Here is a 56394-nt window from a genome sequence, read left to right on the forward strand (position 1 = left end):
CCCGCTCGGTCACCAGCTTGACCGCCTCGATCTTGAACTCGCGGCTGAACTTCCGTCTCGTCATATCCACTCTCCAGGTCAATGGTCACGATCTTATCTTCGCGTCCACGGAACCGGCAGCAGCCCACGGGCGTGTCCGCCCGTGGTGGAGTACGGCCGACAGTTGCCCTGCCTCGCCATCGCGCAACAGCTGCAGGCTGTCGAAAAGGCGGTGGCCAATGCCAAGCGCGCCCTGATCCATGACCACATGGATCATTGTCTCGACGCCGAACACTCACCCGCGGATCGCGACGAACTGAGGGCGATCTCCCGATACCTCTGAGGTCACCCCAGTGCTGGAAGTCCTTGCCGACCGCACCTATCGCCATCTCTTCGCCGCGCAGGTCGTGGCGCTTCTGGGCACGGGGCTTGCCACGGTCGCGCTGGGGCTTCTGGCCTATGACCTGGCGGGTGAGAACGCGGCAATGGTGCTGGGCGCAGTCTTCACCATCAAGATGGTGGCCTATGTGGGCATCGCTCCTATAGCAGGCGCCTTCGCCAGCCGGGTAAACCGGCGCGCATTCCTGGTCTCGCTGGATCTGGTGCGAGGGGGCGTGGCGCTGTGCCTGCCCTTCGTCACCGAGGTCTGGCAGGTCTACATTCTGATCTTCCTGCTGCAATCGGCCTCGGCGGCGTTCACGCCGACCTTTCAGGCCACGATCCCTGACGTGTTGCCGGACGAGGCGCGCTACACCCGGGCGCTGTCGCTGTCGCGGCTGGCCTACGATCTGGAGAACATCGTCAGCCCGATGCTGGCCGGGCTTTTGCTCGCGGTTGTGAGCTACAATTCGCTGTTCCTTGGAACGGTGGTGGGATTTGCCGCCTCGGCTGCCCTTGTCGTCTCGGTCCTGCTGCCCAGCCCGAAACCGTCCGAGCCGCGTGGCATCTACGACCGCACGACCCGCGGCATCCGCATCTACCTTGCGACACCGCGCCTGCGCGGACTGCTGGCGCTGAATCTCGCCGCGGCCTCCGCGGGCGCGATGGTGCTGGTCAATTCCGTTGTGCTGGTGCGCAGCACGCTGGGAATGGACGGTTCCGCGCTGGCCTGGACGTTGTTCGCCTTCGGGGCCGGGTCGATGATTGCGGCCCTGCTGTTGCCGCGGGTGCTGGACAGGGTGCCAGACCGCCCGGTGATGGTGGTCGGCGCCGCGCTAATGGTGATGACGCTTGTGGCGCTGGCGGGTGCGGTTGCCGCTCTCGGCCTTGCCTGGTCGGCGTTGCTCGCCGCGTGGCTGCTCGTTGGGCTCGGGTACTCGGCGGTACTAACACCCTCGGGGCGATTGCTGCGCCGCTCCGCCCACGCCGAGGACCGCCCCGCGCTTTTTGCTGCGCAATTCGCGCTGAGCCACGGCTGCTGGCTCGTCACCTATCCGCTGTCGGGCTGGCTGATGACGCGGTTCGGTCCCGTCGTGGCGCTAGGCGTTTTGGCGGCACTTGCGAGTGCGGGCATCGTGGCCGCGCTCCGCTTATGGCCGGGGGAAGACCGCGAGACCCTGGAACACACCCACGACAACCTTCCTCTCGATCACCCGCATCTGCACGGCGCACGGCGGCATGCGCATCCCTTCGTTGTGGATGACGAGCATCCTCGATGGGCATCCCAGCTCTGACACGGGATGACTTCGGGCGGACTCGCCCACAGCGCGACGGTCACTGCGCACCTTGGAAGTCGTTCGGAACTCAGGCTGCCTGATAGCTCGAGAACGGTTCTGTCGTTCCGTCATGGCGGAGCAGGTACACGACATAGGCTTCACGCTCCGACTCGGGACCCATGCCGGGTGATCCGTAGGGCATCCCTGGAACGGCGAGCCCGATGGCGTCCGGGCGCTCCTCCAGCAACCGCCGGATATCGGCGGGCGGAACATGACCTTCGATCATGTAGCCCGCGATCCTGCCGGTGTGGCATGAACCCATCTCTTGCGGGATCCCGTTGTCGAGCTTGTAGCGGGCGAGCGCCGTTCCCATGCTCTCCTCGACCGTCACCTCGAACCCGTCTGCCTGAACGATCTCGACCCAAGCCGAGCAACATCCGCAATTGGGGTCCCTCAGGACGTGGAGCGCAGGTCTGGCTTCGGCGACCGCGGGAACAGCGGCGGCAACCGAGGCAGCGCATGCGCCCACCATGAAGCCTCGACGGGAAAGTATCAGCTGCATTTTTTCCTCCATGTTCCGAGGTATTCACCGCGATCCTTTGCGGTGGCTCAAGTGATCTGTTTCCGACGTTCTTGCCTGTCTACTGCAGACAGCCAACCCATGCCATGCGGCAGCAGCATCCCGGTGAACGGGTAGAGCAGCCCCGCCGCGACCGGCACGCCAAGGGCATTGTAGGCGAAGGCGAAGAACAGGTTCTGCTTGATATTGCGGAGCGTGGCACGGGCAAGCTTGCGCGCCCGGACGATGCCCATGAGGTCACCGCCCAACAGGGTGATGCCTGCGCTTTCCATGGCCACATCCGCCCCGGTTCCCATGGCGATGCCGACATCGGCAGCGGCAAGCGCGGGTGCGTCGTTCACCCCGTCACCCGCCATGGCGATCTTGTGGCCGTCCCGGCGCAGCTGGTCGATGAGGTCCTTCTTGGCCTCGGGCAGCACGCCTGCGCGCACCTCGTCGATGCCGAGTTTGCCTGCCACTGCTTGCGCCGTGCGCTCGTTGTCGCCAGTCGCCATGATCACCCGCAGACCCTGAGCGTGCAGTTCCCTGATCGCCTGCGCGGTGCTTTCCTTGATCGGGTCGGCTACTGCCACAATGCCCGCAAGTGTGCCGTCGACCGCGATGAACATCGCCGTCTTGCCGTCGGCGCGCAGCGTGTCCGCCTTTGCTTCGGCCGCACCCGGGTCCAAGTCCATCTCCCGCATCATCGCTGCATTGCCGAGCGCCACCGCGCGTCCGCCAACTGAGCCGCGCACGCCCTTGCCGGTGACCGCCTCGAAATCCACGGCCTCCTGACGCGGGGCACCCTGCGCCTCGGCGCCGTCGACGATTGCCTCGGCGAGCGGGTGTTCGGAACCGCGTTCGAGGGCGGCTGCCAGCGACAACAGGTCGGCCTCGGCGATATCCCCCAACACCACGGTATCCGTCAGCTTCGGCTTGCCCATGGTCAGGGTGCCGGTCTTGTCCACGATCAGCGTGTCGACAGCGGCCATACGTTCAAGCGCCTCTGCGTCCTTGATCAGCACTCCCGCCTGCGCGCCGCGCCCCGCCGCGGTGGTGATCGAGATCGGTGTCGCCAACCCAAGCGCGCAGGGACAGGCGATGATCAGCACCGAGACCGCCGAGGCGATGGCAAAGACCAGCGCGGGCTCGGGGCCGACGGTCAGCCAGACGATGAAGGCGACTATGGCGATGGCCACCACGGTCGGCACGAACACCGCCGACACGCGGTCGGCCAGCCCCTGGATCGGGGCGCGCGACCGGCGCGCGTTCGAGACCATGGCAACGATCTGGGCCAGCACGGTATCTGCGCCGACCTTGCCCGCCTCGATCACCAGAGAGCCATTCTTATTGATCGTGGCCCCGGTCACCGCATCGCCCGGACCCTTTTCGACGGGCATGGACTCGCCGGTCAGCATGCTCTCGTCCAGAGATGAGCGGCCCTCGATCACCGTCCCGTCCACCGGGACCGCATCGCCGGGGCGCACGCGCAGCCGGTCGCCCTCCATGATGTTTTCCAGCGGCGCATCGTATTCGGTGCCGTCCGGAAGAATCTGCCGTGCGGTCTTCGGCGCGAGATCGAGCAGCGCGCGGATGGCATCCCCGGTGCGCTCGCGCGCCCGCAGCTCAAGAACCTGGCCAACAAAGACCAGCGTGACGATCACCACCGCCGCCTCGAAATAGGTGCCGACGCCATGGCCCATCCGGTACTGGTCCGGAAACACACCTGGCAGGAACGTGGCGACCAGCGAATAGAGATAGGCCGCTCCAACGCCGAGGCTGATCAGCGTCCACATGTTCGGCGATCGGTTCAAGACCGAGTCCCAGCCGCGTCTGAAGAACGGAAGCGCTGCCCATAGAATGATCGGCGTCGCCAGCACGAACTCGAGATAGCTTGCCGTCTGGTGCCCGATCCAGTCGCGCACCGGCAAGGCGACGAGCTCGCCCATCGTCAGGATGATCAGCTGCACTGCCGCGGCGGCCGAGATCCACATCCGGCGTGTGAAGTCGGTCAGTTCCTCGCTGGGCTCATCCGAGGGCAGCATCGGCTCCAGTGCCATGCCGCAGATCGGGCAGGCTCCCGGTGCGTCGCGAACGATCTCGGGGTGCATCGGGCAGGTGTACTGGACGTTGGCCGGGTCCGCCTTCTTCCGCCCCGCGGCGCGGCCGGAGGCATAGAACCAGGGATCCGCCTGGAACTTCGTCTGGCACTTGCCCGAGCAAAAGTGGAAGTTCTCGCCACCGTAGCTCTCCGTCCGGGTGTCCGGCTTCAGGCTCACCGTCATGCCACACACCGGGTCGATGGCCGTCGGGCCGGCCGCAGGCACTTCGTGGACCTTCGGCATTTCGGCGTCTGAGTGGACGTGGCCTGCGTGAGGATTGACGGTGGACATGGTGTTCTCCTTTCGCGGTCTCAGCCGCGTGAAGGCCGATGTACGGGCCTTCAGGATCAATGTGCTCCTTCCTGTCACTGGAAGGTCAAGGGCTGATTGAACCAACCGCCGTCATAGCACATCGATGCATTGACCGATGCTTGAGGACGCCCCACCGTCTTAAGGAAATCAATAACTTAAGGTGGAGAAGGTTGGATATCAGGCCCATCCCCTCCGCCACCACCCAATTTCCGGCGCCGCGCTACCCCAGCCCCAGTTGCCTCAAAACCGGCAGCCAGAGCGGGATGGTGACCGTTCCAAGGATCGTGGCCGCCAGCAGCGCGGATGCGGCCAGTGGGCCAAGCCCGGCGCGTTGGCACAGGATCGGGTAGACCGACATCATCGGCATCGCGGCGAAGAGGACAGCGCCCAGCACGAAGGGCGCAGGGCTGCCGCCAACCACGGCAAAGGCGGCGAAGGTCAGCGCCGGGTGCAGCAGCAGCTTGCCGAGCACGATCACCGCGGTGGCGCCGGCCTGCCCCTGCGGGCGCAGCGTCGCCAGCGTGGCGCCCACCACCAGCAGCGCGGCGGGGGCCGACATCCGGGCCAGCAGGTCCAGCGTGCGCGCCGCATGGCTTGGCAGCGAGAGGCCCGCCATCTGAAAGGCAATCGCCGCGGCAAGCGCAAGGATCAGCGGATTGCGGGCCAGATCGCGCAGCAATCCGACAGCGCCCCCCGCGTTGCTGGACAGGATCAGCGCCAGCGGGATGATCACCAGATTCTCGATCACCATCATATGCGCCAGCAGCCGCCCCGCCTCGGCCGTGCCGTAGAGTTGCTGGACAACAGGGTAGCCAATGAAACCGCTGTTCGAGGCAGAGATGCCAAGCCCCACCATCGCCGCCTGCCGCAGCGGCATCCGCAGGCCCCAGACCGCCGCCGCCACACCGCAGGCGAAGGCGGCCAGCGAGCCGAGCCCGATGGCCAGCAGCGCCAAGGGTTGCAGGCCATCGCCGGGCGCCGCGCCCGCGACAGAGAGGAAGATCAGCGCCGGCAGCGCGATGCGCAGCACGACCTCGCCCACCGGGCGCAGGGACTCAGCGGGCACATAGCCGCTGCGCACCGCAAGGAAGCCGATCAGGATCACCGCGAACAGCGGCACGATGGCGTTGACGGCGTCCATGCCGGGTCAGCCCTCGCGCACCCGCGCGGCGAAGGCGCGGGCTTCGGCCGGGGCTTGCCCCAGCCCGGCGCCGGCCAGTTGCGCAGCCCAGTCGGTCTGCGGGAAGCGCTGCGCCGCAAGCGCCAGCAAGGGCGTGCCGGTTGCCATCGCCTGCGCACACATCTCCTTCACCGAGGCCTGCGCTTCAGGGCGGGGCATGGTCTCGGCCAGGGCGAAGCTGAGGGCCTCGGCATGGATCAGGCCCTGCCCGGATTCAAGCCCCCGCGCCATGGCCGCGCCATCGGGGGCGAGGCTGGCCAGGGTCTCTGCCGCCAGCGTCAGCATCCGGCCGGTGCTGATGCACAGCTGCGGCAGGGCCAGCCACTCGCCGAACCATGCGGCGCCGTCGCGTTGCTGGCGGTGCAGGGCTGCGCCCTGAACCAGCGCCGCCAGCCCGATCACATGCCGCGCCAGCGCCACAAGCGCCGAGGGGCCGACCGGGTTCTGCTTTTGCGGCATGGTGGAGGAGGCGCCGCCCGCCAGCGTCACCTCGGCCAGGCCCGACTGGCTGAGCAAGATGAGATCCTCGCCGAGCTTGCCCAAACTGCCGGCCAGCCCCGCGGCAAAGGCGGCCAGTTGCCCGGGGGCAGAGCGGTCGCTGTGCCAGCTGTGGCCGGGATCGGCCAGCGCCAGCTCTGCCGCCAGCGCCGCGCGCACCGCCGGGCCCGCCTCGCCCAGCGCCGAGAGCGTGCCTGCGGCACCGGATAGCGAGACCTTGAGCACGGAGACGCGCAGCTCGGGCAGGCGCCCTTGCCACTCCAGCAGCGGCCAGCCCCAGGCGGCGACCACCGCGCCGAAACTGGTGGGCGTGGCCGCCTGACCATAGGTGCGCCCGGTCATCGGCAGGCTGGCATTCGCCTCTGCCAACTCGGCAAGGCGGGTGAGGAGGCTCGCGAGCCGCCCCTCCCACAGCCGCAGCATCGGGCGCAGCCGCAGGGCAAGGCCGGTATCCATGATGTCCTGGCTGGTGGCGCCCCAGTGCAGATACTGCATCGGCCCCGGCGCCGCCGCACCCTTGCGGAAGGCAGCCAGCAACGCTGGCACCGGCACCCCGTTCTGCGCCGTTTCCACGGCCAGCGCCGCCGGGTCGATCACCACCTCTTGCGAGGCACGGTCGATGAAGGCCGCCGCCTCGGCCGGGATCAGCCCAAGCGCGCCCTGCACCCGGGCCAGCGCGCCTTCGACCAGCAACATGGCGCGGATATCGGCGCTGTCGGTGAAGAGGCGCGCCGTCTCCTCATCGCCAAACAGGCGGCCATAGATCTGGGAATCGGCGGGGGCAGCGGGCATCTTGATCCTTCCGGGGCTTCAGGGCAGGCAATCAGGCCATGGCCGCCGGTGCAAGCTCCAGCCCAAGGATCTCGCGCGCCTGTTGCCAGGTTGCGACCGGGCGCTCGTACCTGTCGCACAGCGCCACGACCCGCTGCACCAGCGCGGCGTTCGACGGGGCCAGCGTGGTCTTGTCGAGCCGCACGTTGTCTTCCAGCCCCGTCCTTGCATGGCCGCCCGAGGACACCGCCCAGTCGTTCAGCACGATCTGGTTCGGCCCGATCCCGGCGGCGCACCAGGGCGCATCCGGGCCGAACAGCCGGTGCACGGTCTTGATGTAATAGTCGAACACCTCGCGGTCGGCGGGCATGGCGTTCTTCACGCCCATCACGAACTGCACATAGGGGCGGTCCTGGATCTGGCCCTTGTCCCACATCTCCTTGGCCTTGAAGATATGCGACAGGTCGAACGCCTCGATCTCGGGCTTCACACCGTGGGCCAGCATCTCGCTGGCCAGCCAATCGACCAGATCCGGCGGGTTCTCATAGACGCGGGTCGGAAAGTTGTTGGACCCTACCGACAGGCTGGCCATATCCGGGCGCAGCGGCAACATGCCGCCGCGCGCCTGCCCGGCGCCAGAGCGGCCGCCGGTGGACAGCTGCACGATCATGCCGGGGCAATGCCTCTGCAGCCCTTCCAGCAGCGCCGCGAACTTTTCGGGGTCGGACGAAGGCGTTTCATCCTCGTCGCGCACGTGGCAATGGGCGATGGTGGCGCCAGCCTCGAAGGCCTGCTGCGCGCTTTCCACCTGCTCGGAGATGGAGATCGGCACGGCCGGATTGTCGGCCTTGCGCGGCAGGGATCCGGTGATCGCCACGCAGATGATGCAGGGGCCGTGCAAGGATTGGGTCATGGCTCAGATGTCCAGAAACACGGTTTCGCCATCGCCCTGAAGGCGGATGTCGAAACGGTAAAGGCCGGGGCTGACCTTGCGGGCCAGCAGGGTTTCGCGGCGCGGGGCCTGTTCGACAAGGTTCAGGACCGGGTCGGCGCTGTTATCCTCATCCTCGAAATACATCCGGGTGCTCAGGCCGATATTGATCCCGCGCGCCACCAGCCAAAAGCTGACATGGGGCGCCATCATCTGGCCGTTGCGGCCCATCACCGGACCCGGCTTGACCGTGTCGAAGGCCCAAAGGCCAGTGTCGAAATCGGTGATCACCCGGCCCCAGCCGCGAAAGCCCGGCGCGCAATCCGCAACGCGCGGGTCTTCGGCATGGGGGTAGATCCCGGCCGCATCAGCCTGCCAGACCTCCAGCAGCACATCCTTCACCGGCGCGCCGGTGCCATCCATCACCACGCCCTCGACGCGGATCCGCTCGCCCGGTGCATCCGGCCCGGCGATATCCTCGCCCAGCTGGGTGCGGTAGATGTCGAAGCCCGCCGCGCCCGGGGCCAGGCCGATATGGACATAAGGCCCGGCGGTCTGCGAGGCGGATTCATTGAGGTAGTTCAACGGTTGTGCCATCTCAGTTCCCCTCCAGCCGGTTCTCGAACAGGGTGGATCGCCGCCCCCGCAAGATGATGTCGAACTTGTAGGCGAGGCAATCCAGCGGGATCGCCGCGTTCAGGTCCAGGGGTGCGATCAGCTGGTCGATGGCACGCGGATCGGGAATGGTGGCGACGATCGGGCATTTGGCAATCAGCGGGTCGCCCTCGAAATACATCTGGGTGATCAGCCGCTGGCTGAAGCTGGTGCCGAAGACCGACACATGGATATGCGCGGGGCGCCAGTTGTTCACCCAGTTGCGCCAAGGATAGGCGCCGGGCTTCACGGTGCGGAAGTAATAGTAGCCCTGATCGTCGGTCAGCGTGCGCCCGCAGCCGCCGAAATTGGGGTCGATCGGCGCAAGGTAGGTGTCCTTCTTGTGCCGGTAGCGCCCGCCGGCATTGGCCTGCCAGATCTCGACCAGCGTGTTCGGGATGCCGCGGCCATTCTCGTCCAGCACCCGGCCATGGACGATGATCCGCTCGCCCACCGGATCGCCGGTCTTGGCGTAGTTGCGGATCAGGTCATTGTCGATGGCGTCGATATCCGAATGGCCAAAGGTCGGGCCGGTGACTTCCGACATCGAGCCTTGCAGCGACAGCATCGCCAGACGCGGGCTGCGCGCCACCGAGGTCTTGTAATCGGGCGTCAGCGCTGGCGGCTGCGAGGTGCGGTCGCGCTGATAGAACTCTGCAGGTTTCATTTGTCCTCCCCAGGGATTTTCGCGGCCATCGTGGCAAATGTCTCTTTGGCGATCTTGATGGCATGGTTGGCGCGGGGAACGCCCGCGTAGATCGCCACATGCAGCAGCGCCTCCATCACATCGGCCTCGCTGGCGCCGGTATTGGCCGTGGCGCGGATATGCATCGCAAGCTCGTGGTCATTGCCGAGCCCCGCCAGCAGCGCGATGGTCAGCATCGAGCGTTCGCGGAGCGTGATCGTATCGCGCGACCAGACATGGCCCCACGCGGCATCGGTGATCAGCGCCTGGAACGGGGCGTCGGCGGGGGTCTTGGCGGCCTCGGCGCGGTTCACATGGGCATCGCCCAGAACGCGGCGGCGGGTCTGCATCCCTTGGTCGGTGAGCTCAGACATGGGAATGGTCCTTCAGGAAAGGGGCAACGAGGGCGGCCCATTCGGCGGGCGCCTCAACGCAGGGAAGATGCCCCGCGCCCGGGATTTCGTGGAAGGCGGCGCCGGGGATCAGGTCCGCCGTGGCCTTGACCACGGCCGCCGGGCTGGCACCGTCTTCCGATCCGGCGATCACCAGCACAGGCAGGCGGAGGGCGCGGGTCGCCTCGGTCTGGTCCGCGTCGGCGAGGGCTTGGCAGGCGGCGATGTAGCCTTTGGCCGGTGTCCGCGCCATCATCGCGCACCACAGCGCAAGATCGGGCGTGGCGCGGAAGGCGGGGGCGAACCAACGCTCCATCACCGCATCCGCGATACTGTCCAGCCCGCCCGCCTCGACCGCGTCGATCCGCGCCTGCCAGCTGTCGGCGGTGCCGAGCTTGGCCGCGGTATTCGACAGCACCATGGCACGCACCAGATCGGGGCGGCGGCTGGCCACCACCTGCCCGATCAGCCCGCCAATCGACAGGCCGACGAAGATCACCGGGCCGCCGGCCACCTCTTCGATCACCGCAATCGCATCCTCGGCATGGTCGTCGATGACCGCCCCGCCGCCCAGCGAGGACAACCCATGCCCGCGCTTGTCATAGCGGATATAGCGAAGCCCTTGCGGCAGCAGCGGCAGCACCCGGTCCCACAGGCGCAGGTCGGTTCCCAGCGAATTGGCGAAGATCACCGCAGGCGCGCCCACAGGGCCATCGACCTGCAGGTGAAGCGCGCCGAAGGGGCGTGTCAGGGCTTGCATTGGGTCTCCTCCTGTTCATAACCTAGCTCGCGCGAAGCGGAGGGGATAATGCAAAATACGGCGGCGTTGATACCCTCATGATTATGCATCCCGGCATCAAGCTGCGCCACATTCGGGCCTTTCTGGACATCGCCGCCGAGGGCAGCCTGTCTTCTGTCGCGCGGCGGCAGGGGATCAGCCAGCCCGCGCTCAGCCGGACCTTGGCCGAGATGGAAGACCTGCTGGCCGTGCCGCTGTTCCGCCGCGAAAAGCGGCGGCTGGTGCTGACCGAGGAAGGCGCGGTGTTCCGCCGCCATGCCAGCCTTGGCCTGCAGGCGCTGGAGGCGGGGGCCGCGGCGCTGCGGCCCGGCGCTGGCGGCGGCAGCATCCGCGTCGGCATCCTGCCCACCGCGGCGACGCGGCTGTTTCCCCGCGTGGCACTGCGGTTCCGCGCGGCGCAGCCGGACACGCTGCTGAAGATCGAGACCGGACCGCACTCCTACCTGCTGGGCCTGCTGCGCGAGGGGCAGATCGACCTGATGGTCGGGCGGATGCCGGTGGCGGGCGACATGGCCGGGCTGGCCTTCGAGCATCTCTATGAAGAAGAGGTCGTGCTGGTCGCCCGCGCCGGGCACCCGATGCAGGCGCAGCCCCTGCCCGTGATCCTGCAAGCCGTGCCGCTGATCCTGCCACCCGAGGGCGCGCTGATCCGCCGGGCGGTGGATGACTATCTGGCGAGCCTCGGCTTGCCCGCCCTGCGCCCGGCGTTCGAGACGGTCGCGCTGGCTGTCGGGCGCGGGATCCTGGCGGAGTCCGATGCGGTCTGGTTCATCTCGCGCGGGGTGATCGCGGATGAGCTGGACCGCGGCGCCATGACCGTGCTGCCCACCGGCGCGCGGTTCCTGTCGGGATCTGTCGGCATCACCCGCCGGCAGGCCGGGCCAGCGGTGGCGGGGCTGGACCTGCTGATGCGGCTTTGCCAGGAGGGCGCCGCGCAGCATTAGGCGCGCGGCATTCCGGGGGCCCGGGTGCTGCGTTTCTGCGCCGCGATGCGGAACGCGGCATTGGCGGCGCCATAGCCCAGGTAATTGCCCTGCCGCTGCACGATCTCGAAGAAGAACCCATCGGGGCGGGGGGCGGAGTAAAGCTGGAAGAACTGCCCGCCCGGCTCTTCGTCATAGAGCACGTTCGCCGCCCGCATCCGCGCCACCAGCGCGGCATCGAGGCCAAAGCGCGCCTCGACATCGTCATAATAGTTGTCGCCGATCTTCAGCACCGGAAAACCGCCCTCGGCCAGTTTGGCCGCCGTCTGGAAGATGTCGTCGGTGGCAAAGGCGATGTGCTGGACCGAGGCGCCGAAGGTCTCCTCGACAAACCGCCCGGCAAGGGTGCGCCGCGCCTCGGCCCCGTTCAGGGTGATCCGCAGCCCGCCCGACTGCACCGCCTGGCTGCGCACCAGCCCGTCAGGATCGGCCACATCCACCATCGGCGCCTTCTGCGCGTCGAAGATCGAGGTGTAGAACAGCGCCCAGCTGAGCATCTCGTCATAGGCCATCGTCTGGCCGATATGGTCGATGCCGGTCAGGCCCGCGCCCTCGGCCGGCGCCGCGTCGCTGCGGAAATCCACGCTCCAGATATGCGAGAGCGTCTCGGTCGCGTCCAGCAGGCGCAGGATACTGCCGCCGACGCCGCGGAAGGCCGGGATCTCCAGCTCGCCCGGAAGCGCCGATTGCGTGTGGTCCTGTGCCAGCAGCGCCAGCGCGCGGGCGTGGGTCGCCTGCGCATCGGGAACCATCAGCGCGACCTCGGACACAACGGTGCCATGCGCGACGAAAGAGCTGTGGGTGAAACCCTTGCCTTCGGTATTGACCAGCACATTGGCGCCGCCCTGCCGCCACAGCGTCACAGGCTTGGACACATGCGCGCCCGCGCGGGCAAAGCCGGTTGCCGCCAGCAGGCTTTCCAGCGCCGGGGCCTCTTCGGGCGAGGTGGCGAATTCGATGAACTCCACCCGCTGCACGGCGGCGGCGGCGGGGAAGGCCGGCAGGTCCACGGGCAGCGTGGGTTCGGCCCGGCGCACCCGGTCCATGACCCCGATCAGGCTGCGATGGCCATCGCTGGCCACCAGCCGCGGCAGGCCGGCGCGGAACTGGTCGTTGAAGATCTCCAGCGACAGCGGGCCGGAATAGCCCGTGGCCATCACCGCGCGCAGGAAGCCGGTCACGTCCAGATCGCCCTCGCCGGGCATGTTGCGGAAGTGCCGCGACCAGTACAGCAGGTCCATGTCGATGGCGGGCGCATCGGCCAGCTGGACGAAGAAGATGCGGTCGCCCGGAATGCGGCGGATGGTGTCCGGGTCGATCTTGCGGCCGAGGGTGTGGAAGCTGTCGAGGATCAGCCCGACATTGGGATGATCGGCGCGGCGCACCACCTCCCACGCGTCGCGGTGGTCGTTGACGTGGCGGCCCCAGGCCAGCGCCTCGAACCCGACGCGGATGCCGTGCGATTTCGCCAGATCGCCCAGGGCCGCGAAATCCGCCGCCATCCGGTCGATCCCGCCCATCGCCGCCGGGTGGACGCTGGAACAGACCAGCACCAGATCGGTGCCCAGCTGGTTCATCAGGTCGAACTTGCGTGCCGCGCGGGCAAAGGCGCGGGCGCGGTGCGGGTCCGGCAACCCCTCGAAATCGCGGAAGGGCTGGAAGAGGGTGATTTCCAGCCCATGATCGCGCACCATCCTTCCCACCTCGGCCGGCGTGAAATCCGAGGCGGTGAAATCCTGCTCGAAGATCTCGATCCCGTCGAAGCCGGCGGTGGCGATGGCGGCCAGCTTTTCGGCGAAGGTGCCCGAGATGGAGACGGTGGCGATCGAGGTTTTCATGTCACGTCCTTGCCTTCGGCCAGCTCGCGGCGCATCCGCGCCTCATCGAGCGGCAGCCCCGTGAAGATGGCCCAGGCATCGACGCCTTGGCCAAAGAACAGCTCGTAGCCCGAGATGACCTGCAGCCCCTCGGCGGCGGCATCTTGCAGGAACTGGGTGTCCACGGGTGTATAGACCGCGTCGAACACCCAGTCCGCACCGGCCAGTGCCGCGCGCGGCAGCGGCGTGCCGTCATAGCCGACCATCCCGACCGGCGTGCAGTTGATGATACCGCCGGCGCCAGTCGCAAGCACCGCGGCCTCGGTCCCGGTGCGGGTGACAAGGCCGGGGCTGGCGGCGGTCAGCGCCGCCGCCAAAGCCTCGGCCTTGGGAAGATCACGGTCCACGATGCGGATCTCGTCCAGCCCAAGCGCGACGAGGCCGAAGGCCACAGCCTTGCCGACGCCGCCCGCGCCGATCATCAGCACCGGGCCGGGGGCGGCATCGCCCCGCACGCGGCGATAGGCGGCGATGAAGCCGGAATAATCGGTGTTGAAGCCATGCGGGCCGCCCTCATCGAACACCACCGTGTTCACCGCCCCGATGGCCCGCACGAGCGGATCGTCGATCACCACCTTGGCCGCGGCGCGCTCCTTGTAGGGATAGGTCACGTTCACCCCGCGATAGCCCGAGGCGGCGACATGGGCGAAGACGGCATCGAACGCCTTGTCCATCTCCGCCGGAACCAGCGGATCATAGGTGGTGCGCCGCCCGTTCTGCGCCCCGGCCAGCCGGTGCAGCCGCGGCGATTGCGATTTGGCGATGTTGTCGCCGATCAGGCCAAGGCGGATGGTGTCGGTCATGCGGCGGCTCCTGGATATGGCGTTTCGCTGTGGCCGGTCTTGGCGGCGCGCAGGATGGCATCGACCACCGCGACGGACCGGGCGGCGTCAGCGGCCGGGACCAGCGGGGGTTCCGTGCCCGCGATCACGGCGGCGAAATGGTCGATCTGGCGGATCAGCGGGTCTGCATCCGCGACGGCCAAGTCTTGCGGCAGCAGCGGCGTGAACCAGCCGCGCGGGCCGCTGTGCTGCCACAGCCGCAGGTTCGGCAGTTCCAGCGCGCCCTCGGTGCCCGAGATCAGCAGGCAGCTTTGCCCGGTGGGCGGGTAGTCGGCATTCTCTGCGGCCGTCAGCTCCCAGCTCCAGGGCGCGGCGGCGGCGTCCGATACCGTGACCGTGGCCAGCGCGCCCGAGGCGAAGTGCAGCAGGGCGACCGCGCTATCCTCTACCGCAAAGCCCCGCACGGCGCTGGAGGTGACGGCCTGCACCGAAACGACTTCGCCCAGAAGATGGCGCATCGTGTCGATCTCATGGATCAGGTTGGTGAGGATCGGGCCGGCACCGGGCTGGCGCCGCCAGTCGGGGGCGAAGTAATCATCGGGCTTGCACAGCAGGACGCTGGCCTGCACCGCGATCACCCGCCCCACCGCGCCCGATTGCAGGGCGGCGCGGGCGGCGGCGATGCGCGGGTTGTGGCGGCGGTGATGGCCGACCAGCACCGGCACCCCCGCGGCATCCGCTGCCGCCGCCATCTGTTCGCCTTCGGCTGCCGTGGCCGCCACCGGCTTTTCCACCAGAACGGGCCAGCCTCGGCCTATGCAATACAGTGCCTGCGCAAGGTGCAGGGAGGTCGGCGTGGCGAGGATGACCCCCGCCACACCGTCCAACTCGGCAAGGTCCGCCACCAGCGCCACGCCGTGCTCTGCCGCCAGCGCCGCCGCCGCTGGGGACGGATCGACGATGGCCGCCAGCCGGGCCATGCGGCTTTGCGCCAGCGCGGCCACATGCTTGCGCCCGATCGCTCCGGCACCAACAACGGCGATGGCGGGCAGGGTCATGGCCTACCCCGCCTTCTTGCGGAAGATCATGCCCCAGAGCGGCGTCTTGGACACGAAGATCAGGACCACCGACACGAACAGCACCAGCGACAGCGGGCTGGCCAGCGTGCCCTTCAGCAGCATCCAAAGGCTTTCCTGATCCGAGATGATCGCCCGGCGCCAGTTGTCGTCCAGAAGACGCGACAGGATCACGCCCAGGATCACCGGGCCAAGCGGATAGCCATAGAGCTTGAGGAAGTAGCCAAACACCCCGAAGCCCAGCATCCAGTAGACATCGGCAAGGCTGTTGCTGACCGCATAGGCGCCGACGATCGACAGCAGCAAGATCACCGGCAGCAGCATGGCGCGCGGCATCTCCACGATCTTGACGAACATCTTGATGCCGGTCAGGCCGAAGATCAGCATGAACACGTTGGCAAGGCCAAGCGCGCTGACGATGAACCAGAACATGTCGGGCTGTTCGACCATCAGCATCGGGCCGGGGTTCAGGCCGTGGATGAACAGCGCGCCGATCATGATGGCGGTCACCGCATCACCCGGGATGCCCAGCGTCAGCATCGGGATGAAGGCGCCGCCGACAGCGGCGTTGTTGGCGGTCTCGGGGGCGACCAGCCCTTCGATGGCACCCTTGCCAAAGGGCACCTCGGGGTTGCGCGTCACGCGGGTGGCGTGGTCATAGGCGATCAGCGCCGCGATATCGCCGCCCGTGCCCGGCAGCGCGCCGATCACCGTGCCGATGCTCGACGTTTGCAGGCCCAGCGGCAGATGCTTGCGCACCAGAGGCCAAGACGGGATGATCCGGCCGATCTTCTGCTTCACCGCCGCCGTGTTGACGGTGTGGAGCTGCATCAGCCCTTCCGAGATGCCGAACATCCCGATCATCACCGCCACGAAAGACACGCCCGACCGCAGCGCATCGGTGCCGAAGGTGAAGCGTTCGGTGTAGGTCAGCGGGTCCATCCCGACCGAGCCGAGCCCGATGCCGAGCGCGCCCGCGAAGATGCCCTTGACCAGGCTGTCACCAGACAGCGACCCGACCAGAAGAATGCCCAGAACCGCCAGCAGCATGTAGTCGCGCGGCTGGAAGCGGATGGCGAAATCGGCCAGCAGCGGCGCGAACAGCGCCAGGGCAAGGATGCCGATGAAGCCGCCGATGAAGGACACCACGGTGACGATGCCGATGGCCTCGCCCGCCAGGCCTTTCTGCGCCAGCGGGTAACCGTCCAGCGCGGTGGCAATGGCCGCCGGCGCGCCCGGAATGTTCAGCAAGATCGCCGTGCGCGAGCCGCCATAGACACCGCCCATGTAGATGCCGATCATCAGCGCCAGCGCGGGATACACCTCCCATGAGAAGGTGAAGGAAATCAGGATCGACACCGCCATCGTCACCGACAGGCCGGGGATCGCGCCGACATAGATGCCGGCAAAGGTGCCAAGCGCGATCAGGCCCAGAAGCTTCAGGTCAATGATCGGGATCAGCAGGCTTTGAAGAACGTCCATTCTAGTTCCCCTCTCCGGCGAACAGGCCGCTGACCCATGCGATGATCTCGGCTTCGGGAACGATCCCCGCCGGCATCAGCACGGTGAACACAACGCGGAAGACCAGATAGATGACCGCGACGATCACGACCGACAGCAGCACCGCGCGGGCAAAGGTGCAGCGGGCCAGATAGCGGATCATCACCGTCAGGAATATGAAGGAGGTCGGCACGAAGCCGAGGGGCTTCAGAAGCAGCGCATAGGCGGTGATCATGACGATGGTCACGACCACGGGCATGGGAAGGATGTCCCGCTCCAGCTTTTCGCCGGTGACCGGGCTTCTGCGCAGCGTGTCGCGCAGGATCATCAGCGCGCAGATCGCCATCGTGGCGGCGGTCACCATCGGAATGGCGCCGGGCGCGGACAGCGCCTCGAACCCCGAGATGCCATAGGCGGACCACAGCAGGAACAGGCTGCCCAGAACCATGATGATGGTGAACACCAGCTCGCCCGGGCGTCTTGGTTGCGTCGTCTGCATTGCTTTCCCCTCCCTTGGGTCAGGTATGCTGCGCGGGGCTCCCTGCCCTGCATTCGGAATGAAAACACCGCCCCCCCCCGGTGGTGAGGATAGGGGCGGTGTCAGGTCATGGATCGTCAGGATCAGGGTTTGGCGATGCCGAACTCTTCGGGCGAAGCCTTGGTGAGGCCGGCATCGTGGATCAGCCACGAGGTGGTCGCCTGCCATTCGCTCAGGAAGGTGTCCGCCTCGGCGCCCGACAGCGACAGCATCTTGAAGCCGCGGCCATCGATCAGCGCTTCGAAGTCGGGGTTCTTTGCAGCCTCGGCATAGGCGGCCGTCAGCTTGGTGACCACGTCATCGGGCGTGCCTTGCTTGACGAAGACACCGAAGAACGGGCCCCAGGGCAGCATTTCCTCGAACTCGGGGTTTGTCGACACGATGGTCGGCACGTCGGGCAGCTGCGGCGAGGCTTCGATGTCGAACAGCGCCAGCGGCTTCATCGTGCCGCCCTTGATGCCTTCGATGGCAGCGCCCAGAACGGCGGGCATCACGTCGATGGCCCCGCCCTGCAGCGCGGTCAGCGCCGGGCCGTCGCCGTCATAGGGCACGAAGGTCACGTCCAGCGGGGTCTTGGAGTTGATCATCGCGGTCACGACCGAGGGCAGGCCGCCCGGGCCGGTCGAGCCGAACTTCACCGCCCGCGGGTTCGCGTTCACATATTCCACCATCTCGGGGAAGGTGTCGAAAGGCGCATCGACATTCGCCACCAGGATCGGCACACCGCGGGCGATGATGTTGATCGCCACGAAGTCCGAGTAGTCCTTGTCGCCCAGCTTCATCACCTTGTAGAGCAGCGGGTTTTCCGCGCCGAACAGGATCGAGTAGCCGTCAGCCTCGGCATCCGCGACCTGATTGAGGCCGATGGCGCCCACGCCGCCGGTGACGTTCTGCATGACGATATTGCCGCCCAGTGCCGCCTCGGCATGGGGCGTGATCGCGCGGGCAACCGTGTCGGTGGACCCGCCGGCGCCCCATTGGATGATGCCCTGAATTTCCTTTTCCGGGTAGTCGGCCAGAACGGGCAACGCCCCCAGGCCAAGTGCGACAACCGCACCGATAACCGATTTCAACATCGTATAGTCCTCCCTGTGATTTTCGACCTGACCTGTCCCCTCAGGCCGGATAGTTCATAATCGCGCGTTTGAGGTTTAACGGCAAATACCGATTTCTCCCCTTCCGTAACTTCAGGTTAAGCCTGTGGCAGCGGATCCCACCGCGTCCGCGACGTTGCCGCAGTCAGCTCCTGCCGGAACTTCGCGATGGTAAACTCAGCAAAACTCGACAGATGGCGCCCGCGTTTCTGCACCGACCAAGCTGTGATGCTGGCCTTCTCGCGCAGGGGGCGGCGGATCAGGCCGGGCATGTAGACCTCGGCCACCGAAAACTCGTCGATCACCGCAACGCCCAGCCCGTGCCGCACGAGGCTGACCGTGGTCTGCGCGAATCGCCCGCGCATGGAATGGCGGGGGGACAGCCCGGCATCGCGGAACGGTTGTGCCAGAAGCGCGCCATAGGGATCGTCGGGATCGACGCCGACGAAGGGAAACCGCATCAGGTCATGCACCGACACATCGTCCTGATGCGCCAGCTCATGCCCCTCGGGCATGATCGCCACGATCCGGCCTTCGACCAGCGGCGTTGACTCGATGGCCGAATTCTCGACGGGCGAGGACATGAACACCACCTCGCCGCGCTCCAGCAGCAGGTAATCCGCCGTTTCCTCGATCTTCAGGATGTTCAGGTCGATCATCAGATCGGGAAAGCGGGCGCGAACACCGCGGATCGCGCGCGCCGCGATGAACTGCGCGATGGAGGGGGCCGAGGCGAAGGACAGCCGCACATCCTCGCCCTTCTGCAGGGCGCCCACGGCGGCGTTCAGGTTCTCCATCTGGTGAAAGACCTGATTGAGCATCTCGAAGATCGCGCGGGCCTCGGGGGCGGGCACGAAGACCCCGGCCCTGCGGTCGAACAGGCGGATGCCCAGCCCTTCCTCGGTATGCTTCACCAGCCGGCTGACGCCGGGGGCCGACACGTTCAGCAGATCGGCCGCACCCTGGATGCTGCCCGCGATCAGCACCGCGCGCACCACCTCCACCTGTCTCAATGTCAGTTCCCTCATGGCGGGATGGTAGCAGAGGATTGGCGGCGGCAAAGGGGATTGATTTGAGGAGGCTGGCAATATACTGGAATGTCATTCCAGAATTCAGGAGCCCGGCATGACCGCCCCGATCGACCGCACCCTCGCCGTGCTGGAGCTGCTGTCGCTGCACCCCGAGGGGCTGACCCTGCTTGCGGTGGCGACGCGGCTGGACCTGCCGCCCTCGGCCACTCACCGGCTGCTCAACGACCTGCTGCGCCTTGGATACGTGTGCCAGCCGGTGCCGCAGGGACCCTATGCGCTGACGCTGCGGCTCGCTGCGCTTGGCCTGTCCTGGCTGGGGCGCACCGGCCTCACCGACATGGCGCAGCCGGTTCTGGACCGGCTGGCCGCGGCCTGCGGAGAGCTGGTGCGGCTGTCGGTGGCGGATGGCGACTCGCTGGTCTGGGTGGCGGTCGCACAGGGGGCGACTTCGGGCCTGCGCTACGATCCGGCGCGCGAGCAGGGCAGCGCCGCCTCGCTGGCCTACAGCGCCAGCGGCCGCGCCTGGGCCGCGAGCCTGCCCCAAGACCGGGCGTTGTCCTTGATCGCGGCACAGGGGCTGACGCCGCCGGAGGGGGCCGCGCAGGGATCGCAGCTCGACCTGGCCGGAATGATCGAGGTTTTGGCCCAGACGCGCGCCGCGGGCCATGGCGAGGCGGTGGATTGTTTTCTGGATGGGATGGCGGCCATTGCCGTGGCGTTGCCGGCCGAGGGGCCTTCGCCCGGCTGCCTGTCCATCGCAGGCCCCGCGGTGCGCCTGACGGCGGCACGGCGGGCAGAGCTGCTGCCAGCGTTGCACGCCGCGGCAGAGGAGATCATGGCCATCGCGCCGGCATCGCAGCTGCTGCGGGGGGCGCCATGAGCGCCGAGTGCGATCTGCTGGTCATCGGCTCCGGCGCCGCGGGCCTGTCGGCGGCAGTAACCGCGGCGCATCACGGGCTGCGGGTGATCGTGGTCGAGAAGGACGCCGTGCTTGGCGGCACCAGCGCCTGGTCCGGCGGCTGGATCTGGGCGCCGGGCAACCCCGTCTGTGCCCGCACCGGAACGGTGGACAGCCTTGAGACGGCAGAGACCTACCTGCGCGCCGTCCTTGGCAACCACTTCGATGCGCCCCGCGTCCACGCCTTCCTGACCCATGCGCCGCGGATGGTGGCGTTCTTCGAAACCCACACCGCCCTGACCTTCGAGCCGGGCAGCCAGATTCCCGACACCTATGGCCACCTGCCCGGCGCGGGCACCGGCGGCCGGTCGGTCATCGCGGTGTCCTATGACGGGCGCGCCCTTGGCCCGCTGATGCGCCTGCTGCGCCCGCCGCTGCGCGAGACCAGCTTCCTTGGCCTGACGATCCAGGCCGGCGCCGACCTGCGCGCGTTCATGACCATGACCCGCCAGCCGCGCGCCTTCGCGTATGTCATCCGCCGCATGGCCCGCCACCTGTGGGACCTCGGCCGCCACGGCCGCGCCATGCAGCTGCGCAACGGCAGCGCGCTGGTCGCGCGGCTGATGCGCTCCGCCGCCGATCTGGGGGTGGAGTTCCGCACCGACAGCCCTGCGCTGCGGCTGCTGATCGAGGACGGCCGCGTCACCGGCGCCGTCGTCGCCGCAGGCGGCGCCGAACAGACAATCCGCGCCACCCGCGGCGTGGTTCTTGCCTCGGGCGGCTTCCCGCAGGACAGCGCCCGCCGCGCGGCGCAGTTCCCCCAGAACGACACGCATGTCAGCCTGGCCGTGCCCACCGCCACCGGCGACGGGCTGCGCATGGCCGAGGCGGTCGGCGCCCGGCAGGGCGAAACCGCCAGCCCCGGCGCCTGGTGCCCGGTCTCGCAGGTGCGCTGGCCGGACGGGCGGCAGGCGCCGTTCCCGCATATCATCGAGCGTGGCAAGCCCGGCGTCATCGCCGTGCTGCCGAATGGCCAGCGCTTCTGCAACGAGGGGCTTGGCTACCACGACTTCGTCGAGGCCCTGCTGCGCAACACCCCGCCCGGCCAGCCGCCCGAAGCCTGGCTGATCGCCACCCGCGCCTTTCAGCGGCGCTACGGCCTTGGCATCTCTCGCCCGTTTCCGCTGCCGCTGCGCCCCTGGCTGCGGCGCGGCTATCTGAAATCCGGTCAGACGCCCGAGGCGCTGGCCAAGGCCTGCGGCATCGACCCCGCCGGCCTGCGCGCCACGCTGGACGACTGGAACCGCCACGCTGCCAAAGGTGAGGACCCCGCCTTCCACCGCGGCACCACGCCCTACATGCGCCTGCAGGGCGATGCGTCGCACGGCCCCAACCCCTGCGTCGCGCCCATCGACCGCCCGCCCTATCTGGCGGTCAAGGTCATCCCCGGCAGCTTCGGCACCTTTGCCGGGCTGGAGACCGACGCCGCCGCCCGTGTGCTGCAGGGTGGCGCCCCCATCCCCGGCCTTTATGCGGCGGGCACCGACATGGCCTCGGTGATGGGCGGCTTCTATCCGGCGGGCGGCATCAACCTAGGCCCCGCCCTGACCTTTGGCCATATCGCCGCGCTGCATGCCGCAGGCGCGTTGGAGAATGCGACATGACCCCGACCTCGGCCGTTACCCCGATTTCCTTGGCGCATCTGACAGTGATCGACCTGCCGCCGCCGCAGATGGTCCGCCTTGCCGCGCGCCTCGGCTATGACCGGGTCGGGCTGAGGCTGATCCGCGTGACCGACACCAGCCCCGGCTATCCGCTGCATGAGGACCCCGCCGCGCTACGCGAGACGCTGGCGGCGCTGCAGGACACCGGCATCACCGTGGGCGACATCGAGTTCATCCGCCTGACGCCCGACTTCCGCCCCGACGCCTTCACCGCCTTCCTGGCCACCGGCGCCGCGCTCGGTGCGCGCCATGTCATCTGCGCGCCCTATGACGATGACCATGCCCGGCTGTCCGCCAATCTTGCGGCCTTCCAGACTCTCGCCCGCCCCTATGGCCTGACTTGCGCGCTGGAGTTCTTCCCGTGGACCTCGGTCCCGGACCTCGCCACCGCCCGCCAAGTGGTGGAGCGGACGGGGATGGAGGAGATCGGCATTCTGGTCGATACCCTGCATTTCGACCGCTCCGGCAGTGCGTTGGCGGATCTGGAGAGCCTGCCGCCCTCGCGGCTGCCATTCCTGCACCTTTGTGATGCCGCCGTGCATCCGCCCTATTCCACCGAAGACCTGCTGCATACCGGCCGTGCCGAACGCCTGCCGCCGGGCGAGGGGCAGATCGACCTGGCTGCCATCCTCGCCCGCCTGCCGCGAGGACTGCCGGTTGCGCTGGAGGTGCCAATGACCGCGCTTCAGGCGGAGCGGGGCAGCGCCGAGGTTGCCGCCCGGGTGCTGGCGGCCGCGCGCCGCTTGCTGGCGTCGGCCGGGCGCTGAGGCTCAACGCAGACGCGCGTTCATCTGCGCCAGCTCCACCGAGTTGCGGGCGCCGGTCTTTTGCAGCACCCGCGCCCGGTGGACCTCGACGGTGCGCACGGCGATGCCAAGCACATCCGCGATCTGCTTGTTCAGCTGCCCTTGCAGGATCAGGTCCATCACCTCCACCTCGCGCGCCGACAGGGTGGCAACCCGCGCCGCGATGGCCGAGCGGGTATCGCTTTCCAGCGCGCGGCTTTGATGCAGCTCCATCGCGCGCAGCGCCAGATCCACGATCTGATTGTCGTTGAACGGTTTTTCCAGAAAGTCGAAGGCACCGCTTTTCAGGCTTTGCACCGCCAGTGGCACATCGGCATGGCCGGTCAGGAAGATCACCGGCGGCAGGGCGGCGCTGCTGCCCTCGGCTTGCAACAGCGCGTCCAGCACCTGCGGGCCGGACATGCCTTCCATCCGCACATCGAGGATGATGCAGCCACAATCGGGCTGGGGCCAGGCGGCCAGAAACTCCTCGCCCAGCGGCCAGAGCCGCGTGGCAATGCCGCGCGAGGCAAAGAGGAAGGCCAGAGCGTCGCGCAGCGCTTCTTCATCATCAACGATATGCACCGCAAAACCGGACTCGCTCATGGCTGTGTCCCTTCGGTCGGGGCCGTTTCGGGCGCGGCATAGGGCAGCCGCACGGTGAAGACGGTGCCGCCCCCGGGGTTCGGGGCGTTCGACAGGCTGCCATGCAGCAGCTCGACGATGGAGCGGCAGATGTTCAGCCCCATGCCCATGCCCTGACTCTTGGTGCTGGTGAAGGGGTCATAGAGATGCCCCGCCAGTTCTTCGGCAATCCCGGGCCCCTGATCGGACACATCCAGCCGCACCGCCGTAGCCTCCGGCGTCAGGCGGATCGTCAGGTGGTTGCCGGAACTTGGCCCCTCGGCCATCGCCTCCATCCCATTGCGGATCAGGTTCACCATCACCTGCTCGATCAGGATGCGGTCGGCCAGCACCGGCTGCAGCCCGCGCTCGGGCGTCTTGAGCACCAGCCGCGCCCTGAGCTCGCGCGCCTCGGCGGCCATCAGGCCGATGGCATCGGCAGCGACCTCGGCCAGATCCAGCGGCACCAGCTGCGGCTCGCGCTTCTTCACGAAATCCTGGATGCGGCGGATGATCAGCCCCGCCCGGCGCGCCTGTGCCGCCAGCTTTTCGAAGGCGGTCCTGATCATCGGGGACTCGCCCTGCCCCGCCTCGATCAGGTTCAGCCCCCCGGCCGCGTAAGAAGCAATCGCCCCAAGCGGCTGGTTCAGCTCATGCGCGAGGGTCGAGGCCATCTCGCCCATCGTCACCAGCCGCCCGGTCCGCGCCAGGCTGTCCTCCTGCGCGCGGGCGTTGCGCGCCGCGCGCCGCGCCTCGGTGATGTCGATCACGGATCCCATCCAGCCGTGATGCCGGCCCGAGGCGTCGATCAGCGGCGCCTCATAGACCTGCACCTCGATCTCGGTGCCATCGGTGCGGCGGAAGCGGCTTTCAAAGCTTTGCGGCAGCGCGGGGCCGGTCGCCAGCCGGTTCTGGCGCACCAGCGTCTCCTCGATCGCATCGGGCGACCAATAGGGCATCGGCGGCATCTGCCCGATCAGCTCATCGGCCGGAAGGCCCACCAGCTTGCAGAAGGCAGCGTTGACATAAAGGATGCGCCCGCTGTGATCCTTGGCGCGCAGGCCGACGGTCAGGCTTTCCTCCATCGACCGGCGAAAGGCCATTTCGGCGCGCAGGCGTTGTTCCGCGTGGCGGCGCTGATAGGCGTTGCGCTGCACGATCAGCAGGGTGAAGACTGCAAAGGCCGCCAGCGCGATGATCGCGCCGACAAGGGCGGTATTCTCGAAGCTTGACGCGCGGTCATAGGCGGTGATCGTCAGCACCGTGCCGGCCAGCGGCGGATCGAAGCTGATGGTGTGGAACGGCGCGCCCGCGGCCACCGGGCGCCGGGCGCGATTGGCCAGCGTCGTCGAAGTATCCGACACGCGCACCGCATATTGCTCGGCGATCCACCAGGGGATGTGCCGGTCCAGCATCAGCGGCAGCGAGATGGTGGCGACCACCACCCCGCCATCGGACCCGCGCAGTGCAATCGTCGCCTTGCCGCCCGCAGCCCCGCCATAGACCGGGCGCGCCGTCGTCGCGCGCGAGCGCAGCAGCGTGTCCACCAGCGGCTGGCCGGTCGGGCCCATGCCTTCGGGTACCGACGAGACCAGCGCACCAGCGCGGTCGAACCATTGCACCGACAGGGTTTCGGGGTTGGCGCCGATATGCAGCCTGGCGCGGGCCTGCAAGATATCCATCGGCGCGCCGCTGGCGGCATCGAGCGCCAGCCGCACCAGCATGTCCTCATCCACCGCCAGCTGAAAGCGCAGCGTCTGCTCCACCCACAGCGCATCGGTGGCCAGCTTGTTCGCGGCGCGGCCATCGTCGGAGCGCGACACGATCCAGACCAGCGCAGCCACCAGCCCGACAAGGGCGACGATGGCGACAAGCGGGATGTAGGACAGAATATCCCAGCGCCGGGATGCCATGAGGCTCTCGGTGACCCAGACCTCCGGTCTGGCCCTGCCCTGATCCGGGGCGGGTGCGCCTGTGTCCCGAACTGCCGTGCGCTCACCCTCCCCGATGCACGCGAAACACGTTTGTGTCATCCCCGTGGGCCCCTGTCTATTGCGGAAAGCCACAATAGCGGCGCGGCGCCCGATCAGGCATCACGCCGGGTAACCTGCCTGGGAGAGGCAGGGTCATGGAGGAGAAGAACATGCTGACACGTCGCAGCCTTGCCGCCCTTGCAGGCGCAACCGCCCTTGCCCTGACGATGGCCGCCCCGGCCTTTGCGCAAGACAAAATCATCATCAAGTTCAGCCACGTCGTTGCCCCCGACACGCCCAAGGGCAAGGCCGCTGCCCGGTTCGAAGAGCTTGCCGAGCTCTACACCAACGGCGCGGTGGACATCGAGGTCTATCCCAACAGCCAGCTCTACAAGGACAAGGAAGAGATGGAAGCGCTGCAACTGGGCGCCGTCCAGATGCTGGCCCCCTCGCTGGCCAAGTTCGGCCCGCTTGGCGTGCGCGAATTCGAAGTGTTCGACCTGCCCTTCATCTTTGCCGACTATGACGCGCTGCGCAAAGTCACCCAAGGCGAGGTCGGCGCGGGCCTTCTGGCCAAGCTGGAAGACAAGGGCATCTCGGGCCTTGCCTACTGGGACAACGGCTTCAAGATCATGTCGGCGAACAGCCCGCTGAAATCGCCTGACGATTTCCTGGGCCTGAAGATGCGCATCCAGTCCTCGAAGGTGATCGAGGCCTACATGAACAAACTGGGCGCCGTGCCGCAGGTCATGGCCTTCTCGGAAGTCTATCAGGCGCTGCAGACCGGCGTTGTCGATGGCACCGAAAACCCGCCCTCGAACATGTACACCCAGAAGATGAACGAGGTTCAGGACCACGCCACCGTGTCGAACCACGGCTATCTGGGCTACGCCGTCATCGTGAACAAGCAGTTCTGGGACGGCCTGCCGGAAGACGTGCGCGTTGGGCTCGACAAGGCGATGCTGGAAGCGACCGAATACGCCAACTCGATCGCCAAGGACGACAACGATCAGGCCCTGGCCGCGATGGAAGCCGCCGGCACGACCGAGTTCTACACGCTGACCGACGAAGAGCGCGCCGCCTGGATGGAAGCGCTGGCCCCGGTCAACGAGGAGATGGCAGAGCGCATCGGCGCCGAAACCATCGCCGCGGTCGAAGCTGCCGTCAGCCAGTAACCGGCACCGCTTGCGGGCGGCTCCCCTGCGCGGGGGCCGCCCCTTCCCCATCCCCTTCAACAGCGCGAGGTGTGCCATGCTGCGCCTTCTCGACCGGCTGGAAGAGGTGCTGATCGCCACGCTGATTGCGGTGGCGACGGTGCTGATCTTCCTGGCGGTGACCCATCGCTTTGCCATCGGCTTCGCTGCCGATCTCGTCGGCTTCGCCCGCGCCCGTGAGATGACCGGGCTGGCCGATTTCGCCCGGTCGATGTTCATGTTCGTCAACTCGCTGAAGATGACCTGGGCACAAGAGGCCTGCATCTACCTCTTCGTGTGGATGGCCAAGTTCGGCGCGGCCTACGGCGTTCGCACCGGCATCCATGTCGGCGTCGATATCCTCGCCGAACGGCTGACCGGCAACAAACGCCGCGCCATCACGACCATCGCCATGTCGGGCGGGATCCTGTTCACCGCGATCCTCACCTGGATCGGCACCGACTTTGTCTATCACGTCCGCAATGGCGGCCAGACTTCTCCGGACCTCGAAATGCCGATGTGGATCATCTACCTGGCGGTCCCGCTGGGGTCGGCGCTGATGTGCTTCCGCTTCGTTCAGGCACTGCATCTGTTCCTGACCACCGGCGAAATAGCGCATCACGACCACGGTTCTGTCGATGGTCTCGATGAAGAGGCCGAGGATCTTGCCAAGGGAGGCCACGCATGACCGCGCTTATCATCTTCGCGATCCTTGCGATCCTTCTGGTCACCGGGATGCCGGTTTCCATCGCACTGGGTCTGACCGTCTTCACCTTCCTGTTCGGCTTTTCCGACGTGCCGATGGATGCCATCGCCCTGAAGCTGTTCACCGGCATCGAGAAGTTCGAGATCATGGCGATCCCGTTCTTCATCCTCGCCGGCAACTTCCTGACCCATGGCGGCGTGGCGCGGCGGATGATCCGCTTTGCTTCGTCGATGGTCGGGCACTGGTATGGCGGCCTTGGCATCGCCTCGGTCCTGTCCTGCGCGCTCTTCGCTGCCATCTCGGGTTCCAGCCCGGCGACGGTGATGGCGGTGGGCTCGATCCTGCTGCCGGCGATGGTCCGGCAGGGCTATCCGCCGCAGTTCGGTGTCGGCACCATCACCAGTTCGGGCGGCCTCGGCATCCTGATCCCGCCGTCGATCGTCATGGTCATGTATGCCGTGGCCACCTCGGGCATGGTGGTGACCGGGCCCGATGGCGGGCCGGTGATGTCCGCCTCCATCGGCGATCTGTTCATGGCCGGCGTGATCCCCGGGCTGATGCTGGCGACGATGCTGGGCGGCACCACGATGTGGCGCGCCTGGAAGAAGGGCTACCCGCGGATGCCGCGCGCCCCGATGATCGACCGCTGGAAGGCCTTCCGCGAAAGCGTCTGGGGCCTGATGCTGATCGTCATCATCATGGGCGGCATCTATGGCGGCATCTTCACGCCGACCGAAGCCGCTGCGGTCTCGGCCGTCTACGCCTTCATCGTCGCCGTCTATGTCTACAAGGACATCAAGCTGAGCGACGTGCCGAAGGTGCTGCTGAACTCGGCCGCGATGTCGGCGATGCTGCTGTATATCATCACCAATGCCGTGATGTTCGCCTTCATCCTGACCTCGGAGCAGATCCCGCAAGGCCTGTCGGCCTGGATCGTCGAACTGGGCCTCGGCAAGGTCGGCTTCCTGTTGGTGGTCAACATCCTGCTGCTCGCCATTGGCATGGTGATGGAGCCTTCGGCCATCGTGCTGATCATGGCGCCGATCCTCTACCCGGTCGCCATGGCGCTTGGGGTGGACCCGATCCACTTCGGCATCATCCTGGTGGTGAACATGGAAATCGGGCTTTGTACGCCGCCCGTGGGGCTCAACCTCTACGTCGCCTCATCCCTGTCCAAGCTGGGGCTGACCGACGTGACCAAGGCGACCTGGCCGTGGCTGCTGACCATGCTCACCTTCCTGATGCTGGTGACCTATATCCCGGAAATCACCCTTCTCCTGCCAAGGCTGATGGGGATGTGACCAAGACAAAGGCCGCGGGGATCACCCCGCGGCCTTTTCTCTTCTGCCGGCCTCTCAGCCCTCAGCTGGCAATGCGCTCGCCGCTGATCACCAGCGTGACCGCGGCCCCGCGCTTGGTCCACTCGTAGGTGACCGACCCGCCCAGCTGGCCTTCGATCGCCTGCCGCACAAGGCTGCTGCCATAGCCGCTCATCTGGCTGGGCGAGGCGACCTCGGGGCCACCCTGCTCTGTCCAGATCACCTGCACATCCTCGCCGACCATCGTGCCCGACACGTCCAGCGTGCCGCCCTCGACCGACAGCGCGCCATACTTGACAGAGTTGGTCGCCAGTTCATGCACGACCAGCGCCAGCGAGGTGGCCGTGTCATTGCCCACGCCCATGCGCGGCACCGCGACGCGAATCCGGCCCGCAAAGGCCCCTTCATCGTCATAGGGCGCCAGCAGCACCGCGAAAATATCGCCCAGAAGCGCGGTCTTGCCCTGCTCGCCCGGCAGCGGGCGCACCAGATCATGCGCACGGCCAAGCGCCGTCAGCCGGTTCATCAGCTGCTTGGTCATATCCTCGATCGAGGTCGAGGAGCGCGAGGTGATCCGCGTCAGCCCGGTCGCAATCGCCAGCAGGTTCTTGACGCGGTGGCTCATCTCGCCGGCCAGCAGCTCATTTCCCTCTTCGGCCTGCTTGCGCCCGGTGATGTCGAGGAAGATGCCGGTCAGCGTGCGTTTCTTGATACCCGCGTCATCGCCCTGCCCGCGCGCCGAAATCCAGCGAACTTCCTGCCCGATGATGGTGCGGAAGTCGATCTCATAGGCACCGACCAGCGCCCGCGTCGCCGAGAACGCATCGCGCACCCGGTCGCGGTCGGCCGGATGGATCTTCTCGGACAGCCGCTCGAAGGTCAGCGCCTCTCCGGGCGAGACATCCCACAGCACATAGCCCTGCTGGTCCATCGACAGATCATCGGTATCGACGTTCCACGACCACAGGGCCACGCCCGCCGCATCTATGGCGCGGCGCAGTTCGTCATATCCCCATTCGGGGGGGGCCGCCTCGGTCTTGGACAAGATGCCTCGCATATCCGGATCATTGGCGAACCATTACACGATGCGCATTCCCCGACACCTATACCATCTTGATCCCGAAGTCAGCCCTTGCACGGGATCAGGCCGCGGCACGCCCCCTGGCCATCCGCCGCACAGCCCCGAACAGCGCCATGCCCCAGATCAGCAGCACGCAAACCCCCAGCACCGCGGCGATGGGCCGCTCGAAGAACGCCGTCAGGTCGCCCGCCGACTTGATCATCGAGGTCATGAACATCCGCTCGAACATGCCGCCCAGCACGAGGCCGAGGATGATCGGCGCCACCGGAAACCCGTTCTCCTCCAGTACCCAGCCCAGCAGGCCGATGGCCAGCATGATCACGATGCCGAAGACCGAATTGGTCATGGCAAAGGCGCCGACGATGCAGAAGCTGAGCACGATGGGCAGCAGCACCCGCGAGGGCACCCGCAGCACCTGGCGCGAGGCTTTCACGGCGGCCCAGCCCAGCGGCACCATCATCAGCGTCGTCAGGATGAAGATCATGAACACCGCATAGATCAGCTGCGGGTTCTGGATGAACACCGTCGGGCCGGGGTTCATGCCCTTCATGTACAGCACGCCGATCACGATGGCCGTCACACTGTCGCCCGGAATCCCGAAGACCAGCGCCGGGATCCAGGCCCCGCCCACCGCGGCATTGTTCGCGGCAGAAGCATCGACCAGCCCCTCGACATGGCCCTTCCCATACTTCTCGGGCGTCTTGGAAAAGCGCTTGGACACGGCATAGGCCATCCAGGCGGCGATATCGGCGCCCGCCCCCGGCAGCGCGCCGATCAGCGTGCCCATAAGCGAGCCACGAACGATGTTCTTGGGGTGGCGCCGGATCACGCCGCCCACGCCCTTGAAGAGGGCGCCCTCGCCCGCCGGCATCGGCGGCGGCGGGGCGTTGTGGTTCAGCCGAATCACGCCGCGCATCACCTCTGCCAGCGCAAACAGGCCGATCATCGCCGGGATGAACTCCACCCCCGCCATCAGGTCGACGTGCCCCAGCGTGAAGCGGGGCACGCCGGTCGTCGGGTCGAGCCCGACCGTCGCCATCGCCAGACCGATCAGCAGCGCGATCCCGGCCTTGAGCGGATCGGCCGAGGCGATGAAGATCGCGCAGGACAGGCCCAGCGCCGCCAGCCAGAAGTACTCGTAGGAGGTAAAGCGCAGCGCAAACTCTGCCAGCAGCGGTGCGGCAGCGATCAGCACGCCCACCCCGAACAGCCCGCCGATGCAGGACACCAGCAGATTGGTGCCCAGCGCGAGGTTCAGCTTGCCCTTCAGGGCGAGGCGGTGGCTGTCCTCGACATAGGCCGCCGAGGCCGGCGTGCCCGGAATGCGCAGCAGCGCGCCCGGAATGTCGCCGGCAAAGATCGCCATGCTGCTGGCCGAGACAATGGCCGCCAGCGCCGGGATCGGGTCCATGAAAAACGTCATCGGCACCAGCAGCGCCGTGGCCATCGTCGCGGTCAGACCGGGCATGGCGCCGACAAACATGCCGAACATGCCGGCCAGCAGCGCCGTCAGCAGAACCTGCGGGTCAAGCACCAGCAGCAGCGCCTGCAAAAGGATGTCGCCAAAGCCCATCTTACAGCACTCCATCCAGAATTCCGCGTGGCAGCGGCACGCGCAGCAGCCCCGCAAACAGCCACCAGCAGACCATGCTGGTGCCAACCGCCAGCGCCGCCGCAACCCAGGGGCGCAGGCGCAACACAAGGAACAGCACCAGCAGGCCCGCGACCGAGACGGGGATGAACCCCAAGGGCTGCGCGAGCCAGATCTGGGCCAGCACATTGCCCAGAACCGCCAGAAGCGCGGCCATCCCGGTGCCCTGCCGCAGCTCTGGCACCAGCGAGACCAAAGGCCCGCCCGCCGCCTGCCGCCGCGCCATCACGTCACGCAGGATCAGCAGCCCGCCGCCCAGAATGAAGCCGCCCGCAAGGATCGAGGGCAGCAGCGCCGCACCATAGGGCTGGCCGCCGAAGCTTGGGAACAGCGAAGCCTGCCAGAACATGAACAGCCCCAGCGCGATCAGCAGCGCGCCCGATACGGCATCGGTGATCTTCATGGTCCCCTCCCCGGTTCCAATGCAAGGGCGGGCGCCGCCTTGTCTGGCCGCGCCCGCCCGATAGTCTTCAGATCAGCCTTGCACCAGACCGGCAGCGGCCATCGTGGTCGCCATCAGGCCATCCGCATCGGCCATCATCGCGGCATGGGCGGCGGGGTCCAGATAGGTGATGCCGAAGCCGCGACTGTTCATGAACTCGGTGAACTCCGGCTCCACAGCGATCTCGGCCAGCGCGGCAGAGACGACGTCGGCCACGTCCTGCGGCAGGTCCTTGGGACCGGCCACGCCGCGCCAGGTCGCCAGCGCGAACTCGCCGCCGCCGGCTTCCGACAGGGTCGGCAGGTCCGGGTGGCTCGCCGCCCGCTCGGTGCCCATCAGCGCCAGGTTCACGGCGCGGCCGGCATCGACCATCGCCTTGGTCTCGCCCAGCGACACGGTGACGATGTCGATCCCGCCCGCGATCAGGTCCTGCATGGCCGGGGCCGAACCCTCGGACGGCACCCAGACCACATGGCCCGGCTCAAGACCCAGTGCCTGCAGCCAGCCCACCAGCGCAAGATGCCAGATCCCGCCCTGCGAGGTGCCGGACGCCTTGAACGTGCCGGGTTCGGACGCACGGATCGCCTCGCTCAGGCTGGCGATGTCCTTGTATTCGCTGTCGGCCGAGACGGTGACAGCCGGGCTGTCGGCATTCATCAGGCCCAGCGGGGTATAGTCGGCATGGGTCAGCTCGGTCAGGCCCATGTGGTGCATCATGGTGATTTCCACCGTGACGATGCCCAGCGTGTAGCCATCTGGCTGCGCGGTGGCGATGGCCGAATGGCCGATGACGCCCGCGCCCCCCGTACGGTTCACTACGTTGATCGGCTGGCCCAGCTTGCGCTCCAGCAGCGCCGCGATCATCCGCGCGGTGGCATCCGTGCCACCCCCGGCGCCCCAGGGCACCAGCATGGTCAGCGGGCGCGAGGGGTAGTCGGCGGCCCAGGCGGCGCCGGGCATCATGCCAAGCGCGGACAGGGCAGCGGCGCCCTGCAGCAGGCCGCGGCGGGTCGGTTTGGTGAAATTGGTCATCGGTTCCTCCCAGAAGATGACGCCCGGTGTGCGGGCGATGGCAAATTGGTCAGGCGGCCTGCGCCGCCCGGTAATCCTGTTCGGCGGCCAGCAGATCGCGGGCGGCCTTGGCGATGGCGTCCTGATGCGCGCCGTCCACGGGACTCATCGGCAGCAGCAGCGGGCCCATGTCGCCGATCCCCGAATGGCTGATCGCGTCATGCAGCACCCGGATCTCGCCATGGCCGCCGCGCAGGGCTTCCAGCGCCTGCATCGGGCGCAGCAGCCGTTCCGCCTCGGCCCGGTCACCGCGCTTCAGCGCCGCCAGCAGCGCCATCGACATCGAGGGCGCGATGCAGACGCAGCCCGCGGTGAAGCCGGCAAGGCCATCGTCCAGCATATGCGGGATCGCCGGAGGCTCGCCGAAGCCCGAAATGACGCGCTCAGCGCCGATGGCCGCAACGATATCGCCCAGATAGGGATCGGCCTCGCCCGGTTGCCGCGGCACCGCGTATTTCACGCCGAACACCACGCCCTCCGCGACCAGATCGCCCAGCAGCGCCGCGGGGATGTAGCCATCGGTCTTGATATAGACCAGCAGCTGCACGCCGCACTCCGCATGGAAGCGCCGCAGCGCCGTGCCCATTCCGTCATGCGTCAGCGGCGCACCCATCGGCACCAGCAACGCCACCGGGAAACGACGGGTCTTCAGCACCGCCGCCTGATCCATCATCTTGCCGGCGTCGGGCCCGACCGAGGGCAGTAGCCAGGTATCGTCCGATGCCATCGCCGCCAGCCGGTCCAGCCAGTCGGCATAGACGGAAACGGGCCAGTGCTGCGCCAGCGCGTTGCCGCCATAGAGCACGGTGGTCACGCCGCCACCTCGAAGGTGCGCCAGCACCGCGGCATTGCCAGCATCCGAGAACACGCCATCGGCGGTCCGGGCCAGAGGGGGGACCGCCATCACCGAGGCAGCCAGATCGGATGGGGTAACGCTGTAACGCATGGCATCTGTCCCTTGTCGCTTGGCAAAAAGCAGTAACTCCGATTCCCATATTGGTCAATAGTTGTAAAATTAATCAGGAGACGGTACGAAGCAGGCAATCAGGTTCAGGAGGATCCCATGCAGCATCTGACCATCGCGGTTGCCGGCGCCGGCGCGATCAGCGAGTTTCACCTCAAGGGCTGGCAGGCGCAGCAGGATGTAACCCTCGCCGCGATCTGCGACCCGGATCGGGATCGCGCACAGGCGCAGGCCGACCGCTTTGGCATCCCCGCTGTCTTTACGGGCATGGGCGAGATGCTGACCGCGGTGCGCCCCGATGCAGTGGACATCATCACCCCCGTCGGCAGCCATGCCCCCTTGGTGCGGCAGGCGGCGGATGCGGGCGTGCATGTGATGTGTCAGAAGCCGATGACCCCCACCGTCGCCGAGGCCGAGGCGCTGATCGCCGATGTCGGCGACCGTGTGCGCTTCATGGTCCATGAAAACTACCGCTTCCGCCCGCATTACGCCGAACTCGCGCGCCGCATCCATGCGGGCGAGGTCGGCCGCCTGCGCCATGCGCGGCTGACGGTGCGCGCCTCCAGCCTGCTGGACTATCCCGGCAAGGTGCCGTTCCTGCTCGGCCGCCAGCCCTATCTGGCCGACTTCAAGCGCCTGCTGGTGTTCGAGGTGCTGATCCACCATCTCGACGCCCTGCGCTCGATCCTGGGGGAGATGACTGTTACCGCCGCGCGGCTGGACCGGATGAACCCGGACCTGCAGGGCGAGGATGTGGCGCTGGTGCAGCTGGAAAGCGCGGACGGCGCGCTGATCCAGATCGACGCCAATATCTCCGCCCCCGGCCACCCGCCGCTGCCGACTGACCGGCTGGAACTGCTGGGAGAGCTGGATACCCTGATCTATGACCGCGACCGCATCACCCTGCTGTCGCAGCCTGAAGCGGTGTCGCTGCACGATCTGACGGCGAACTATCAGGCCTGCTTCACCGGCGCCGTCACCGATTTCGTCGAGGGCCTGCGCACCGGGCGCCCGTTCCAGACCGACAGGCTGGACAATCTGAAAACCCTGCGGCTTATGGAATCCATTTACCGGGTCGCCGGCGTCCCCATTTGAGGGGAAGGAGAGCTTTCGTGTCCGATCCCCAGCGCCCGTCCCTGGCCGATCAGGTCTATGACCAGCTTCTGACCCAGATCGTCGAAGAGCAATACCCGCTGCACAGCCGGCTTCCGCCCGAACAGGCGCTGGCGCAAAGCTGCGGCGTGTCGCGCCCGGTGCTGCGCACCGCGCTGGCGCGGCTGCGCGATGACGGCATCGTCGCCTCGCGCCGCGGGTCGGGCAATTACGTCGCCCGCCGCCCCGACCGCCAGGTGATGAGCTTCGTGCCGCTGGGGTCGATCACCGACATCCAGCGCTGCTACGAATTCCGCATCGACATCGAAGGCGCGGCCGCCGCCTGGGCCGCAAGGCGGCGCGACGAGGCCGATCTGGCGGCGCTGGAGGCGGCATTCCAGCGCATGGACCAGACCTATCAGGAACAGGCCTTGGGCGTGGATGCCGACCAGATGTTGCATCTGGCCATTGCCCGGGCGACCAAGAACCCGTTCTTCCAGACGGTTCTGGAGTCCCTCGCCCAGCAGATCGGGTTCGGCATGAAGCTGTCGCGCTCGCTCACCCTGCTCGCCTCGCCGAACCGGCAGGCGCTGGTGCAGGGCGAGCACCGCGCCGTGATCGACGCGATCGTCCGGCAAGACCCCGACGCGGCGGCGCAGGCGATGCGCGCCCATATCACTGCCGCGCGCGACCGCATGTTCGTGGGCGAGGGCTGAGGCCAGGCAGTGCCTCTCGGCGGAAAGCAGCGCCCTTTGGTCCGCCCATCGGTTTGACACCTCGGCCGCGGGACAGCACACTGAAGCCAACCCGAACAAGGGCAAGCACCTTGAAGAGAATGCAGATGACCGAGACCTATTCCCAGGAGGTCGTCGCCGCCGCAATGCAGCCGCTTGCAGAGTTCGACGTCCCCCCGGCCCTGCAGGCCAGCATCGAGCGGCATGGTCAGGCGCTGCTGACGCTCGCCGTAAGCCTTGCGCGCGCCGGACTGCCCGAGCCAGAGATCCGCACCATTGTCGATCAGGCCTGCGCCTCGTATCGAGACGAGCTGATCGCGGCGATTCTGGCACTGAGAGAGCACGATGAGGAATAGCGACAAGTCCCATGACGAGCTGGGCCGGATTGCAGCCCTGCGTCGCTACGCGATTCTGGACACGGCGCCCGAAGAGCCCTTCGACAAGCTGACCCAGCTGGTGCGCGACGTTCTGGGTGTGCCGATTGCCGCCGTCAGCCTGATCGACACCGAACGCCAGTGGTTCAAGTCGATCACCGGGGTGTCCGTTTGCGAAACCTCGCGCGAGATTTCCTTTTGCAGCCACGCCATCCAGCGGCACGAGCCGATGATGATCCCCGATGCCACGCTGGACGCGCGCTTTGCCTCGAATCCGCTGGTCGCCGGCGAACCGCTGATCCGCAGCTATCTTGGCATTCCGCTGACAACTCCCGATGGCTACAACCTCGGCGCGCTCTGCGCCATCGACACCCAGCCGCGCCACTTCGATGCCAGCCAGATCGCGGTGATGCAAAGCTTCGCCAACCTCGTGCTCAATGAGTTGGAGCTGCGGCAGATCGCGATGAGCGACGGGCTGACCGGCGCGATGACCCGCCGCGGCTGGGTCGAGGCAGCCGAACGGGAAATCGCCCGCGCAAAAAGGCACGGGACCGAGGCGTCGATCATCGTGCTCGACGTGGACCACTTCAAGCTGGTCAACGACGTCTATGGCCACCCCGCCGGCGATGCTGTCCTGCGCGTGATTGCGCAGCGCTGCCGGGACGCACTCCGCGACAGCGACCTGTTGGGCCGGATCGGGGGCGAGGAATTCGCGGTTCTGCTGCCAGAGACGGATGCGCGGGGCGCCGCAGAGCTGGCCGAGCGGCTGCGCGCAACGATTGCCGCCGCGCCGGTCGATGCGGGCGGCATCCCGCTGCGCGTGACCGCAAGCTTCGGGATCTGCGCGCTCGGAGACCGCATCCGCACGGTCGAGGCGTGGCTCGCCGCGGCCGATGGCCTGCTCTACGAGGCGAAGGCGGGCGGGCGCAACTGCTGCCGCAGCGCGGTGCCGGGCCAGTAAGGGTGCAGCCGATGGATGCCCATGACGCGCTGGCCGCCTTCTTTGCGGGCTTCACGACCACCGCCTGAGCCTCGCAGGAGGGCCGCTGCCACCCCCGCCCGCGGCCCCAGATGGAACCAGGCCCCGCCCCTGCGCGTCATGCTTCGGAGCATGACAAGCGGCAGACGGGCCTCGGCCTGCCGCCCAACCGCCAGTTTTGAGGGTCAGGGTAACGTGGATCTGGATGAACTCTACCGTCTGATGCGCAGCGCGCATGTCCAAGCGCAGGGCATGATCGACACCGTCCGCTATCCGCTGCTGGTTCTGGATGACCAGCTGCGCGTGGTGACGGCCAATGCCGCCTTCTACGACAGCTTCCACGCCAGCCGCGAGGACACCATCGGCACCCCGTTCCTCGAACTCGGGGCAGGGCAATGGAATGTCGAGTCGTTCCGCCTGCTGCTGGAAAAGGTCATCCCACACTCCTCCTCGATCGACGAGTTCGAGATCACCGCAGATTTCGGAACCGCGGGCACGCGCACGATGCTGGTCTCCGCGCGGCGGCTGGTGCGGCCCGACACCTCGGGCCGGGTGCTGCTCCTGACGCTGGTCGACGCGACCGAGCGCCGCAGGAAAGACGCCGAAAGCGCCGTGCTGCTGGGCGAGTTGCAGCACCGGATGAAGAACCTCCTTGGCCTCGTGCAGGCGCTGGTGCGGCGCACCGAGATCAAGGGCCGCACCGCCGAAGAGTACCGAGAGGCCATCGTCGGCCGGATCGAGGCGCTGTCGCGCTCGCTGGACCTGTCGCTGTCGGGCAAGCCCTCGGCGCTCAGCGATCTGGTCGCCAGCACGCTGGAGCCCTATGCGCAACTGCCTGCCGCGGTCGAGGTGGAAAAGGGCGCCGAGGTGTTCCTGACCTCGGAACAGGCCCTCGGCACCGGCATGATCCTGCACGAGCTGTCGACCAACGCGGCCAAGCATGGCGCCCTCTCCTCGCCGGGCGGCCGGGTCCGCATCAGCTGGAAAGTCGAGAAGGATGGGCACCAGCAGGACGTCGTCGGCCTGCGCTGGCAGGAATCGGGCGGGCCTGCCGTCGCGACCCCCACCCGTCAGGGCTTTGGCACCCAGATGGTCCGCTTCGCCGCCGCGCAGGATCTGAACGGGCAGGCGGAACTTATCTATGCGCCAGAAGGTTTTCTGGCCGAGCTGCGCTTTCCCCTTCCCGCACATCCCGGAACCTCCGATGCCCGAAATGCCCCCGCCGACCACGACCGCCCTGTCGCCGACGGTCATGATCGTCGAGGATGAGTTTCTGCTGGCGATGGATGTCGAGGCGATGCTGGAAACCAACGGCTACCGCGCCGTCGGCCCCGCCGCGACCGTAGATCAGGCGCTGGACATGCTGGCCCGCCAGCGCCCCGACATCGTGCTGCTCGACATCAGCCTGCGGGGCGAATGGGCCACCCCCGTCGCCGGCGCCCTGCGCAAGGCGGGCATCCCCTATCTGGTGATGAGCGCCTACAGCGCCAGCGAACTTGGCCCCTCGGGCGTGCTCGACGGCACCCGCAACATCGGCAAGCCAGTGGACGAACGCCGCCTGATCGGCGCGCTGGCCGAGGTGCTGGCGTCGCGGTGAGGGGGGCTAGGGCGCGCAGAACTCGCGCTAAGTGTTTGTTTCACGTCAGAAGTGAGGGTGGTGGCGAGGGGGGGACTCGAACCCCCGACCCCGTGATTATGAGTCACGTGCTCTAACCAGCTGAGCTACCTAGCCAATGGGCCGCTTGCTAGTGAAGGCGCGCTGTGGCGTCAAGGGGAAAACGGCGCGGGGCCTTGTGGGGCTTGCCCTGCCCCGCCCCGGGCCCCCGTGCCGATTTGCGCTTTGCCCCGCGGCGCCATCGGCGGTATCAGCAAGGATGCCGCCCCCACCGGGAGCCTTACATGCAGCTGTTGCCCCTGACCCGTGACCTCGTGCTGATCGGCGGTGGCCATGCCCATGCGCTGGTGCTGCGGATGTGGGCGATGGACCCGTTGCCGGGGGTGCGCGTCACGCTGATCTCGCCGGACCCCACCGCTGCCTATTCGGGGATGCTGCCCGGCCATGTCGCTGGCCACTACCCCCGCGCCGCGCTGCAGATGGATCTGGTGCAACTGGCCCGCCATGCCGGGGCCCGGCTGATCCTTGGCCGGGCGGAGGGGATCGACCGGGTCGGGGGGCGGGTCCACGTGCCGGACCGCCCGCCGGTCGGCTATGACATCTGCTCCATCGACATCGGCATCACCTCGGACATGCCCTCGCTGCCGGGCTTTGCCGAGAACGCCCACCCCGCCAAGCCGCTCGATGGCTTTGCGGATGCCTGGGAGGCGTTCGCCGCCGGGGGCGAGGGCCCGGTCGCCGTTATCGGCGCCGGTGTGGCGGGGGTAGAGCTGGCGCTGGCCGCCGCGCACCGGCTTGGCCCGGGGGCCGGGGTCACCCTGATCGAGGCGGGCCCGCAGGCGCTGCCGCTGCTCGGCGACGGTGCCCGCGCCCGGCTGCTGGCGCATCTGGACCGGCTGGGGGTCCAGCTGCTGACCGGCAGCCCTGCCGCCGCGGTCGAGCCCGATGCCGTGCTGCTGCAAGACGGACGCCGCATCGCCTCACACTTCACCCTCGGCGCGGCAGGCACGCAGCCGCAGGCATGGCTGACCGAGACCGGCCTGCACCTCACCGGCGGCTTCGTCACCGTCGGCCCCACGCTGCAATCCATCACCGACCCCGCGATCTTCGCCGCCGGCGATATCGCGCATCTGTCGCACGCCCCGCGCCCCAAGGCCGGTGTCTTCGCGGTGCGCGAGGCGCCGGTGCTGCTGCACAACCTGCGCAAGGTGCTGGCGGGGCGGCGCGGGCTGCGCCGCTACCGGCCGCAGCGCGACTACCTCAAGCTCATCTCGGCCGGCAGCCGCCATGCCGTCGCCGACAAGTTCGGCCTGCCGCTGGATGGCGCCTGGCTGTGGCACTGGAAGGATCGGATCGACCGCCGCTTCATGGCGATGTTCCAGGACCTGCCGCCGATGCCAGCCCCGCCGCTGCCGGCGCGCGTGGCGGCGGGCGTCAGCGACCAGATGGCGGGCGGCAAGCCGATGTGTGGCGGCTGCGGCGCCAAGGTGGGCCAGGCCGATCTGCGCGCCGCGCTCGCGGGGCTTCCGGCGCCGCGCCGCGCCGATGTACTGTCGGGCCCCGGCGACGATGCGGCTGTGCTGGCGCATGGCGGCCTCCGGCAGGTCATCACCACCGACCATGTCCGCGCCTTCACCGAAGACCCGTGGCTGCTGGCGCGGATCACCGCCCATCACGCCATGGGCGACATCTGGGCGATGGGCGCCCGCCCGCAGGCGGCACTGGCGCAGGTGATCCTGCCACGCATGTCGCCCGCCCTGCAGGCCCGCACGCTGGCCGAGATCATGGCGGCGGCCTCCGAGGCTTTCGGCGCGGCGGGGGCCGATGTCGTCGGCGGCCATACCAGCCTTGGCGCCGAGCTGACCGTGGGCTTCACCGTCACCGGCCTGACCGAGGCCGAGCCCATCGGCCAATCCGGCGCCCGCCCCGGCGACGCGCTGGTCCTGACGCGGCCCCTTGGCACCGGGGTGATCCTGGCCGCCGAGATGCAGCGCGCCGCCCCCGGCGCTGTCGTTGCCGGCGCGCTGGCGCAGATGGCCCGCCCGCAGGCCGCCGCGGCAGCGCTGCTGGCCCCCCATGCCCATGCGATGACCGATGTCACCGGCTTCGGTCTCGCCGGGCATCTGGTCGGGATGCTGGAAGCCTCGGGCGTCGCCGCCCGGATCAGCCTTGCCGCCGTGCCGCTGCTGCCGGGGGCCGAGGCGCTGGCAGCTGCCGGTCACGGCTCCACCCTGTTGCCGATGAACAAGGCCGTCGCGGCGCGAATGGTCTTTGCCAAGGGCCCGCGCGCCGATCTGCTGTTCGATCCGCAGACGGCGGGGGGCCTGCTGGCGGCGGTGCCCGCGGGTCAGGCCGAGGCGCTTCTGGCAGAGCTGATCGCGGCCGGAGAGCCCACGGCAATCATCGGCCATATCGAACTCGGTGCGCCCTGCCTCATCGTGGAATAGGCCTTAGCGTGGATTGAGCTCGCTCACCGCCGCCAGTACCGCCCCCGTCAGCCGGTCCAGCCCGGCCGCATCCAGCGCATCGGCCTGCACTATCCGCTCCCGCTCTGGCCCGTGCTTGGCGCGGCCCTTGGCATAGCGCGGATCATAATGCGCCGCCATCAGCTCAGCTGCCAGCGGCGCGAAGGCCCCGGCGGCGGCCATTCCCTGCCAGCGCTCGATCACCTCGCGCGCATGGAACGGGCGCAGCTTGTCCACTACCGCCGCCAGTGCGGCCGCGTCTGCCGTCAGGTCGGCATAGGCCGCCGCCAGATAGCCCGCCCGCGCGTCCAGCGGCGCCTCTAGCGTCACCCGCGGCGCCGCGACCATCGCCAGCCACAGCGCCTTGGGCACCGTCACCCGGCCGATGCGATTGGACTCCGCCTCTACCAGCACCGGCCGCGCGGGGTCGATCGCCGCCAGCGCCACCGCCAGCCGCCCCTCGAAGGCCTTCTGTGACGGCTGCCCGCCCGGCATCGCCCCGAACAGCGACCCGCGATGGTTCGCCAGCCCCTCAAGATCGATCACCTGCACGCCCCGCGCCGCGGCCCGCGCCAGAATGTCGGTCTTGGCGCTGCCGGTATTGCCGTCCAGCACCACCACCGGCGCGGTGAAGGGCGCATCGTGGGTGATGTCCACCACCAGCCGCCGCCAGGTCTTGTAGCCGCCCTCAATGGTGTCGCTGCGCCAGCCCACCTGGCCAAGGATGGTCGAGAACGATCCCGACCGCTGCCCGCCGCGCCAGCAATAGACCAGCGGTCGCCACCCGCCGCCCATTGCGGCCAAGGGCCCTTCCAGATGCGCCGCGGCATTCCTTGCCACCAGCGCCGCGCCGATCTTGCGCGCCAGAAACGGCGATTGCTGCTTGTAGATGGTGCCGACCCGCGCCCGCTCTTCATCGCTGAGCACGGGCAGGCTGATCGCCCCCGGCACATGATCCTCGGCATATTCGGCAGGGGACCGCACGTCGATGATTGTATCGACGCCAAGGCGCGCAAGGTCGGGGATGGAGGCGAGCGTTACCGGCATCGCCCAGCCTTAGCGCAGCGCATCCGGCACCGCCAGCGGCGGTTAGTAGACCGCCACCTGAGTCCCCAGCTGCACCCGGTTGTAGAGGTCGATGACATGCGAATTCACCATGCGGATGCAGCCGTTCGACACGGCGCTGCCGATGGATTGCGGCTCTGTCGTGCCATGGATGCGGATCGCGGTGTCCTGCCCGTTCTGGTAGAGGTACAGCGCCCGCGCGCCCAGGGGGTTGGTCGGCCCGCCCGGCATCCCGTCGGCATATTTGGCGTAGTGCTGCGGGCTGCGCGCGATCATCTCGGGCGTCGGGCGCCAGCTGGGCCATTCCACCTTGCGCGCCACCTCGGCCATGCCGCGGAATTTCAGCTCGTCCCGGCCCACCGCCACGCCATAGCGGATCGCTACCCCGGGCCGGTCGATGAAATACAGATAGAACTGGTCCGACAGGATCGTGATCGACCCCACCGCCATGTCTTTGCGCACCCGCACCTCTTGCGGCATGAACTGCGGCGCGATCACCAGCGGCGCCTCGGTCGCGGCGCGCATGGGCAGCGCGGCAAGGGCGGCCCCGGCGGCGATGCCGCCCAGCAGGGCACGGCGGGCGATGGGTGGCATGGTCATCGGGAAATCCCTCTTGGATGGCGAGACTGTAGCAAACGTCCCCGCCATCGCACAAGTTCCGGGAATCCTTACTGGAACGCGCAACCCGCCTTCACCCCCAGCTTGCGGAACACGATCGCCGCCGGGCAGAAGCCGGTGAAGGCCGATTGCAGCAGGTTCAGCCCGATGAACACGGTGAACCACAGGAACAGCGGCGAGACGAGCGCCGTCAGCAGCACGCTCAGAAGCGTCATGGCGCCAGCAAAGGCTAGGACGGCACGGTCGAGGGACATCGGGTATCTCCATATCAAGGCAGCGGACCCCTTCGCATACAGAATTGCGGCAATAAATTCAACAACGCGCATATGATGCGGCGCCCCGCCGCAGCGCCGCCCGTCGAATCGGTCGCATTGCTGCGCTGCCCGCGTGGTTTGCGCACAATTTAACGACAGCTTCGCACAAAAAGGCGGCATTTCCGGGCGCCCGCCACAATTTGGGCACAACCCACCCCGCCGCCGCATCGGCGCAGTTCCCACACCGCGCCGCAGTTGCAAACCTGATCCCCGGGGTCGCCAAGGGACCCCGAACGGGATGCGGTGGGGGGAACGGGGAACCGGCACCACGCAAGATGCAACAACGATTGGCGCGGGGCACCCGGATCCATGCGGAGTCCGGCGGCGGGGAAGCCTTGTCCTTGCGCGACATCATATGAGGGATGAACACGGTGACCTTTAAGGCCAAGACACTTTTCAAGGCGGGCATTGCCTCGCTGCTGCTGTCCACCGCGGCATTCGCGCAGGAGGAGACCATCAAGGTCGGCGTCCTCCACTCGCTGTCCGGCACGATGGCGATCTCGGAAACCACGCTCAAAGACGTGATGCTGATGCTGATCGACGAGCAGAACAAGAAGGGCGGCATCAACGGCAAGATGCTGGAGGCGGTCGTGGTCGACCCGGCCTCCGACTGGCCGCTGTTTGCCGAAAAGGCGCGTGAGCTGATCGAGGCGAACGACGTCGACGTCGTCTTCGGCTGCTGGACCTCGGTCTCGCGCAAATCGGTGCTGCCGGTGTTCGAGGAACTGAACTCGATCCTGTTCTACCCTGTGCAATACGAAGGCGAGGAAAGCCAGCGCAACGTCTTCTACACCGGCGCCGCCCCGAACCAGCAGGCGATCCCGGCCGTGGATTACCTGATGGCCGAGGAAGGCGTGGAACGCTGGGTGCTGGCCGGCACCGACTATGTCTACCCGCGCACCACCAACAAGATCCTTGAGGCCTATCTCATCGGCAAGGGCGTCGCCCCCGAAGACATAATGATCAACTACACGCCCTTCGGCCATTCCGACTGGCAGACGATCGTGTCCGACATCAAGACCTTCGGCTCGGCCGGCAAGAAGACCGCCGTGGTTTCCACCATCAACGGCGATGCCAACGTGCCGTTCTACAAGGAGCTCGGCAACCAGGGCGTGTCGGCTGAAGACATCCCCGTCGTCGCCTTCTCGGTCGGCGAGGAAGAGCTGGCCGGCCTCGACACCACCCCGCTGGTCGGCCACCTCGCCGCCTGGAACTACTTCATGTCGGTCGACACCCCCGAGAATGCCGAGTTCATCGAGACCTGGCAAACCTTCATCGGCAGCGAAGAGCGCGTGACCAACGACCCGATGGAAGCCCATTACATCGGCTTCAACATGTGGGTGAAGGCGGTCGAGGCGGCCGGCACCACCGAGGCCGACGCGGTCATCGACGCCCTTCCCGGCATCGAGGTTCCGAACCTGACCGGCGGCACCTCGGTCATGCTGGCGAACCACCACATCACCAAGCCGGTTCTGGTCGGCGAGATCCAGGATGACGGCCAGTTCGACGTGGTCTGGGAAACCGAAGGACTTGTCGAGGGCGATGCCTGGTCGGACTTCCTGCCCGAAAGCGCCGTGCTCACCTCGGACTGGGTCGAGCTGAAATGCGGCAACTACAACACCGAAACCAAGACCTGCGGCGGCGCCTCCAACTGACGCAGGCACCAGGGGCGCGGCACCTGCCGGTTGGCGGTTGTCGCGCCCCGACGAGTACGCAGAACCGGGCGGCGCGGGGATGCCCCGCCGCCCGCACTGCCCCCTCCCCTTCCCGGCCCCAAGGCGGATCTGCCCATGTTCTTTCTGCGCGCCTGTCTTCTGGCCCTGCTTCTGCCGCTGTTTGCCGGCCCAGCTTCTGCGCAAACGCCCGAATTTGACGCTCTTGTCACCAGCCTGCCCGAAGGCAGCTACTCTGCCCGCGGCGCTGTGGTCGGCGCCATCGCCCTAACCGGCGATCCGCGGGCCGAGGCGATCCTGACCGCCCTGCTGGACGGCACGCTTGGCGTGATCGAGGCGACCGGCCAGGTCGTCACGCTGACACCCGCCCCCGCCGATGCGCTGACCGGCGCGCCCGTCCCAGAGGCCGAGGCCGAGCGCATCCGCGTCAACAACGGCCTGCGCCGCGACATCCGCGCCGCGCTTGGCATCCTCACCCTGTCGGACCCCGATCCCGCCAAGCGCCTCGCCGCCGCCGACGCAGCCTTCCGGGCGCCGGATGCCGCGCAATACGACCTCCTCGATGCCGCCTTCCAGCGCGAGGAAGACCCCGCAGTCAAATCCCGCCTGGCCGAGGCCCGCGCCGTCGCCATCTTGGACGGCGACTTCCCCGATGCGGAAAAGCGCGAGGCCATCGACGTGATTGCAGATCGCGGCGATGCCGATGCGCAGCGCATCCTGACCCCGTTTGCCGCCTCGGCAGACCCGGACATCGCCGAGGCCGCCACCGCCGCCCTCGGCAGTATCGAGCAAAGCCGGATGCTCTGGGGCTATGCGCAAAACATCTGGTATGGCCTCTCGCTCGGCTCCGTGCTGCTGCTGGCCGCCATCGGCCTTGCCATCACCTTCGGCGTGATGGGCGTCATCAACATGGCGCATGGCGAGCTGGTGATGCTGGGCGCCTACACCACCTATGCGGTGCAGGAAACAATCCGCCAGAACGCGCCGGGCCTGTTCGACTGGTCGCTGCTGATCGCCGCGCCGCTGGCCTTCCTCGTCGCGGGCGCGGTCGGCGTCGCCATCGAGCGCGGCATCGTCCGCCACCTCTATGGCCGGGCGCTGGAAACCCTGCTGGCCACCTGGGGCGTCAGCCTGATCCTGCAGCAATCCGTCCGGTCCATCTTTGGCCCCAACAACCGCGAGGTCGGCAACCCTTCGTGGATGTCGGGCAGCTTCGATGTCGGCCAGATGACCGTCACCTGGAACCGGCTCTGGATCCTGATCTTCGCGCTCGCCGTCTTCGCGGTGCTGCTGTTTGTCATGAAGCGCACCGCCGTCGGCCTGCAGATGCGCGCCGTCACCCAGAACCGCCCGATGGCCGCCAGCATGGGCATCCGCACCAACTGGGTCGATGCGCTGACCTTCGGCCTTGGCGCCGGCATCGCCGGGCTGGCGGGCGTGGCCCTGTCCCAGATCGACAATGTCAGCCCCAACCTCGGGCAAAGCTACATCGTCGACAGCTTCATGGTCGTGGTCTTCGGCGGCGCGGGCAACATCTGGGGCACGCTGGCCGGGGCCTTCAGCCTTGGCATCGTCAACAAGTTCCTTGAACCCTATGCCGGGGCAGTGCTGGCCAAGATCATCGTGCTGGTCGCCATCATCCTCTTCATCCAGAAACGCCCCCGCGGTCTCTTTGCCGTCAAGGGCCGCGCGGTGGAGGGCTGACCCGGATGCCCGCTTTCCCGCTCGTGCGTTCGCTGCTGTTCGTGCCGCTGCCACCAATGCCGCAGCCCCCCGCCGACCCCGCCCCGAAGGATCCCAGCGCATGACCTCCCTCATCGACCGCCGCATGGGCATCTTCCTCGCCGGGCTCTTCGTGCTGACCGTCGCCGTGCCCATCGGCAACCTCGCCTTCGAGGGCAAGGTGGTGCCCAGCTACATCGTCTCCCTCCTCGGCAAATACCTCTGCTACGCGCTGCTGGCCGTGGCGCTGGATCTGGTCTGGGGCTTCTGCGGCATCCTCAGCCTCGGCCACGGCGCCTTCTTCGCGCTTGGCGGCTACGCGATGGGGATGCACCTGATGCGCGAGATCGGCGACCGCGGCGTCTATGCCAACCCGGACCTGCCCGATTTCATGGTGTTCCTCAGCTGGGATCAGCTGCCGTGGTTCTGGATGGGATTCGACAATTTCTGGTTCGCCTCGCTGATGGTGATGCTGGTGCCGGGTGCCTTGGCCTTCCTCTTCGGCTGGTTCGCCTTCCGCAGCCGGGTGACGGGCGTGTACCTCTCCATCATCACCCAGGCGATGACCTACGCCCTGCAACTCGCCTTCTTCCGCAATGAAATGGGCTTTGGCGGCAATAACGGCCTGACAGACTTCAAGGACGTGCTCGGCTTTCCCCTGCAATCCGATGCCACCCGCGCCGGGCTGTTCGTCTGCACCGCGATTGCGCTGGCCGCCGGCCTGCTGATCGCCCGCGCCATCACCACGTCCAAGCTGGGGATGATCCTAGTCTGCATCCGCGATGCCGAAAGCCGCACCCGCTTTATGGGCTACCGGGTGGAAGGCTACAAACTCTTCATCTTCGTCGTCTCCGCCATGATGGCCGGCGTCGCTGGCGCGCTCTACACCCCGCAGGTCGGCATCATCAACCCCGGCGAGTTCAGCCCCGCCAACTCCATCGAGATCGTGATCTGGGTCGCGCTCGGCGGCCGCGGCACCCTCGTCGGCGCCGCCCTCGGCGCGATCCTCGTGGCCCTCGCCAAGACCCTCTTCACCGGCTGGTTCCCCGAATTCTGGCTCTTCGCCCTCGGCGGCCTGTTCATCCTCGTCACCCTGTTCCTGCCCAAGGGCGTGCTTGGCCTGATCGAGGACACCTTCGCCCGCAAGAAGAAGCCCGCCCCCGCATTGCAAGAGGCCAAGGCATGAGCGTCCACCTGCTCCTCGACGGCGTCAGCCGCAGCTTCGACGGCTACAAGGCCATCAACGACCTCTCCCTCGCCGTGGACAAGGGCGAGTTGCGCGCCGTCATCGGCCCCAACGGCGCCGGCAAGACCACGATGATGGACATCATCACCGGCAAGACCCGGCCCGATTCAGGCGGCGTCTGGTGGAACCAGACCGTCGACCTGACCCGCATCGACGAGGCCGGCTCCGCCCGCCTCGGCATCGGCCGCAAGTTCCAGAAACCCACCGTCTTCGAGACCCACAGCGTCGAGGAGAACATCGCCCTCTCGCTCAAGGCCGAGCGCTCCGTCCTCGCCACGCTCTTCCACCGCCAGACCGCAGCCGAGGCCGCCCGCATCACCGAACTGCTGGAGCTGGTGCGGCTGGAAGGCGACCGCCACCGCCCCGCCGCCGATCTCAGCCACGGGCAGAAGCAATGGCTGGAAATCGGCATGCTGCTGGCGCAAGACCCCGAGCTGCTGCTGGTCGATGAACCCGCCGCCGGCATGACCGATGCCGAAACCATGCGCACCGCCGAGCTGCTGCGCAGCCTCGCCGGCAAGCACACCGTCATCGTGGTCGAGCATGACATGGATTTCGTCCGCGCCCTGGATTGCCGCGTCACGGTCCTGCATCAGGGCCATGTCCTCACCGAAGGTTCGCTGGACCATGTCTCGGCGAATCCCGAGGTCATCGAAGTCTATCTGGGGCGCTGACATGCTGGACATCCGCGAGATCGACGTGTTCTACGGCGCCGCCCAGGCCCTGCGCGGCGTGTCGATGGCGGCCCATCCCGGCCGCGTCACCTCGGTCCTGGGGCGCAACGGCGTCGGCAAGACCACCCTGCTGCGCGCCATCACCGGCCGCCAGCAGATCCGCTCGGGCAAGATGGAATGGGAGGGCCGCGACCTTTCCCGCCTGCGCCCCGAGGCCCGCGCCCGCGCCGGCATCGCCTTCGTGCCGCAGGGGCGCGAGATCTTCCCGCTGCTGACCGTGCGCGAGAACCTCGAAACCGGCTTCTCGCTGCTGCCCCGGCGCGAGCGGCGCATCCCCGAGGAAGTCTTCCAGCTGTTCCCGGTGCTGCAAGAAATGATGGGCCGCCGCGGCGGCGACCTGTCGGGCGGCCAGCAACAGCAGCTTGCCATCGGCCGCGCCATGGTCACCCGCCCGCGGCTGCTGGTGCTGGACGAGCCGACCGAGGGCATCCAGCCCTCGATCATCCAGGATATCGGCCGCGCCATCAAATACCTGCGCGGGCGGGGCGACATGGCCATCGTGCTGGTGGAACAGTATTTCGACTTCGCCCGCGACCTGGCCGACGATTTCATCGTGCTGGAACGCGGCCAGGTCATCCGCGCCGGGGTGCGGGCGGACATGGACGGGGACTCGGTGCGGAATTTGCTGACGGTGTGATCCTACCTTCCCTTGCCCGGAATCAAGGCGCCTTGGCGCCGCCGGGCAGCGCCCGTCCGCCCCCCCGGGCGGACGGGCCCCGCCCTCCGACTGTGCTTTTCGCAACGAGAGCCAGACTTGCCACTGGCAAGTCCCCTGATCGCGCCGGAAGAGGCGCCCACCCCGCGACACATCCACATTTCAACAACTCTTGAAACATCCCGCCTCCGGGTCTAGGTTTCCCCAACCAGCCCCCGGAGCCGCGCCATGACCCAGACCGCCACCTTCCCCGTCACCGGCATGTCCTGCGCCTCCTGCGCCGGGCGCGCCGAACGTGCGCTGACGGCGGTCCCGGGCGTCACCGAGGCCAGCATCAACCTTGCCGCCAACTCCGCCCGCGTCACCTTTGGCGCCCCGGCAACACCCACCACCCTCGCCGCCGCGCTGCAAAAGGCCGGCTACCCGATGGCCGAGGCCGAGGCGCGGCTGACCGTGGACGGCATGACCTGCGCCTCCTGCACCGGCCGCGTCGAACGCGCCCTGCAGGCCGCCCCCGGCGTGCTGGCGGCCAGCGTCAACCTCGCCACCCACACCGCGCAGGTGCGCTACACCCCCGGCACCATCTCTCCGACCGAGCTGGCGCAGCGCGTCACCAAGGCCGGCTACCCGGCGCAGCCCGCCAAGGACACGCCCGCGCCAGACACCCGCCAGCCCGAAGACGCCGTGATGAAGCGCCGCGCCCTGATCGCCGCCGCCCTGACCCTGCCCGTGGTGGTCCTCGCCATGGGCGGCCACATGGTCCCGGCCTTCCACCACTGGATCATGGCCAGCATCGGTACCCAGACCAGCTGGCTGATCCAGTTCGCCCTCACCGCCGCCGTGCTCGCCGGGCCGGGCCGCATCTTCCTGCGCATCGGCCTGCCAGCGCTGGCCCGGATGGCGCCGGAAATGAACAGCCTCGTCGCCCTCGGCAGCCTCGCCGCCTTCGGCTATTCCAGCGTGGCGACCTTCGCCCCGGCCCTCCTCCCCGCAACCGCCCGCGAGGTGTATTTCGAGGCGGCAGCCACCATCGTCACCCTGATCCTTGTCGGCCGCTGGCTCGAAGCCCGCGCCAAGGGCCAGGCCGGCGAGGCAATCCGCCGGCTGGTCGGCCTGCGCCCCGCCACCGCCCGGGTGGACCGCGGCGGCGAGACGGTGGAGCTCCCCGTGGAGGAACTCGCCCCCGGCGACATCGTGCTGCTGGCCCCCGGCGAGCGGGTGGCGGTGGACGGCATCCTCACCGACGGCCATGGCTGGATCGACGAATCGATGCTGACGGGCGAACCCGCGCCGGTGGAAAAGACCCCGGGCGCGCCCGTCACCGGCGGCACCGTCAACGGCGCCGCCGCGCTCGCCTTCCGCGTCACCGCCACCGGCGCCGATACCGTGCTCGCGCGCATCATCCGGCTGGTGGAGGATGCGCAGGGCGGCAAGCTGCCGGTGCAGGCGCTGGTGGACCGCATCACGCGCTGGTTCGTGCCCGCGGTGATGGCGCTGGCGGCAGTCACCTTCCTCATCTGGCTGGCGCTCGGCCCCGAACCGCACCTGACCCATGCCCTCGTCGCCGGCATCTCGGTGCTGATCATCGCCTGCCCCTGCGCCATGGGCCTTGCCACCCCGGTCTCGATTCTCGTCGGCACCGGCCGCGGCGCCGAGCTTGGCATCCTCTTCCGCCGCGGCGACGCGCTGCAACGGCTGGCCGAGGTGCGGTCGGTCGCCTTCGACAAGACCGGCACCCTGACCGAGGGGCGCCCGGTGCTGACCGATCTGGAACTGGCGCCGGGCGTCGATGAGGCCGAACTGCTGGCGCTTGTGGCCAGCGCCGAGGCGCGGTCGGAACACCCCCTTGCCCACGCCATCCTTGCCGCAGCGAAAGAGCAGGGTTTGACCCTGCCTCGCGCCGACTCCGCCCGCGCCGTTCCCGGCAAGGGGCTGGTCGCCAGCGTCGGCGGCCACGTCCTGCTGATCGGCAATGCGGCGCTGCTGGAGGGGGAAGGCGTCGATCTCGCGGCAAAGCCCGACGAAAACGCTATGCATATAACGTCTGCATCGGTTCTGCATGGTTTCCACATGCTTGCAGCACGTGCCGAGACACTCGCCGCCGAGGGCAAGACTCCGGTGCTGGTCGCCGTCGATGGAAGGCTTGCCGCGGTGCTGGCCGTCTCCGATCCGCTGAAGCCCGGCGCAGCCGCAGCGGTCGCCGCGCTGCGGGCGCTCGGCGTGGAAAGCACAATGATTTCAGGGGATAACCGCCTGACGGCCGAAGCCGTCGCCGCGCGGATCGGCATTTCCAACGTGGTGGCCGGCGTCCTGCCCGAAGGCAAACTGCAGGCGCTGTCGCGGCTCCCCGCCCCCACCGCCTTCGTCGGCGACGGCATCAACGACGCCCCCGCCCTCGCCGCCGCCGATGTCGGCATAGCCATGGGAACCGGCACCGATGTCGCCATCGAAAGCGCTGATATCGTTGTGATTTCCGGCGACCCGCAAGCCGTCGCCTCGGCCATAAACCTCAGCCGCGCTACCCTGCGCAACATCCGCCAGAACCTGTTCTGGGCCTTCAGCTATAACGTTCTATTAATCCCCGTCGCTGCCGGCGCGCTCTACCCGCTGAACGGAATGCTGCTCTCCCCCATGCTCGCCGCCGGCGCCATGGCCTTCTCCTCGGTCTTCGTGGTGACCAATGCCCTGCGCCTCCGCCGCGCCGGCTAAGCTCAGTCCCGCGCCCGCAGAACCTGCGCAGGCCGTGCCGCCAAGGGCCTGAGCGCAAAGAACAATCCGGCCAACAAGGTCGCCATCGCGCCGCCCGTGACGATGGCAATCGCCGACATCGGCTCGAACCGGAACTCCGCTTCCATCACGAAGGTCATCACTGCCCACCCTGCCACGCCGCCGAACGCCACCGCCACAACCCCCGCCGCAGCCCCCATGATCGCCGACCGCAGCGCAAACGAGCCAAGGATCCGCCCCCGGCTCGCCCCCAGCACCTTCAGCAGCGCCGCCTCATAGACCCGCGCCCTCTCTCCGGCCGCCGCCGCCCCGATCAGCACCACGAAGCCGGTGACCAGCGTCCCCGCCGCCGCAATCGCCGTCGCCCGCGCAATCGCCGTCAGCGCCTCGGCCACCCGGTCGATGGCATCGCGCACGCGGATCGCGGTGATGTTGGGGTAAGCGGTTGCCAGATCACGCAAGATCGCCGCCTCGGCCGCCTCTTCGGCATAGACCGTGGCGATATGGGTATGCGGCGCACCGGCCAGCGCGCCGGGGTTCAGCGCGATCACGAAGCCGATGCCGGCGGTGGAAAAGTCCACCACGCGGAAGCTCGTCACCTCCGCCTCCAGATCCCGGCCCAGGATGTTCACGGTGATCCTGTCGCCCAGCTTCAGCCCGATCTCGGCCGCCTCCTCGGCAGAAAAGCTGGCCTGCGGCGGGCCGTCATAGCCCTCGGGCCACCATTCGCCCGCAGTGATCGTGGTGTTCGCGGGCGGGCGGTCCGAATAGGTCACCCCCCGGTCGCCGTTCAGCACCCAATGGCTGCCCGCAACGGTCCGGGCGTCCAAGCCATTGATCTGCGTGATGATTCCCCGCAGCATCGGTGCACTGTCGACCCGGCTGACCGCCGCGTCAGAGTCCAGCCGTTCGCGGAACCCGTCGATCTGGTCGTTCTGGATATCGACGAAGAAGTAGCTCGGCGCCACCTCGGGCAGGTCGCGGTCGATGGCGGCGCGCAGGTTGGCGTCGATCTGCCCGACCGCCGCCAGCACCGCCAGCCCCAGCCCCAGCGACAGGATCACCGGCGCCGCCTCGGCCCGTGGCCCGCCGATCGCCGACAGCGCCAGCCGCAGCCCCGGCCGCCCGCGCATCAGCGCAAGGCCCGCCAACTGCCGCGCCAGCCGCCCCAGCCCCCAGGCCGCCAGCGCCAGCACCGCCAGCGCCGCGATCACCCCGCCAAGCGTGCCAAGCGCCAGCTCGGGCACGCCGGAAAAGCCCACCGCCGCACCGACCAGCGCCGCCACCAGCAGCGCCATCGCCGCCGCCATGCCAAGGCCCGGCCAGGCCCTGCGCCCCGGCCCCAGGTCGCGGAACAGCGCCGCCGCCCGCACCTCGCGCAGCCGCGCCAGTGGCCACAGCGTGAAGATCGCCGCCGTCAGCGTGCCATACAGCGCCGCCTCGGCCAGCGCGCCGGGCGCAAACCCCAGCTCCACGGGGATCGGCATCTGCGCCGTGATCAGCGGCGCCGCCAGCACCGGCAGGCTGCCGCCAAGCAGCAGCCCAAGCACCACCCCCAGCACGGTCAGCGCGCCGATCTGCAACATGTAGGCGGCAAGGATCGTGCCGCCGGTCGCGCCAAGCGCCTTCAGCACCGCAATCGCCTCGGTCTTGCGGTCGAGATAAGCGCGCACGGCGGCCGAGATGCCGACGCCGCCGACCGCCAGCCCCGCAAGGCCCACCAGCACCAGGAAAGACCCGATCCGCTCCACGAACCGGTCCACCCCCGGCGCGGCGCGGCGGCGGTCCTGCCAGCTCATGCCACTGTCACGGAAGGCGGCTTCCGCCTCGGCCCGCATCGCGGAAAGGCCCACATCCGCGGGCAGGGTCATGCGATATTCCGTCTCGAACAGGGTGCCGGGCTCCAGCAGTCCCGAGCCCGCAAGTGCCTCGCTGGCAACGATGGTGCGCGGACCAAGGGCAAAGCCGCCCGCGGCGCTGTCAGGCTCCCTCACCAGCCGCGCGGCCATGCGGAACTCGGCCTGCCCCAGCCGGAAGCTGTCGCCCACCGCCAGCCCCAGCCGGTCGGCCAACACCCCGTCCATCACCGCGCCATTGCCCGCCAGCGCCTCTGCCAGCGGCAGGGCAGGCTCCAGCACCACCTCGCCCACCAGCGGATAGGCGGCATCGACGCCCTTCACCTGCGTCAGCGCCCGGTCCTCGCCGACCACCGCCATCGAGCGGAAATCCACGATCTCGGACAGGCCGGTGGCGCGGTCGTCCATCCAGGCCCGTTCCTCGGGCGAGGCATAGCGATAGGTGAATTCCATCTGCGCATCGCCGCCCAGCAGAACCGCGCCCTGATCGTCCAGCCCGCGGCGGATGCCCTCGCGCAGCGTGCCCACGGCGGCAATCGCGGCGACGCCAAGGATCAGGCAGAGCAGGAACACCCGGAACCCGCCGATCCCGCCGCGCAATTCACGCAGCGCGATGCGGAGGGCGATCATGCCGGCACCCCGGCCCGCACATCCTCGCCCGCGACCGAACCGTCAGCCAGCCGCACCACCCGGTCGCAGCGCGCCGCCAAATCCGGGGCGTGGGTCACCAGCACCAGCGTGGCGCCATGCCGGTCGCGCAGGCCGAACAGCAGGTCCATGATCGCCGCGCCATTGGCGGCATCGAGGTTCCCCGTCGGCTCATCGGCCAGCAAGATCGCCGGGCGCGGCGCGGCGGCGCGGGCCAGCGCCACCCGCTGCTGCTCGCCGCCCGACATCTGCGCCGGGTAATGGCCAAGCCGCGCGCCAAGGCCCACGGCGCGCAGTTCCGCCTCGGCCCGCTCGAACGCATCGCGCATGCCCGCCAGTTCCAGCGGCAGGGCGACGTTTTCCAGCGCGGTCATTGTCGGGACAAGGTGGAAGGATTGGAAAACGATCCCCATATTCCCCCTGCGGAAGCGGGCCAGCTGATCCTCGCCCATCGCCGACAGGTCATGGCCAAGCGCCTGAACCCTGCCGCCGGTGGCGCGTTCCAGACCGCCCATCAGCATCAGGAGTGATGATTTGCCAGACCCCGAAGGCCCGATCAGCGCCAGGCTCTCGCCGCGCTTCACCTGCAGCGTGATGCCGCGCAGCACCTCGACCGGCCCGGCATTGCCGGCCAGCGTCAGCCGCGCATCCTCCAGCGCCAGAACAGTTTCGCCCGCTTCGCCATGGGTATCGCGCATCTGGTCCGCCCTTTGCCTGCCTCTGATGGCATATGGCGCGGCGGCGCGGCTTCGCAACCTCGCAGTTGCAGCAAGTTTACTGGCGCTGCCGGTTGCAGCGCCCGCCGCAGCCGATCCGCTGACGCTGGTGGCGCTTGGCGACAGCCTGACGCAGGGCTACGGGCTGCCGCAGGAGCAGGGCTTCGTGCCGCAGCTGCAGGCGTGGCTGCAGGAGAACGGGGCCGAGGTGACGGTGGTCAATGCCGGCGTGTCCGGGGATACCAGTGCCGGCGGGCTGGCGCGCCTCGGCTGGACGCTGGAGGGCGGCGCCGATGCGATGATCGTGGCGCTTGGCGGCAATGACCTGCTGCGCGGGCTCGACCCCGCCGAAACCCGCGCCAATATCGACGCGATCCTGTCCGAGGCGTCGGCCAAGGATCTGCCGGTGCTGCTGATCGGCTTGCCGGCGCCGGGGAATTACGGTGCCGACTACAAGGCCGATTTCGACGCGATCTGGCCGGAACTGGCCCAGCAATACGGCGCGCTGCTGGTGCCCAACATGCTGGCGGGGCTGTCCGATATGCCGGTGGACCAACGCGGCGGGCTGGTGCAGCCCGACGGCCTTCACCCCTCGGCCGATGGCGTAAACGTGATGGTGGAAACGCTGGGGCCCGAGGTGTTGAAGCTGCTGGCGATGGCGCAGGCCGGTTAAGGGCCAACCTGCCCGCCGGAGGCATCGGGGTTGATGAACTCCGCCTCGATCACGATCTCCACCGCGTCGGACACCCCCAAGGTGGTGCCCGGCGCCGGGATGCCCATGTCGATGCCGAAGTCGGAGCGGAACAGCGTGCCCACCGCCGAAAACCCGATGCGCGCCCCGCCCGGATCGAAGCTTTGCGGCGCATAGCCGCCGTTGAAGGTGGCGCGCAGGGTGATCGGCCGGGTGATGCCATGCAGCGTCAGATCCCCCGTCACCGCCGCCTTGTCGGGCGCGGTCATCCTGATGCGGGTGGAGGTGAAGGTGATCTCGGGGAAGGCCGCGGCATCGAGGAAGTCCGGCCCGGCCAGATAGGCGTTGAAGTCGAATTCCGGGTCCGGGAAATGGGTCTCTATGGAGGCGGGATCGACGGTGGCGGTCAGCACCATCGCCTCGGGGTTGGTGGGGTCGAAGTCCAGCTCGGCGGCGAAGTCGGTGAACAGCGCGGTGTAGTTGGAAAACCCCAGATGGCTGACGCGGAAGATCAGCCGCCCGTGCGACAGGTCCAGCGTGTAGCGGCCCGCCGGGGCCTGCGTGGGGGCGGGGGTGAAGGCCGGTGGTGGTGCCTCTTGCGCCAGCGCCGCGCCGGCCATGCCCACCAGCAGCGCCATCAT

The 56394-nt window shown here is 68.1% G+C and carries 51 protein-coding genes, 1 tRNA gene and 1 pseudogene (1 of these 53 only partly in view); 23 read left to right on the forward strand and 30 right to left on the reverse strand.

What is annotated here, in order from left to right:
• Positions 1–166: 166 nt before the first annotated feature.
• Positions 167–322 (forward strand): annotated as a pseudogene (locus GVY41_RS20735) (metal-sensing transcriptional repressor); the annotation flags it as partial.
• 10 nt (positions 323–332) lie between these two features.
• Entirely contained in the window at positions 333–1652 is a 1320-nt protein-coding gene (locus GVY41_RS15040; RefSeq protein WP_161347939.1) for an MFS transporter, read from the forward strand.
• Between the two features lie 70 nt (positions 1653–1722).
• Here GVY41_RS15040 and GVY41_RS15045 read toward each other — a convergent pair whose 3' ends face one another.
• From GVY41_RS15045 to pcaD, 9 genes are all read right to left on the reverse strand, one after another.
• The gene (locus tag GVY41_RS15045) at positions 1723–2196 is read right to left on the reverse strand and encodes a DUF411 domain-containing protein (protein WP_268234520.1); all 474 of its coding nucleotides are present in this window, start codon (positions 2194–2196) and stop codon (positions 1723–1725) included.
• Between the two features lie 47 nt (positions 2197–2243).
• Positions 2244–4538 carry a heavy metal translocating P-type ATPase gene (locus GVY41_RS15050; RefSeq protein WP_229726086.1) on the reverse strand — a complete coding sequence of 765 codons (2295 nt, stop codon included), beginning with the start codon at positions 4536–4538 and terminating at the stop codon, positions 2244–2246.
• 289 nt (positions 4539–4827) lie between these two features.
• Complete coding sequence (locus tag GVY41_RS15055) at positions 4828–5748, reverse strand: AEC family transporter (protein WP_161347937.1); 921 nt, start codon at positions 5746–5748, stop codon at positions 4828–4830.
• A gap of 6 nt (positions 5749–5754) precedes the next feature.
• Positions 5755–7077, reverse strand: coding sequence for a lyase family protein (locus GVY41_RS15060; protein WP_161347936.1), 1323 nt, complete (start codon positions 7075–7077; stop codon positions 5755–5757).
• Positions 7078–7108: 31 nt separating this feature from the next.
• Complete coding sequence (locus tag GVY41_RS15065) at positions 7109–7969, reverse strand: 3-oxoadipate:acetyl-CoA acetyltransferase (protein ID WP_229726078.1); 861 nt, start codon at positions 7967–7969, stop codon at positions 7109–7111.
• Between the two features lie 3 nt (positions 7970–7972).
• On the reverse strand, positions 7973–8584 hold the full coding sequence (gene pcaG, locus GVY41_RS15070) for a protocatechuate 3,4-dioxygenase subunit alpha (RefSeq protein ID WP_161347935.1): 612 nt from the start codon (positions 8582–8584) through the stop codon (positions 7973–7975).
• Between the two features lies 1 nt (position 8585).
• Positions 8586–9308 carry a protocatechuate 3,4-dioxygenase subunit beta gene (pcaH, locus tag GVY41_RS15075; protein ID WP_161347934.1) on the reverse strand — a complete coding sequence of 241 codons (723 nt, stop codon included), beginning with the start codon at positions 9306–9308 and terminating at the stop codon, positions 8586–8588.
• Positions 9305–9700 (reverse strand): 4-carboxymuconolactone decarboxylase, encoded by a 396-nt coding sequence (pcaC, locus tag GVY41_RS15080; RefSeq protein WP_161347933.1) that lies wholly within the window; start codon positions 9698–9700, stop codon positions 9305–9307. The genes pcaH and pcaC overlap by 4 nt, the downstream gene beginning before the upstream one ends.
• Positions 9693–10478: a 3-oxoadipate enol-lactonase gene (gene pcaD, locus GVY41_RS15085; RefSeq protein ID WP_161347932.1), complete on the reverse strand. Its 786-nt coding sequence runs from the start codon at positions 10476–10478 to the stop codon at positions 9693–9695. The genes pcaC and pcaD overlap by 8 nt, the downstream gene beginning before the upstream one ends.
• Positions 10479–10555: 77 nt before the next feature.
• On the opposite strand from pcaD, the gene GVY41_RS15090 reads away from it, so the two are divergent.
• Positions 10556–11461, forward strand: a complete 906-nt coding sequence (locus tag GVY41_RS15090; RefSeq protein WP_161347931.1) for a LysR substrate-binding domain-containing protein — start codon at positions 10556–10558, stop codon at positions 11459–11461.
• On the opposite strand, the gene GVY41_RS15095 is transcribed toward GVY41_RS15090, so the two are convergent.
• The 7 genes from GVY41_RS15095 to GVY41_RS15125 all read right to left on the reverse strand — a co-directional run bounded on the left by GVY41_RS15095 (position 11458) and on the right by GVY41_RS15125 (position 19371).
• Positions 11458–13338 carry a bifunctional sugar phosphate isomerase/epimerase/4-hydroxyphenylpyruvate dioxygenase family protein gene (locus GVY41_RS15095; protein ID WP_161347930.1) on the reverse strand — a complete coding sequence of 627 codons (1881 nt, stop codon included), beginning with the start codon at positions 13336–13338 and terminating at the stop codon, positions 11458–11460. The genes GVY41_RS15090 and GVY41_RS15095 overlap by 4 nt on opposite strands.
• Positions 13335–14180 carry a shikimate dehydrogenase family protein gene (locus GVY41_RS15100; RefSeq protein ID WP_161347929.1) on the reverse strand — a complete coding sequence of 282 codons (846 nt, stop codon included), beginning with the start codon at positions 14178–14180 and terminating at the stop codon, positions 13335–13337. The genes GVY41_RS15095 and GVY41_RS15100 overlap by 4 nt, the downstream gene beginning before the upstream one ends.
• Positions 14177–15217 carry a Gfo/Idh/MocA family protein gene (locus GVY41_RS15105; protein WP_161347928.1) on the reverse strand — a complete coding sequence of 347 codons (1041 nt, stop codon included), beginning with the start codon at positions 15215–15217 and terminating at the stop codon, positions 14177–14179. The genes GVY41_RS15100 and GVY41_RS15105 overlap by 4 nt, the downstream gene beginning before the upstream one ends.
• A 3-nt stretch (positions 15218–15220) precedes the next feature.
• Positions 15221–16717 carry a tripartite tricarboxylate transporter permease gene (locus GVY41_RS15110; RefSeq protein WP_161347927.1) on the reverse strand — a complete coding sequence of 499 codons (1497 nt, stop codon included), beginning with the start codon at positions 16715–16717 and terminating at the stop codon, positions 15221–15223.
• A gap of 1 nt (position 16718) precedes the next feature.
• A complete protein-coding gene (locus GVY41_RS15115) occupies positions 16719–17234 on the reverse strand; it encodes a tripartite tricarboxylate transporter TctB family protein (protein WP_161347926.1) in 516 nt (171 codons plus the stop codon).
• Between the two features lie 122 nt (positions 17235–17356).
• A complete protein-coding gene (locus GVY41_RS15120; RefSeq protein WP_161347925.1) occupies positions 17357–18349 on the reverse strand; it encodes a tripartite tricarboxylate transporter substrate binding protein in 993 nt (330 codons plus the stop codon).
• Positions 18350–18465: 116 nt separating this feature from the next.
• Positions 18466–19371 carry a LysR family transcriptional regulator gene (locus tag GVY41_RS15125; protein WP_229726087.1) on the reverse strand — a complete coding sequence of 302 codons (906 nt, stop codon included), beginning with the start codon at positions 19369–19371 and terminating at the stop codon, positions 18466–18468.
• 121 nt (positions 19372–19492) lie between these two features.
• Between GVY41_RS15125 and GVY41_RS15130 the strand changes: the two genes are divergently transcribed.
• Genes GVY41_RS15130 through GVY41_RS15140 form a run of 3 tightly spaced genes read left to right on the forward strand, consistent with a single transcriptional unit; the run spans position 19493 to position 22787 of the window.
• Positions 19493–20278, forward strand: coding sequence for an IclR family transcriptional regulator (locus GVY41_RS15130; protein WP_161347923.1), 786 nt, complete (start codon positions 19493–19495; stop codon positions 20276–20278).
• Positions 20275–21960 (forward strand): FAD-dependent oxidoreductase, encoded by a 1686-nt coding sequence (locus GVY41_RS15135; protein ID WP_161347922.1) that lies wholly within the window; start codon positions 20275–20277, stop codon positions 21958–21960. The genes GVY41_RS15130 and GVY41_RS15135 overlap by 4 nt, the downstream gene beginning before the upstream one ends.
• A complete protein-coding gene (locus GVY41_RS15140; protein WP_161347921.1) occupies positions 21957–22787 on the forward strand; it encodes a sugar phosphate isomerase/epimerase family protein in 831 nt (276 codons plus the stop codon). Before GVY41_RS15135 ends, GVY41_RS15140 begins: the two co-directional genes overlap by 4 nt.
• A 3-nt stretch (positions 22788–22790) precedes the next feature.
• Here GVY41_RS15140 and GVY41_RS15145 read toward each other — a convergent pair whose 3' ends face one another.
• Entirely contained in the window at positions 22791–23411 is a 621-nt protein-coding gene (locus tag GVY41_RS15145; RefSeq protein WP_161347920.1) for a response regulator transcription factor, read from the reverse strand.
• Positions 23408–25342: a sensor histidine kinase gene (locus GVY41_RS15150; RefSeq protein ID WP_161347919.1), complete on the reverse strand. Its 1935-nt coding sequence runs from the start codon at positions 25340–25342 to the stop codon at positions 23408–23410. The genes GVY41_RS15145 and GVY41_RS15150 overlap by 4 nt, the downstream gene beginning before the upstream one ends.
• Before the next feature lie 230 nt (positions 25343–25572).
• On the opposite strand from GVY41_RS15150, the gene GVY41_RS15155 reads away from it, so the two are divergent.
• The 3 genes from GVY41_RS15155 (at position 25573) to GVY41_RS15165 (ending at position 28602) form a co-directional block, all read left to right on the forward strand.
• Positions 25573–26577, forward strand: coding sequence for a TRAP transporter substrate-binding protein (locus GVY41_RS15155; protein ID WP_161347918.1), 1005 nt, complete (start codon positions 25573–25575; stop codon positions 26575–26577).
• A 76-nt stretch (positions 26578–26653) separates the two neighbouring features.
• The gene (locus GVY41_RS15160) at positions 26654–27283 is read left to right on the forward strand and encodes a TRAP transporter small permease (RefSeq protein ID WP_161347917.1); all 630 of its coding nucleotides are present in this window, start codon (positions 26654–26656) and stop codon (positions 27281–27283) included.
• The gene (locus GVY41_RS15165) at positions 27280–28602 is read left to right on the forward strand and encodes a TRAP transporter large permease (RefSeq protein ID WP_161347916.1); all 1323 of its coding nucleotides are present in this window, start codon (positions 27280–27282) and stop codon (positions 28600–28602) included. The genes GVY41_RS15160 and GVY41_RS15165 overlap by 4 nt, the downstream gene beginning before the upstream one ends.
• 61 nt (positions 28603–28663) lie before the next feature.
• Here GVY41_RS15165 and GVY41_RS15170 read toward each other — a convergent pair whose 3' ends face one another.
• The 5 genes from GVY41_RS15170 to GVY41_RS15190 all read right to left on the reverse strand — a co-directional run bounded on the left by GVY41_RS15170 (position 28664) and on the right by GVY41_RS15190 (position 33811).
• On the reverse strand, positions 28664–29677 hold the full coding sequence (locus GVY41_RS15170; protein WP_188816053.1) for a sensor histidine kinase: 1014 nt from the start codon (positions 29675–29677) through the stop codon (positions 28664–28666).
• Positions 29678–29762: 85 nt separating this feature from the next.
• Entirely contained in the window at positions 29763–31274 is a 1512-nt protein-coding gene (locus GVY41_RS15175) for a tripartite tricarboxylate transporter permease (protein ID WP_161347915.1), read from the reverse strand.
• 1 nt (position 31275) lies between these two features.
• Entirely contained in the window at positions 31276–31755 is a 480-nt protein-coding gene (locus GVY41_RS15180) for a tripartite tricarboxylate transporter TctB family protein (protein ID WP_161347914.1), read from the reverse strand.
• A 72-nt stretch (positions 31756–31827) separates the two neighbouring features.
• Entirely contained in the window at positions 31828–32826 is a 999-nt protein-coding gene (locus tag GVY41_RS15185; protein ID WP_161347913.1) for a Bug family tripartite tricarboxylate transporter substrate binding protein, read from the reverse strand.
• A gap of 49 nt (positions 32827–32875) precedes the next feature.
• Positions 32876–33811: a beta/alpha barrel domain-containing protein gene (locus GVY41_RS15190; RefSeq protein ID WP_161347912.1), complete on the reverse strand. Its 936-nt coding sequence runs from the start codon at positions 33809–33811 to the stop codon at positions 32876–32878.
• Positions 33812–33928: 117 nt separating this feature from the next.
• Here GVY41_RS15190 and GVY41_RS15195 point away from each other — a divergent pair, with 117 nt between their 5' ends.
• From GVY41_RS15195 to GVY41_RS15220, 6 genes are all read left to right on the forward strand, one after another.
• On the forward strand, positions 33929–34924 hold the full coding sequence (locus GVY41_RS15195; protein ID WP_161347911.1) for a Gfo/Idh/MocA family protein: 996 nt from the start codon (positions 33929–33931) through the stop codon (positions 34922–34924).
• Positions 34925–34941: 17 nt separating this feature from the next.
• Positions 34942–35637, forward strand: a complete 696-nt coding sequence (locus tag GVY41_RS15200; protein WP_161347910.1) for a FadR/GntR family transcriptional regulator — start codon at positions 34942–34944, stop codon at positions 35635–35637.
• Between the two features lie 125 nt (positions 35638–35762).
• Entirely contained in the window at positions 35763–36011 is a 249-nt protein-coding gene (locus GVY41_RS15205) for a hypothetical protein (RefSeq protein ID WP_161347909.1), read from the forward strand.
• Positions 36001–36990 carry a GGDEF domain-containing protein gene (locus GVY41_RS15210; protein WP_161347908.1) on the forward strand — a complete coding sequence of 330 codons (990 nt, stop codon included), beginning with the start codon at positions 36001–36003 and terminating at the stop codon, positions 36988–36990. Before GVY41_RS15205 ends, GVY41_RS15210 begins: the two co-directional genes overlap by 11 nt.
• 213 nt (positions 36991–37203) lie before the next feature.
• Positions 37204–38277, forward strand: coding sequence for a sensor histidine kinase (locus GVY41_RS15215; protein ID WP_161347907.1), 1074 nt, complete (start codon positions 37204–37206; stop codon positions 38275–38277).
• Entirely contained in the window at positions 38213–38605 is a 393-nt protein-coding gene (locus GVY41_RS15220; RefSeq protein ID WP_202456113.1) for a response regulator, read from the forward strand. Before GVY41_RS15215 ends, GVY41_RS15220 begins: the two co-directional genes overlap by 65 nt.
• Before the next feature lie 58 nt (positions 38606–38663).
• On the opposite strand, the gene GVY41_RS15225 is transcribed toward GVY41_RS15220, so the two are convergent.
• Positions 38664–38740, reverse strand: a tRNA-Met gene (locus GVY41_RS15225).
• Between the two features lie 167 nt (positions 38741–38907).
• Between GVY41_RS15225 and selD the strand changes: the two genes are divergently transcribed.
• Positions 38908–41070: a selenide, water dikinase SelD gene (gene selD / locus GVY41_RS15230; protein WP_161347906.1), complete on the forward strand. Its 2163-nt coding sequence runs from the start codon at positions 38908–38910 to the stop codon at positions 41068–41070.
• Between the two features lie 3 nt (positions 41071–41073).
• Here selD and mnmH read toward each other — a convergent pair whose 3' ends face one another.
• The 3 genes from mnmH to GVY41_RS15245 form a co-directional block, all read right to left on the reverse strand.
• A complete protein-coding gene (gene mnmH / locus GVY41_RS15235; protein WP_161347905.1) occupies positions 41074–42135 on the reverse strand; it encodes a tRNA 2-selenouridine(34) synthase MnmH in 1062 nt (353 codons plus the stop codon).
• Positions 42136–42177: 42 nt separating this feature from the next.
• Entirely contained in the window at positions 42178–42747 is a 570-nt protein-coding gene (locus GVY41_RS15240) for a L,D-transpeptidase (protein ID WP_161347949.1), read from the reverse strand.
• A gap of 74 nt (positions 42748–42821) precedes the next feature.
• Positions 42822–43025, reverse strand: coding sequence for a YgaP family membrane protein (locus GVY41_RS15245; protein WP_161347904.1), 204 nt, complete (start codon positions 43023–43025; stop codon positions 42822–42824).
• 431 nt (positions 43026–43456) lie between these two features.
• On the opposite strand from GVY41_RS15245, the gene urtA reads away from it, so the two are divergent.
• The 6 genes from urtA (at position 43457) to GVY41_RS15275 (ending at position 51824) form a co-directional block, all read left to right on the forward strand.
• Positions 43457–44740 (forward strand): urea ABC transporter substrate-binding protein, encoded by a 1284-nt coding sequence (urtA, locus tag GVY41_RS15250; RefSeq protein WP_229726079.1) that lies wholly within the window; start codon positions 43457–43459, stop codon positions 44738–44740.
• Between the two features lie 135 nt (positions 44741–44875).
• Positions 44876–46462 carry an urea ABC transporter permease subunit UrtB gene (urtB, locus tag GVY41_RS15255; RefSeq protein ID WP_161347902.1) on the forward strand — a complete coding sequence of 529 codons (1587 nt, stop codon included), beginning with the start codon at positions 44876–44878 and terminating at the stop codon, positions 46460–46462.
• A 100-nt stretch (positions 46463–46562) separates the two neighbouring features.
• Positions 46563–47666, forward strand: coding sequence for an urea ABC transporter permease subunit UrtC (urtC, locus tag GVY41_RS15260; RefSeq protein WP_161347901.1), 1104 nt, complete (start codon positions 46563–46565; stop codon positions 47664–47666).
• Positions 47663–48400 (forward strand): urea ABC transporter ATP-binding protein UrtD, encoded by a 738-nt coding sequence (urtD, locus tag GVY41_RS15265; RefSeq protein WP_161347900.1) that lies wholly within the window; start codon positions 47663–47665, stop codon positions 48398–48400. The genes urtC and urtD overlap by 4 nt, the downstream gene beginning before the upstream one ends.
• Before the next feature lies 1 nt (position 48401).
• On the forward strand, positions 48402–49097 hold the full coding sequence (gene urtE / locus GVY41_RS15270) for an urea ABC transporter ATP-binding subunit UrtE (RefSeq protein WP_161347899.1): 696 nt from the start codon (positions 48402–48404) through the stop codon (positions 49095–49097).
• A gap of 246 nt (positions 49098–49343) precedes the next feature.
• A complete protein-coding gene (locus tag GVY41_RS15275) occupies positions 49344–51824 on the forward strand; it encodes a heavy metal translocating P-type ATPase (protein ID WP_161347898.1) in 2481 nt (826 codons plus the stop codon).
• A 2-nt stretch (positions 51825–51826) separates the two neighbouring features.
• Here the strand turns inward: GVY41_RS15275 and GVY41_RS15280 are convergent, their stop codons facing one another.
• Both GVY41_RS15280 and GVY41_RS15285 read right to left on the reverse strand, forming a co-directional pair.
• Complete coding sequence (locus GVY41_RS15280) at positions 51827–54328, reverse strand: ABC transporter permease (protein ID WP_161347897.1); 2502 nt, start codon at positions 54326–54328, stop codon at positions 51827–51829.
• Entirely contained in the window at positions 54325–55044 is a 720-nt protein-coding gene (locus GVY41_RS15285) for an ABC transporter ATP-binding protein (RefSeq protein WP_161347896.1), read from the reverse strand. The genes GVY41_RS15280 and GVY41_RS15285 overlap by 4 nt, the downstream gene beginning before the upstream one ends.
• A gap of 25 nt (positions 55045–55069) precedes the next feature.
• Between GVY41_RS15285 and GVY41_RS15290 the strand changes: the two genes are divergently transcribed.
• Positions 55070–55735 (forward strand): arylesterase, encoded by a 666-nt coding sequence (locus GVY41_RS15290; RefSeq protein ID WP_229726080.1) that lies wholly within the window; start codon positions 55070–55072, stop codon positions 55733–55735.
• On the opposite strand, the gene GVY41_RS15295 is transcribed toward GVY41_RS15290, so the two are convergent.
• A protein-coding gene (locus tag GVY41_RS15295) for a YceI family protein (RefSeq protein ID WP_202456112.1) crosses the window boundary here: on the reverse strand, positions 55732–56394 show its 3' portion. It continues 15 nt past the right edge of the window; only the last 663 of its 678 coding nucleotides appear in the window; its start codon lies off the right edge, out of view — the gene reads right to left on this strand; it ends in the stop codon at positions 55732–55734. The two genes, GVY41_RS15290 and GVY41_RS15295, sit on opposite strands and share 4 nt — an antisense overlap.

Source organism: Frigidibacter albus (assembly GCF_009908165.1).
Classification (GTDB): Bacteria; Pseudomonadota; Alphaproteobacteria; order Rhodobacterales; family Rhodobacteraceae; genus Frigidibacter; species Frigidibacter albus.

Coding starts and splice junctions, on each gene's coding strand:
- GVY41_RS15045 (WP_268234520.1), bottom strand. CDS start 2,196: ATGCAGCTGATACTTTCCCGTCGAGGCTTCATGGTGGGCGCATGCGCT.
- GVY41_RS15050 (WP_229726086.1), bottom strand. CDS start 4,538: ATGCCGAAGGTCCACGAAGTGCCTGCGGCCGGCCCGACGGCCATCGAC.
- GVY41_RS15055 (WP_161347937.1), bottom strand. CDS start 5,748: ATGGACGCCGTCAACGCCATCGTGCCGCTGTTCGCGGTGATCCTGATC.
- GVY41_RS15060 (WP_161347936.1), bottom strand. CDS start 7,077: ATGCCCGCTGCCCCCGCCGATTCCCAGATCTATGGCCGCCTGTTTGGC.
- GVY41_RS15065 (WP_229726078.1), bottom strand. CDS start 7,969: ATGACCCAATCCTTGCACGGCCCCTGCATCATCTGCGTGGCGATCACC.
- pcaG (WP_161347935.1), bottom strand. CDS start 8,584: ATGGCACAACCGTTGAACTACCTCAATGAATCCGCCTCGCAGACCGCC.
- pcaH (WP_161347934.1), bottom strand. CDS start 9,308: ATGAAACCTGCAGAGTTCTATCAGCGCGACCGCACCTCGCAGCCGCCA.
- pcaC (WP_161347933.1), bottom strand. CDS start 9,700: ATGTCTGAGCTCACCGACCAAGGGATGCAGACCCGCCGCCGCGTTCTG.
- pcaD (WP_161347932.1), bottom strand. CDS start 10,478: ATGCAAGCCCTGACACGCCCCTTCGGCGCGCTTCACCTGCAGGTCGAT.
- GVY41_RS15090 (WP_161347931.1), top strand. CDS start 10,556: ATGATTATGCATCCCGGCATCAAGCTGCGCCACATTCGGGCCTTTCTG.
- GVY41_RS15095 (WP_161347930.1), bottom strand. CDS start 13,338: ATGAAAACCTCGATCGCCACCGTCTCCATCTCGGGCACCTTCGCCGAA.
- GVY41_RS15100 (WP_161347929.1), bottom strand. CDS start 14,180: ATGACCGACACCATCCGCCTTGGCCTGATCGGCGACAACATCGCCAAA.
- GVY41_RS15105 (WP_161347928.1), bottom strand. CDS start 15,217: ATGACCCTGCCCGCCATCGCCGTTGTTGGTGCCGGAGCGATCGGGCGC.
- GVY41_RS15110 (WP_161347927.1), bottom strand. CDS start 16,717: ATGGACGTTCTTCAAAGCCTGCTGATCCCGATCATTGACCTGAAGCTT.
- GVY41_RS15115 (WP_161347926.1), bottom strand. CDS start 17,234: ATGCAGACGACGCAACCAAGACGCCCGGGCGAGCTGGTGTTCACCATC.
- GVY41_RS15120 (WP_161347925.1), bottom strand. CDS start 18,349: ATGTTGAAATCGGTTATCGGTGCGGTTGTCGCACTTGGCCTGGGGGCG.
- GVY41_RS15130 (WP_161347923.1), top strand. CDS start 19,493: ATGACCGCCCCGATCGACCGCACCCTCGCCGTGCTGGAGCTGCTGTCG.
- GVY41_RS15135 (WP_161347922.1), top strand. CDS start 20,275: ATGAGCGCCGAGTGCGATCTGCTGGTCATCGGCTCCGGCGCCGCGGGC.
- GVY41_RS15140 (WP_161347921.1), top strand. CDS start 21,957: ATGACCCCGACCTCGGCCGTTACCCCGATTTCCTTGGCGCATCTGACA.
- GVY41_RS15145 (WP_161347920.1), bottom strand. CDS start 23,411: ATGAGCGAGTCCGGTTTTGCGGTGCATATCGTTGATGATGAAGAAGCG.
- GVY41_RS15150 (WP_161347919.1), bottom strand. CDS start 25,342: ATGGCATCCCGGCGCTGGGATATTCTGTCCTACATCCCGCTTGTCGCC.
- GVY41_RS15155 (WP_161347918.1), top strand. CDS start 25,573: ATGCTGACACGTCGCAGCCTTGCCGCCCTTGCAGGCGCAACCGCCCTT.
- GVY41_RS15160 (WP_161347917.1), top strand. CDS start 26,654: ATGCTGCGCCTTCTCGACCGGCTGGAAGAGGTGCTGATCGCCACGCTG.
- GVY41_RS15165 (WP_161347916.1), top strand. CDS start 27,280: ATGACCGCGCTTATCATCTTCGCGATCCTTGCGATCCTTCTGGTCACC.
- GVY41_RS15170 (WP_188816053.1), bottom strand. CDS start 29,677: ATGCGAGGCATCTTGTCCAAGACCGAGGCGGCCCCCCCCGAATGGGGA.
- GVY41_RS15175 (WP_161347915.1), bottom strand. CDS start 31,274: ATGGGCTTTGGCGACATCCTTTTGCAGGCGCTGCTGCTGGTGCTTGAC.
- GVY41_RS15180 (WP_161347914.1), bottom strand. CDS start 31,755: ATGAAGATCACCGATGCCGTATCGGGCGCGCTGCTGATCGCGCTGGGG.
- GVY41_RS15185 (WP_161347913.1), bottom strand. CDS start 32,826: ATGACCAATTTCACCAAACCGACCCGCCGCGGCCTGCTGCAGGGCGCC.
- GVY41_RS15190 (WP_161347912.1), bottom strand. CDS start 33,811: ATGCGTTACAGCGTTACCCCATCCGATCTGGCTGCCTCGGTGATGGCG.
- GVY41_RS15195 (WP_161347911.1), top strand. CDS start 33,929: ATGCAGCATCTGACCATCGCGGTTGCCGGCGCCGGCGCGATCAGCGAG.
- GVY41_RS15205 (WP_161347909.1), top strand. CDS start 35,763: ATGACCGAGACCTATTCCCAGGAGGTCGTCGCCGCCGCAATGCAGCCG.
- GVY41_RS15210 (WP_161347908.1), top strand. CDS start 36,001: ATGAGGAATAGCGACAAGTCCCATGACGAGCTGGGCCGGATTGCAGCC.
- GVY41_RS15220 (WP_202456113.1), top strand. CDS start 38,213: ATGCCCGAAATGCCCCCGCCGACCACGACCGCCCTGTCGCCGACGGTC.
- selD (WP_161347906.1), top strand. CDS start 38,908: ATGCAGCTGTTGCCCCTGACCCGTGACCTCGTGCTGATCGGCGGTGGC.
- mnmH (WP_161347905.1), bottom strand. CDS start 42,135: ATGCCGGTAACGCTCGCCTCCATCCCCGACCTTGCGCGCCTTGGCGTC.
- GVY41_RS15240 (WP_161347949.1), bottom strand. CDS start 42,747: ATGCCACCCATCGCCCGCCGTGCCCTGCTGGGCGGCATCGCCGCCGGG.
- GVY41_RS15245 (WP_161347904.1), bottom strand. CDS start 43,025: ATGTCCCTCGACCGTGCCGTCCTAGCCTTTGCTGGCGCCATGACGCTT.
- urtB (WP_161347902.1), top strand. CDS start 44,876: ATGTTCTTTCTGCGCGCCTGTCTTCTGGCCCTGCTTCTGCCGCTGTTT.
- urtC (WP_161347901.1), top strand. CDS start 46,563: ATGACCTCCCTCATCGACCGCCGCATGGGCATCTTCCTCGCCGGGCTC.
- urtD (WP_161347900.1), top strand. CDS start 47,663: ATGAGCGTCCACCTGCTCCTCGACGGCGTCAGCCGCAGCTTCGACGGC.
- urtE (WP_161347899.1), top strand. CDS start 48,402: ATGCTGGACATCCGCGAGATCGACGTGTTCTACGGCGCCGCCCAGGCC.
- GVY41_RS15275 (WP_161347898.1), top strand. CDS start 49,344: ATGACCCAGACCGCCACCTTCCCCGTCACCGGCATGTCCTGCGCCTCC.
- GVY41_RS15280 (WP_161347897.1), bottom strand. CDS start 54,328: ATGATCGCCCTCCGCATCGCGCTGCGTGAATTGCGCGGCGGGATCGGC.
- GVY41_RS15285 (WP_161347896.1), bottom strand. CDS start 55,044: ATGCGCGATACCCATGGCGAAGCGGGCGAAACTGTTCTGGCGCTGGAG.
- GVY41_RS15290 (WP_229726080.1), top strand. CDS start 55,070: ATGGCATATGGCGCGGCGGCGCGGCTTCGCAACCTCGCAGTTGCAGCA.